This window comes from Methylobacterium frigidaeris (genome assembly GCF_022179185.1).
In the GTDB taxonomy this organism is placed as follows: Bacteria; Pseudomonadota; Alphaproteobacteria; order Rhizobiales; family Beijerinckiaceae; genus Methylobacterium; species Methylobacterium frigidaeris.
In genome coordinates this window covers 1-54,429 of sequence record NZ_BPQJ01000032.1, presented here as the reverse complement: position 1 = coordinate 54,429, position 54,429 = coordinate 1, and the positions used below count along the sequence as shown (strand labels likewise).

The following is a 54,429-nucleotide window of genomic DNA, read 5'->3' as shown; positions in this document are numbered from 1 at the left end:
CTTGCCTTCGCCGCCCCTGCCCTCGGCCTTGCCGCCCTCGGCGCCGGGTTCGGAAGGCGTGTCGTGGGGGTCGCGCAGGCCCTTCTTGTCGTGGGTGACCTCGGCGAGCTTCACCGGGTTGAAATACTCGGCGATGGTCTGCTTCTGCTCCTTGCTGGTGGAGTTGATCAGCCACATCACGAGGAACAGCGCCATCATGGCGGTCATGAAGTCGGCGAGCGCGATCTTCCAGGCGCCGCCGTGATGGCCGTCCTCGTGGTCGCCGTGACGCTTGATGATGATGATTTCCTGATGGCCCTCGGACATCTCAGGTCTCCGCCACCGCCGCCGCGATGAGGCGCGTCCAGGCGCCGAGCTGGGTGTCGATTACGGTCTGGTCGGCGCTCACCTGCACCTCCGCCGTCTCGGCCGCCGTGAACGAGATGGAGGCCGCGAGCGGCCCGAGGCGGGCGGCGAGCGCCGCCAGGAGGTCGTCCGGCCCGCTCACCCGCACGTTGGCCGCCTGCGGCTCGGCGAGGAGGCGCGCCAGCGCGCCGCTCAGCTCGGCCACCGCCTGGCGGCGCAGGGCATCGGTCAGCACCGGCACCAGCAGCCGGGCGATCCGCTCGGACAGGGTCGCGTCGAGGGCGCGGAGCGCGGCGGAGAAGCCGTCGGCCAGAGCCTCGGCCTCGGCCTGGCTCCAGTGCCGGCGCGCCTCGGCGAGGCGGGTTTCCGCTGCCTCGACCGCCCGCAGGCGGGCGATCTCGGCCTCCTCCCGCGCCTCGGCCAGGCCCTGCTGCCGGCCGCGCTCCTCGGCCGCGGCCAGCAGCGCGGCGCGCTCCTCTGGCGTCTCGCGCTTGGCGGAGGCCGGCTTGATCAGAGGCGAGCCGGCGATTGCCGGCTCGGCGGCGGACGGTGTGGCGGCGAGCGGCGTGGGGACGGTGGGCTTGGCCGCGCGCGGCAGCAGGCCCTCGTGCCACTCGCCGAGCGGGTCGTCGGGCAGCCCGGCGGGCGGGTGATCGGTCCGGACCGGCTCGACCCGGATCGCGTCCGGGGCGTCCGCGACCGGGAGCGGCGCGGGAGCGCGCGGGGCCCGGGCGAGCCCGGCCCAGGGGTCGCCGAAGGCCTCGGGGGCCTGGCCCCGGGCCGCCTGGGGCGGCACGCTGCCTGAGGCGATTTCGGGCAGGTAGCGGGCGATCACCGCATCCATCACGCCGGCTCCTCACGCAGCAGCCAGCGCTTGAGGATGGCGGCGACCTGCTCCTCGTCGACGTCGATCATCTGCTCCAGGCGCTTCTGCGGCGAGTTCTTCGCCTTCTCGGCCATGTCCTCGATGAGGCTCGCCATGGCGGGCATCCCTTCGGGGCCTGCGAGCGCCGGCTGGCCGGGCACGGCCTGACCGGGGGCCGGCAAGGCGCCGGCCTCGGCCATCGCGGCAGCCGGCAGGGCGGCGGCGCCCGCGGCTTCCAGGGCCGCGATCTCGGTCTGGGCCGCCTCCGGCACCGCCAGGATGGCGCGCAGGGCCGGACGCAGGCCGAACCAGATCAGGAGGCCCGCCACCACCAGGATGGTGGCCGCGTTGATGAGGGTCGCGGATTGGCGCACCATCACGTCGGCGATGCTGAGCGGCGGCACCGGCTCGAGGGCTTGGCCGTCATTGATGAAGCCCACCGCCGCGACCTTGACGGTGTCGCCGCGCTCCTTGCTGGCGCCGGCCGCCGAGGCGACGATCTGCTCGATCTCGGCGATCTGCTTGTCGACGTTGGCGGAGGCGGCGGCGTCCTGGCCCGGCTGGCCGTTGGCGAGACGCGAGCGGTTGACCAGCACCGCCACCGAGAGGTGCTTCACGGCATAGCCGTCGCTCACCGTCTGGATGTTTCGCTGACTGATCTCGTAATTGGTGAGGTCCTCCTTCTTGGAGGTCTCGTTGCTGGCGGTGTCGTTGCCGTCCGAGCGGGTGCGCTGATCGGGCAGGTTCTGCTGGGCGCTGGTCGGCCGCTGGGCGCTGCGGTTCTGGCTGTTCTCGTTCTCGCGCACCGAGCGGACCGAGCGCGCGACCTGCTGGTCGGGATTGTAGATCGTCTCGTTGGTCGAGGTCTTGTCGGTGTTCAGCTGGGCCGCGACGCTGACCTCGAAATTGCCGAGGCCAAGATAGGGCGTGAGGGCCCGGCGGATCCGGTCCTGCACCTCGCGGCTGACGTCCTTCTCCAGGCTCGCCATCTTGCCGGTGGGCGCCTGTGCCCCGTCGTCGCCCGACAGGAGCAGCGTGCCGTCGGCGCCGATCACCGTAACCCGGTCGGGCTTCATGCCGGGGATCGCCGAGGCGACGAGCTGGCGGATCGACTGGGCGCCGCTGCGGTCGTCGGCGGGCTCGGTGCGCACCACCACGGAGGCGGAAGGAGGCTGCTGATCGCGCCGGAACGAGCCGCGCTCGGGCAGCACGATGTGGACCCGCGCGGCGCGCACGCCTTTCATGCCCTGGATGGTGCGGGCGATCTCGCCCTCGAGCGCCCGGACCCGGGTCACCTCCTGCATGAACGAGGTCATGCCGAGGGAGCCGAGATCGTTGAACAGCTCGTAGCCCGATTTCGAGCTCTGCGGCAGGCCCTTCTCGGCCAGCAGCATCCGGGCCTGGGCGGTATTGCCGTAGGGGACCAGCACGGCGGCGCCGTCGGCGCTGACGTCGAAGCGGATGCCCGCATCCTTGAGCACGCCGCCGATCCGGGCGACGTCCTCGCGGGAGAGGCCGGTATAGAGTGTCTCCTGCGCCGGCCGGCTCAGGTAGTAGGCCCCCAAGCCCACCGCCAGAAACACCACGAGCCCGATCAGCCCGAGCGCGGCGAGGCGCCGAGGCCCGAGTTCGACGATGTTGCTCCACAGCCTCTCGGCTTGCTCGCGACCGGACATCCCTCAGCCAATCCCGTCCCAGCGCAGGCGACACTGCCTCCCCGCTCTGTGACGCCCCTGCCTTGTGCGGAGGTTGCGGGCCCGCGTGTGCTCGCGCACCCGGCCGCATACGGGCCGGTTGACCTCTTTGATGACAATCATCATCAATATTTCCATGACGGCGATCATGAAAAATCCGCCGTCCTGGAGTACTCCCATGAGCGACCCGACACGCACCGCCCTCGTCACCGGCGCCTCCTCCGGCATCGGCGCCACTTACGCCGATCGCCTCGCCCGGCGCGGCCATTCCCTGGTGCTGGTGGCCCGCGACGCCGCCCGCCTCGAGGCGCTGGCAGCGCGCCTGCGGGCCGAGACCGGGGTCGCGGTCGACGTGCTGCCGGCCGACCTCACCGATCCGGCCGGCCTCGCCGCCGTCGAGGGGCGCCTGCGCGACGATGCCGGAATCGGCCTCCTGGTGAACAATGCCGGTGCGGCGGCCCCGGCCGGCTTCTCCGCCCCCGACCTCGCGCCGCAATACCGCCTCGTCGACCTCAACGTCGTGGCGCTCACGCGGCTGGCCGGCGCTGCCGCGCAAGGGTTCCTGGCCCGCGGCGGCGGCAGCCTCATCAACATCAGCTCGGTGGTGGCCCTGGCGCCCGAGTGGCTGCCCGGCGTCTACGGGGCGACCAAGGCCTACGTGCTGACCCTGTCGCAGGCGCTCCAGTCCGAGCTCGGGCCGCGCGGAGTCTATGTCCAGGCCGTGCTGCCGGCCGCGACTCGCACCGAAATCTGGGAGCGCTCGGGACGGGCGGTGGAGAGCCTTCAGGGCGTGATGGAGGTCGGCGAGATGGTCGATGCCGCCCTGAAAGGATTCGACCGGCGCGAGGCGGTGACGATCCCGTCCCTGCCGGATGAGGGCCAGTGGGACGCCTTCGAGGCGGCGCGCCGGGCGATGGTGCCGAACTTCGCGCAGGAGCACGCGGCGGCGCGCTACCGGGCCTGAGACCGTACCGCGCCGTGATCCGCGACCGGGGCGATCGTCGCCGCCGGCGGGCAGGCCTCGTCCCGCACCGGCGCGGTCACCGCAACGGCCGCGGGCGTCCGAAGCCGCGCGCGAGACCGGGACCACCGCCAATCCAGGTGCTCGCCACCTTTCGCGAGTGCGACAGCCGGGCCAGCGCCTGCGCGGCGCGGCCTACGGCCTCCTGGAGGCGGTGCGGGCAGCGGGAGGGATTTCTCCGCCGGCAGCAGGGCTGTCCGGGGAAACTCCGCGGCAGAAAATGGTGCGGGATCCCCTCTCCGATACGGGGGAGGGGATCACGCGCTCGATCTTCGGTGTGAGTGGGGCCCGAATCTATCCCCCCGCGCGGCCAAGCTGATTGGTCGTCGATCCTAGAACCGCTCCACCCAGGGCCGCAGCTCGACCTCGAACGACCACGCGTCGCGGGGCTGGCGCAGCACGTCGAGATAGGCGCGCGCCACGCCTTCCGGCGTGAGGGTGCTGTCGGGCTTGTCCGCCGGATCGGGCCGGCGGGCGCTGCGCACCGCGCCGTCGACGACGAAATGGGCGACGTGGATGCCCTTGGGCGCGAGCTCGCGCGCTGCGCTCTGGGCGAGGCCGCGCAGGGCGAACTTGCCCATCGCGAAGGCGGCGGAGAGCGGGAAGCCCTTCACGCCGGCGGTGGCGCCGGTGAAGAGTAGCGCGCCGTGGCCCCGCGGCTCCATGCGCCGCGCCGCCTCCCGGGCGACCAGGAAGGCACCGTAGGCGGTGACCTCCACGGCCCGCCGCACCGCCTCCGGATCGAGGGAAGCGAGCGGGCCGGGCGCCCGGGCGCTCGCGTTGTAGATCACCACGTCCGGCTCGCCGAGGCGGGCCTCGGCCTGCCCGAACAGCTCCGCCACGGCCTGCGGGTCGGCGGCATCGGCCGAGAAGGTCGCGGCCCCGGTCTCGGCCGCGAGGCCGGCGAGCTTGCCCGCGTCGCGGGCGGCGAGGCCGACCTGCAGCCCCTCGGCGGCGAGGAGGCGGGCGAGCGCGGCGCTGATGCCGGCGCCGGCGCCGACGATGAGGGCGGTGCGGTAGGGCAGGCTCACGGGTGCTCCTCCGGTCGAACGGGCGGATCCTGGCGCACTGGCAGGTCGAAGACCAGGCATGTGGTGCTGGCGGTGGCGCAGAGCCGGCCGGCCTCGTCGGTGAGGCTCGCCTCGGCCACGGCCTGGCGGCGTCCGGCATGGACCACCCGGCCGGTCGCCGTGACGCAGCCGGAGCCCTCCGTCACCGCCCGCAGGTAGTTCACCTTGATCTCCAGGGTCGTGTAGCCGCGCCCGGCCGGCAGGGTGCTGTGGACGGCGCAGCCCATCACGCTGTCGAGGAGCGTCGCCAGCGCCCCGCCATGGACGCTGCCGATCGGGTTGTAGAGATACTCGCCCGCCGGCATCCGCATCGTCACGCGGCCCGGCTCGACCTGGCTCAGCGTGATGCCCATCAGGGCGACGATCGGTGGCGGCGGCACCTCCCCGGCGATCAGGGCCCGCAGGAAATCGAGCCCGGCCCGGCCCTGCCCGGCCCGGGCCAAGGCCCGCGGATCAGCCCAGGTGACGCGGCGCTCCCGCGGCGGCGTCTCGGGCAACGACGTGGCAGCCATGCTCGCTCCCTTGGTCTTCTTACATGACGTCAATCATGATACGATATTGATGATCGTCGTCCTCATTGGTGTCAACGGGAGCGGGCCATCGGATGCGGGTGACGCGCGAGCAGTTCCAGGAGAACCGGCGCCGGATTCTCGAGGCGGCCGGCCGCCTGTTTCGGGAGAAGGGGTTCTCCGCCGTGACGGTGGCCGAGGTGATGGAGGCCGCCGGGCTGACCCATGGCGGCTTCTACGGCCACTTCGCCTCGAAGGAGGACCTCGCCGCCCAGGCGCTCGCCCAGGCGCTCACCCCGGCGCCGCGGGACCCCGGGACGGCGCCGGACCTCGCCGGCTTCGTCGCCGCCTACCTGTCGGCGGCCCATCGGGACCGGCCGGGCGCGGGCTGCGCGCTGGCGGCGCTCGGAGCCGAGGCGGCGCGCCAGCCGGCCCCCGTGCGGCGCGCCTTCACGGAGGGGCTGGAGGCGCGGCTCGCCCGGATGCAGGAGGTCCTGCCCGAGGGCGACCGGGCAGCGGCGCTGGCGGCGGTCTCCGGCCTCGTCGGCGCTCTGGTGCTGGCACGGGCGGTGGACGATCCCGCCCTGTCCGACGAGATCCTTGCGGCGGCGCGGGGGGCACTCAGTCGCCCCTGAGTCAGGTCGCCCCGAGGCAGGCCGGCAGGCTTTTGGTAACCCTCGCGTGACCATGCTGGGGGGCGTCCTTGCCCGAGGCCGGTGATGGTGTTGCGTGTTGCGTTTCCGTACCTGCCTTCGGCGGCCCTCGCCTGGGTGCTCGGCACCGGGCTTGCCGCTGCGGTCGAGCCCGCGGGCCCGCTGCCGCCCGCCCCGGTGCCGGGCCAGAGCCCCCAGGCTCAAGCCGCCCAGGCCCAGGCTCCTCACACCCAGATTCCCCAGAACCAGGCTCCTGCCGCGCAGGTCTCCCCCATCGCACCGGTACCGATCGAGCCTGCCCGACGCGAGGTGACGACCGCGCCCGAGCCCCTGCCGGGCGGCGCGACGCCGCTGCCGGTCGGCCCGATCAAGCCCGGCGCCGCTCCGAAGGCGGGCGAGACCAAGCCGGCCGAGACCAAGCAGTCCGAGACGAAGCCCGCGGACGGGAAGCCGACCCCGAAGAAAGTCTCGCGCGAGCTGCCGCCGCTGGTGGTGGCGCGGATGTCGCAGGACATCACACCGACCCTGACCCCCGCGACCTTCCTCGACACCCTGCGGGCCGCCGAGCGCTACCAGGCCCTGGTCGAGGCCGGCGGCTGGCCGTCCTTGCCGGCCGACCTCGTGGTGAAGCCCGGCGAGCGCAACCCGGCGATCCCTTCCTTGCGCCGCCACCTCGTGCTGACCGAGGATCTCGCCCCGGGTGGCCCGGAGAGCGACGCCCTCGATCCCGGCCTCGTCACGGCGCTCAAGCGCTTTCAGGCCCGGCACAACCTGCCCGAGACGGGACTCCTTGGCCGCCAGACCGTGGCCGCCCTCAACGTGCCGGCGAGCGTGCGCCAGCGCCAGCTCGCGGCCTCCGCCAACCGGCTGATCGGGTCGAGCTTCCCGTTCGGCGACCGCTACGTCGTGGTCAACATCCCGTCGGCCGCCGTCGAGGCGGTGGACCACGGCGGCGTGGCGCGTCGCTACGTCGCCGTGGTGGGCAAGCCCGAGCGCGCCTCGCCCATGGTCGAGACCAGGATCACCAACATCAACTTCAACCCGACCTGGACCGTACCGGTGTCCCTCATCAAGAAGGACATCATCCCGCACATGCGCAAGGATCCGGGCTACCTCGCCAAGATGCACATCCGCATGCTCGACGGCCAGGGCCAGGAGGTCCAGCCGACGGCCGTCGACTGGTCGACCGAGAAGGCGGTGAACTACACCCTGCGCCAGGATCCGGGCTTCGACAACTCGCTCGGCCAGGTGCGGATCGACATGCCGAACCGGCACGCGGTCTACATGCACGACACGCCGTCGAAGTCGCTGTTCTCCCGCGACGTACGCTTCCACTCCTCCGGCTGCGTGCGCGTCGCCGACGTGAAGGCCCTGGTCGGCTGGCTGCTCGACGGCACGCCGGGCCCGAACGGCCCCGGCTCGGCCTGGGGGCCGATGGAGATCGAGACCGGCATCGCCACCGGCGAGCGCCGCGACATCAAGTTGGCGAAGCCGGTCCCAGTGACCTTCGTCTACCTCACCGGCTACGCCACCCCGGACGGACGGGTGCATTTTCGCGACGACGTCTACGGCCTCGACACCGGCAAGCCGGCGGACGTCGCTGTGACCGGGGCACTCGCCAGACCCGATCCGGCCAAACCCGCCGCCGCCAAGCCGGCAGCGACCGGGAGTGCGGCGGAGCCCATGCCTGCCATTGCCAAGCCTGCCATTGCCAAGCCTGCCATTGCCAAGCCTGCCATCGCCAAGCCTGCCGTCCCGAAGCCCACGGCCAGCAAGCCTGCCCCCACCAAGCCCGTCGTCACGAAAGCCCCCTCGACCGAGAAGCCGGCGCCGAAGGTCGAGCCCAAGGTCGAGCCGAAGCCGGCCACTGCCAAGGCGCCCTCGGCCGAGAAGCCAGCGCCCGCCGCCGAGCGTCGGACCGCCGCCCCGCCAACCTGACCCAACCCATCCTGCGATGCGTCCACACGGCCGGACGTCCTGCCCGCGACCAGGCCCGGGCCCAGGATTCCGGATAGAGCCGCGTCCTTGCTCATCGGCGGCAGCGTGGCCGACATCGGCTCGCTGCTACCGGCGAGCCGAGATCGCGTATTGACAACGTGGATACAGCAGCATACGCTGCGCCTCATGGTAAAACCGCACCTGCCTCCATCAGAGGTTCACGACCAAGAATCCGTGATGGTCGCGGAACGGTCTTCGAGTGCCGACACGAAGGGCAGCATCAACCTGCGGATCGAGGCCGAGACCCGGCGGCTCATCGACGAGGCAGCCGCTGTGCTCGGTAAGACGCGCACGGAGTTCATGGTCGAGAGCGCGCGACGGCAAGCGATCGACGTTCTGCTCGACCAGCGCCTTTTCTCACTCGACCCCGCTCGCTTCGACGCATTCATGCACGCCCTCGACAATCCACCTGCGCCGGGACCGAAGCTGCGGTCACTCCTGCGTCGGGTGCCGGCATGGCAGAGGTAGGCGACGGCGCGAGGAAGTCTGGATCGGTGCTCTCGCCGCCCGTTCCCCTTACGGCCGAGCATGACCTATCGGGCTTCGATTGCGGTGAGCCCGCCCTGAACGATTGGCTTCGCGATCGAGCCCTCAAGAACGAGAGCCGTTTCTCACGCACCTACGTCGTCTGCGATGGCAGACAGGTCGTCGCCTATATCTGCATCTCGGCGGGCGCGGTCGAGCGATCTGCGGCACCGGGCAAACTGCGCCGCGATGCGCCGGATGCGATCCCGGTTTCGGTAATTGGACGACTGGCCGTCAGCCGCGATTACGCGGGCCGGGGACTTGGTGCTGATATTCTCTCTGACGCACTGCGCCGAGTCGCTCTCGCTTCGCAGAGCATCGGAATCGGTGCCGTGATGGTCCATGCCAAGAACGAAAAGGCCAAGCGCTTCTACTTGCGCTGCGCTGAATTTGTTCCGCATCCCGAAGACGGCCGCACGCTGTTCCTGCCAATCGAAACTGTGATCGCGGCATTTAGCTAGCGATCCAACAAGTTCGGCCTTCAGGAAATCCCCAATCCCCGCACCAGCGCGATGCTGACGAGGAGCAGAACCGCCAGCGAAGCGGTGACCGCGAGGGTCACCCGGGCGCCGACCCGGGCGACCACCCGCACGTCGACGCCCAGCCCGAGGGCCGCCATGGCGATCACCGTCAGGATGCCGGCGGTGCGCGTGAGGGGCGCCAGCGCCGCGTCGGGCACGAGGCCCAGCGAGCGGGCGGTGGCGAGGGCGAGGAAGCCGAGGATGAACCATGGCACCAGCTTGAAGAAGCCGAGCCGCTTGCGCGCCCCGGCCGGGGCGCCGGGCTCGTCGCGCAGGCGCGGGGCGAGGAGCGAGAGCCCGAGGACGACCGGCCCGAGCATCAGCACCCGCACGAGCTTGACGAGCGTCCCGACCTGGGTGCTGACGAGGCTCACCGGCACGGTGGCGGCGAGCACCTGGGGCACCGCGTAGACCGTGAGGCCGGCGAGCACGCCGTATTCGGTCGGCGTGGTGCCGAGGAGCGGGATCAGCAGCGGCAGGCCGAGCACCACCAGCACGCCGAGGATCGCCGTGAAGGCGATCGAGGAGGCGACGTCGTCCCCGCTCGCCCCGATCACCGGGGCGACGGCGGCGATGGCCGAGTTGCCGCAGATGGCGTTGCCGCAGGCGATCAGGATCGACATCCGGGCCGGCAGGCCGAGCAGGCGGCCGATGGCGTAGCTGGCGATCAGCGCGACCACCACGGTGACGACGATGCCGGCGAGCAGAGCCGGCCCCGAGGCGACGAGGGCGCTCAGGCTGATCGAGGCGCCGAGCAGCATCACGGCGACCTCGAGGAGTTGCTTGGCGCTGAAGGCGATGCCGATGCGCCAGCGCGGCCCCGGTTCCCAGACCGAGCGGATCGCGATGCCGGCGAGGATCGCGATCACCAGCGCCTCGACGTAGGGATGGTGGACGAGGCGCTCCTCCGCGGCCTGGACGAGGCTCGCCGCCGCGGTGACGGCGACGCAGAGGGTGAGGCCGGGCAGGACCGCGATCGCGGTCCGCCCCATCGTGTCAGGCCGCATCGCCGGGCTTGCTCGCGGGGGTAGGGCTCTTGGAGGCGAGGCTATCGCCCGAAGGACGTCCGGCGCTCACGGACGGAAGCTCGTGCCGATGCCGGTCCGCGGCGGCTGGCCGATCCAGAGCAGCACCAGGCCGAGGACCAGGGCGATCGGGGCCGCCGGCGAGAGGGTGAAGGGCAGGCCGAGGAGCTTCCACAGCGTCGGCTGCCCGCCCTCGGCCATCGCCTGCAGGCTCGCGGCCCGGTCCTTCATCAGCGCCACGGCGACGTCGCTGACCGAGGTGACGAGCACCGCGTTGTTGGCGATCGAGCGGGCGCCGTCATAGACGATCCCGACGAAGCCGGCGGCGAGAAGCAGCAGGCCGAGGCAGCGGCACAGGAAGCGGATCATCCAGGGCTCCGGACCACGCCCTGAGCGGGACGCGCGGCACCTTGAGTAGAGAGAGGCCCCTGCGGGCGCAAGAAGGTGCGGCCCCCTTGCGGGCGCACGGAGTTGCAGGCCGCGTCCCAAGCGCGAGCGCGGCACCGTGGCGGGTTGATCCCGGCCTCCCCGGCATGCCACGGCGCCGGCGAGCGACGAAAGGGAGCGGCATGAACGGCAGGACGGGCGCACGGCCGGAGCTGGTGATCTTCGACTGCGACGGGGTGCTGGTGGACAGCGAGCCGATCAGCCTCGTGCGCCTGACCGAGAACCTGCAGCGCATCGGCGTGCCGATCGATCTCGACACGGTAGCGCGGCGCTTCACCGGCACCAGCATGACCTCGATCATGGCGCATATCGCCGACGATTACGGCGTGCCGACGCCCAAAGGGTTCGTCGACGCGGTGCGGGCCGACACCCTGCGGGCCTTCGACGCCGAGCTGACGGCGATCGCCGGCGCGGCCGCGGTGTTGGAGACGATGCGGGAGCGGCGTTGCGTCGCCTCGAGCAGCGATCCGCAGCGCCTCCGCCACGCGCTCTCGCTCACCGGTCTCCTGCCGCATTTCGACGACCACGTCTTCAGCGCCGCCATGGTGGCGCGGGGCAAGCCCTTCCCGGACCTCTTCCTCTACGCTGCCGGGCAGATGGGGGTAGCGCCTGAGGATTGCGTGGTGATCGAGGACAGCGTGCCGGGCGTCACCGCGGCGCGGGCCGCCGGCATGCCGGTCCTCGGCTTCTGCGGCGGCGGCCACTGGGCGCACGACCGGGCCGGTGCGGACCTTTTGGCCGCAGGAGCCGTTCGGGTTTTCGACGAATTCACTGATCTGCCCCATCTCTTGGAGACCTGGGACGCATCGTCCCGTTAACGGACGGGGAGCCCTGGCACCGGTTTCGCATTGACCTGCCGCGCCCGCCCGGCTCATTCGGGACGGGCGCGACCGGCCAAGGATCTGCCTCAAGAACCGAGACCGTTCCAGGATCCCCGTCGCCTCAAGCCAACCGGAGCCCGCCGTGAGACCAGCCCGCATCGTCGCCTTCTCGGGCAACGTCCGCCGCCCCTCCCGGACCCGCGTGCTGGTGGAGGCCGTCGCGGCCGAGCTCGGCCGCCGCCGCCCGATCGACCTGAAAGTCTACGACCTCGCGGAGGTCGGCACCGGGCTCGGCGCCACCACCCGGCAGGCCCTGCCCCTCCCGATCGCTCATATGATCGAGGCGATCGAGGGCGCCGACGGGCTGATCGTCGGCTCGCCGGTGCATAACGGCTCCTATTCGGGCCTGTTCAAGCACGTGATCGACTTCCTCGACCCGGCTTCCCTCGCCGGCAAGCCGGTGGCGCTGACCGCGACCGGCGGCGGGCCGCGCCACGCCCTGATGGTCGAGCACCAGCTGCGCCCGCTCTTCGGCTTCTTCACCGCCCACGTCGCACCGACCGCGGTCTATGCCGGCGAGGCGGAGATCGAGAACGGGGTCGTCACCGACCCGCGGGTCGCCGAGCGGGTCGCGGCCGCGGCGGCCGAGCTCGCCCACCTCCTCGACGTGGCCGAGGCGGCCCGCCGCGCCGGAGCGGAGCGGGCGGTGGCGGGGCTCTAACCCCACACCTCCTGGAGCTTGCGATAGGCACGGCCATAGGCGGCGTAGCTCGCGACGGTGCGGGCCATCATGGCGCGGCGGTCCGCATCGAGGCGCGACAGGGCGCGGGCCGGGCGCCCGCCCCAGAGCCAGCCCGACTCCAGCACCTGCCCCGGATCGGTGGCGCTGCCGGCGGCGAGCAGCACGTCGGCCTCCACCACCGTGCCGGGACTGAGGCGCGCGCCCATGCCGATGAGGCAGCCCGGGCCGATGCGGCCGTCGGCGGCGGTCACGTTGTGGCCGAGCGTGGTGTCGCGCTCGATCACAAGGCCGTCGGCCCGGGTGTGAATCGCGCAATTGTCCTGCACGTTCACGTTGGACCCGATGACGATCGGGCTCACGGCCGCTTCGAGGATGCAGGAGAAGAACACGCTCGCTCCCGGTGCGAGGGCGACCCGGCCATGCAGCCGGGCGGTGCGGGCGACGAACACCGCCGGATCGGGCGCGAAGGCGTCGCCCGAGGCCGGAGCCGGATCGCTCGCGGCGGCCTCGCGCAGGCGCTCGGCCCGCTCGGCCAGCTCGCCGGGCGCGAGGGCACGCACGGGCCGGGCCGGGCTTCCGACGCAGACGAAGCCTGCCGGCAGGGTGGTGCGCGGAAACACGGTGCTGCCGGCCTCCAGCAGCACCCCGTCCTCGATCAGGGAACCGTCGAGAACCACGCAAGCATCCTCGATCACGCAATCGTCGCCCACCGTGCAGGCATGGACCACCGCGTCGCGGCCGACCGTGACCCGGTCCCCGACGATGCACGGATAGACCTCGGCCGCGATGTGCAAGGTGGAGCGGGCACCGAGCCAGAACCGGTCGCCCACCACCACGTCGTGCCCGTCGGCGCGGATCACCGCCTCGTCGCCGAGCCAGGCCTGCGCTCCGAGGCTCGCCCGCCCGATCACCGCGCTGCCGCGGCCGCACCAGACCGGCCGGGCCGCGAAGGTGGGCTCGGTGTCGTCGAAGGGGAGGAGGAGGTCAGGGGTCACGGGGCTATCCTCCGTCCGGCCGGCCGCGCGGCCGGTCCTTCTCGCGCCCGACATTGACGCCGTTCCGCCGACGCCGCCAGCCCCGGTCCCGGCGCGGGCGGTTCGTGCTAGAACGCCGCTCGTCTCACCATCCGGACCTGCCATGACCCCTCGCCTCTCGATCCAGCCAGAGCCCTTCGACGTCGCGGCGGAGATCGCCGCGCTTACGGCGGAGCTCGGCGGGCGGGCGGGTGCGATCGTGAGCTTCACCGGCCTGTGCCGCGACGAGGACGGGCGCCTGGCCGCCCTCGAGCTCGAACACTATCCCGGCATGGCCGAGGCCGAGATCGGCCGCGTGCTCGACGAGGCGGCGAAGCGCTGGCCGCTCCAGGGAGCCGTCGCGATCCACCGCCACGGCCTGATCCGCCCGGGCGAGGGCATCGTGCTGGTTCTCGCGGCCTCGGCTCACCGGAGCGCCGCCTTCGAGGCCGCGAGCTTCCTGATGGACTACCTCAAGACCCGCGCCCCGTTCTGGAAGCGCGAGCACCGTGCCGACGGGACCCTCGGCGGGTGGGTCGAGGCGATGGAGCACGATGCGGCGGCGGCAGCGCGGTGGTGAGGGTGTGAAACGGGGATTACTAAGAATTCGAGCGATCGGACTGAGGAATCGCTGACGGGCCTGCGGCAGGATCGCGGTCATGCTCCGCGACCACAGACACCCCGACCCCCTGCCGTTCGACCCGCTGAGCGCCCGCAGCCTCGCGGTGGCCTGCGCCCTCGTCGGACTGGTGACCCTCCTCCTCTCCGAGCGGCCGACGCCAGGGGGGGTGCTCCTCGCCTGGGCCGGCCTCGTCGGCTGGGCGCTGCTGCGCATCGTCGGCCGGCGCGCGGCGCAGCCGGTGCGCCGGAAGGTCCGCCCGCCGCCCGAGCCGATCATCGAGGTCGTGGAGGTGAAGGAGTGGACGCCCCGGCGCCAGGCCCCGGTGCTGGCCCTGCCCAAGCCCTTCACGGTCGCCCCGCAGGAGGAGGGGCCGGACTGGAAGACCTCCGCGCATCCCGTGGTGCTCGCCGGCGTGCGGCGCCGGCGCGAGGAGGGGTGAGGAGCGGGATTTCCGGTCGCCGTACGGCCGCGCGCGGCTATGTGTCCTGCACGACGGCCCGGCGCCGCCGGCGGAGAGATCATCGGACATGCCCGCTTTCCCACCTCAGGACGTCGCTTCCCAGAATATCGTTCACCAGGACGCCACCTGGCCGGCCCGGGCGAGCACCCGCTCCCTCGTGCTCGCCGGCATCGGGGTGGTGTCGTTCACGGCCGTCCTGCTGCTGGCCTGGCACTCGGCCGATACGCTGCTCCTGATCTTCGCCGGCATCCTGTTCGCGGTCTTCCTCGACGGGCTCACGCACTACCTCGGCCGGGTCGTTCCGCTCGGCCACGGGGTGCGGCTCGCGATCGTGAGCGTGCTGCTCACGCTCCTGGTGCTCGGCATGGTTGGGCTCGGCGGCGCGACCGTGGCGGGCCAGGCGCAGCGGCTGGGCCAGACGCTGCAGCAGCAATCCGGCACCGTGAAATCCTGGCTCGACGCCCGCGGGATCGACACCCGCTTCCTCGATTTCGGCAAGCTCAAGGATGCGGCCTCGCAGCCGACATCCGGCGAGGCGGAGAGCGGACGTCGGAGCACGCCCGCGGCCGGCGGCCTGCCGAGCCCCGGCACGCTGCTGTCGGGCGCCGGCAGCGTGCTCGGCCAGGCCTCGACGGTGGCGCTGGCAGTGTTCGGCGCCATCGGCAACGTGTTCATCGTGGTGGTACTCGGCCTGTTCGTGGCGGCCGACCCCCGGACCTACCGCGACGGCCTGCTGCGCTTCGTGCCCTCGCGCCACCGCACCCATGCGGCGTCCGTCGCCGACGACATCGGGATCACCCTGCGCCACTGGCTGTTCGGCCAGCTCGTCGTGATGGCGGCGATCTTCGTCTGCGTCTGGCTCGGGCTGACGCTGGTCGGCATCGACGGCGCCCTGGTGCTGGGGCTGCAGGCCGGCCTGCTCTGCTTCATCCCGACCATCGGGGCGCTGGTCGCCGGCATCATCATCGTGCTGGCCTCCCTCGCCTCGGGGCTGAAGGGAGTGATCGCGGGCCTGTGCGTCTACCTGCTGGTGCAGACCCTCGAGAGCTACGTGCTGACGCCCTTCGTGCAGAAGCGGGCGCTCGACATCCCGCCCGCCACCCTGTTCGCCGGCCAGATCCTGCTCGGCGTGCTGTTCGGCCTCTGGGGCGTCGCCCTCGCCCTGCCCCTGATGGCAATGGGCAAGGTGCTGCTCGACCGGCTCTACATCGAGGACACGCTGGGGGAGGATGCGGGCTGAGGCGCCCTCCCCCGCCGGCCTCTTGTCAGGCGACCTGCGGCTTCGTCACCTTGGCCTCGATCGCGTCCCAGACCGCGACCGCGAGGTCGGGGCCGCCGAGGCGCTTGATCGCCCGGATGCCGGTCGGCGAGGTGACGTTGATCTCGGTCAGGTTGCCGTCGATCACGTCGATGCCGACCAGGATCAGGCCGCGGCGTCGCAGCTCCGGACCGATCGCGGCGCAGATCTCCTGCTCGCGCGGGGTGAGGGCCGTCGCGCCGCCGGTGCCGCCCCGCACCATGTTGGAGCGGATGTCGTTGGCTGCCGGCACCCGGTTGACGGCGCCGAGGGGCTCGCCGTCGACCAGAATGATGCGCTTGTCGCCCTCGGTGATCCGCGGCAGGAAGCGCTGCACCACCCAGGGCTCGCGGAAGGTGACCGAGAACAGGTCGAACATCGAGCCGAAATTCGGGTCGTCGGGCAGCACCCGCAACACCGCCGCGCCACCATGGCCGTGCAGCGGCTTCATCACCACGGCGCCGTGCTCGGCCCGGAACTCCTCGATCTCCTGCTTGTCGCGGGTGATCAGGGTCGGCGGCATCAGCTCCGGATAGGCGGTGACGAACAGCTTCTCGGGAGCGTTGCGCACCTCGAACGGGTTGTTCACCACGAGCGTGTGCGGGTGGATCCGCTCCAGCAGATGCGTCGCCGTGATGTAGGCGAGATCGAAGGGCGGGTCCTGGCGCATCAGCACCACGTCGACCGTGGCGAGGTCGATCCGCTCCTGGGCGCCCAAGGTCGCGTGATCGCCCTCGACGTCCTGCACCCGCAGGGGCTCGACCCGGGCGGTGACGCGCCCGTCGCGCATCGACAACCGGTCGGGAGTGTAGTGGACCAGCGTGTGACCGCGGCTTTGCGCCTCCAGCAGCAGCGCGAAGGTGGTGTCGCCGGCGATGCGGATCGCCTGGATCGGGTCCATCTGGACCGCGACGGTGAGGGCCATGTCGAGGGTATCTCCGGTCGCCCGGGTTATCGGGCCGCCCGCGCCCGATGGCAACGGCCCCTCGACAAGGAAGGCCCCGTACGCGGGATCGCGACGGGGCCCCAAGTCGAGGGAGGAAACGCCCATGAGGGCCTGGTGAGGCGTCGCAAGTCACGTGCCATTGCGGGACAGCGAGGCCGATCGGTGTTCGCTCAGGCGGCCTTGCGGTTGACCCGGCTCTCGGCCAGCGAGGTGAGCTTCTTGTCGGTCGCCTTCTCCTCCTCGAGGGTCTGCTGCAGCGGCCCGATCACGTCCTTGCGGCCGAGCTGCTGGGCATAGGCGATGATCGTGCCGTAGCGGGTGATCTCGTAATGCTCGACCGCCTGGGCAGCGGCCAGCATGGCGGCGTCGCGCACCTCGGCGTCGTCGGTGTCGCCGATGATCTCTTCGGCCTCGGCGATGATGCCGTCCATCGCCGCGCAGCGCACGCCCTTGGCAGGCTGGCCGAGCGTCTGGAACACTTGGTCGAGCCGCCGGATCTGCCCTTCCGTCTCGCGCAAGTGCGTCTCGAAGCCCGCTTTCAGCTGCGGGTCGCTCGCCTTCGCGATCATCTTCGGCAGCGCCTTGGTGATCTGCTGCTCGGCGTAGTAGATGTCCTGGAGCATGTGATGGAACAGGTCGTCCATGCTCTTGATCGGCTTCGAGAACAGGCCCATGGCGTTCTCCCTGAGGCGCGTGCCGGCACCCTCGCTTGTCATGGCGATGCTGGCGCAAGGCGCAGAACATCTTGGAAAGGCCGGCGCCGTTCCGCACTGCTGGGGAACGTCGCCCGGCTGGCACGGTTCCTCAAAAACTCCGGGCGGGTATCAATCCCCGGACCGCGGATCTCAAGGCTGAGGATCGTCGCTCTGCGGATCCCGGCTCTGGGGATCCTGCCTCTGGGGATCCTGGCCCGGCCAGTCCACGATGCGGTCCGGCAGTTCCTCGGTCTCGAACTCCTCCTCGGTGCCGCTGACACGGCCGCGGACCGAGATGCCGGCCTCGTGCACGGTGCGCCGGGTGCCGGAGACCAGGGGGTGCCACCAGGGCAGGTCGTGCCTGTCCCGCACCAGGCGGTAGCCGCAGGTCGGCGGCAGCCACGGCAGGGTGCGAACCGCCTCGGGCGTCAGCCGGACGCAGTCGGGCACCTTGCGCTGGCGCCGGGCGTAGTCGCGGCAGCGGCAGGTGCCGGCATCCAGCAGCGTGCAGCCGATATCGGTGTAGTGGATCTCGCCCGAATCCTCGTCCTCGAGCTTGAGGAGGCAGCAGCGGCCGCAGCCATCGCACAGGCTCTCCCACTCCTCCGGAGTCATCGCCTCCAGGCTCTTCTCGCGCCAGAACGGGGTCGCGGCCAATGGAGTCGCGGAACTGCGGGAGGCGGGTGGGCGCGGGGACTTGCTGCGGGCTTTGGCCACGGCTGTTACGGCCTTCCAGGCACCGGATCGACGGTGCGGATGGGGATATCGGGGGCGGGAGGTCCCCTCCTCTGCCGTGCCCGAGGCCTGCGGGCAAGCGTGGCCGGGCCGGCTTACGCATTCCTGCGACGTCGTGTCGGCGCGCGAGCGCCCCATATAGGCCGCGGAAGCCTGCGACCGGCTCCCGGTCTCGCGCTAGAATGCGAGGCTTGCTAGACCTTCGCGTTGCACCATCCCGAGGACCCTCCGCAGTGCCCGAGAACCAGCCCACCAACCGGCTGACCAAGCTCCGGACCCGCCTGTCCCACGGGATGCTCGGCTTCGACGCCTGGCTGAATGACGGCCTCTACAACGGCGGCCGCTCGTTCGGCGAGGTGTACGGGCGGTTCGCGGAGCGGTTCCAGCGCCGCTTCCGGGTGCGGGGCGTCAAGCGCCTCGTCCTCGACCTCGCGAGCGAGGGCGTGACGCTCGGGCTCGTCGGCGGCGTGGCGATGCTGACGCTCGCCCAATCCGCCTTCAATCAGACCAGCGAGAACTGGCTCAAGGCGCCGGACCTCGCCGTGACCTTCCTCGACCGCTACGGGACCGAGGTCGGGCGGCGCGGCATCAAGCACGACGATTCGCTACGCATCGACGAGTTCCCCGACATTCTCGTCAAGGCGCTGATCTCGACCGAGGACCGGCGCTTCTACGAGCATTGGGGCATCGACCCGATCGGGACGCTGCGCGCCGTCACGGTGAATGCCCGCGGCGGCGGGCACGTCCAGGGCGGCTCCTCGCTCACCCAGCAGCTCGCCAAGAACCTCTTCCTGTCGAACGAGCGCTCCCTCGAGCGCAAGGTCAACGAGGCGTTCCTGGCCCTGTGGCTCGAATGCCACCTGACCAAGAACGAGATCCTGAAGCTCTACCTCGACCGGGCCTATATGGGCGGCGGCACCTTCGGTGCGGCGGCCGCGGCGGATTACTATTTCGGCAAGAACCTCAAGGATATCACCCTGCCGGAAGCCGCCATGCTGGCCGGCCTGTTCAAGGCGCCGACGAAGTACGCCCCCCACGTCAACCTGCCGGCGGCCCGTGCCCGCGCCGCGGACGTGCTGCACAACATGGTCGAGGCGGGCTACCTGACGGAGGGCCAGATCCAGTCGGCCCTGCGCAACCCGGCGACGCCCGTAACGCGCTCGCGCGACATCAGCGCCGACTACTACCTCGACTGGGCCTTCAACGAGATCAAGAAGCTCGTCGACGAGGGCAAGCTGAAGAAGGAGCGGGTGCTGGTGGTCAAGACCCCGCTCGACCTCGCGATCCAGAAGCGGGCCGACCAGGCGGTGGAGAACGTGCTGCGCCAGTTCGGCGACGCCTTCGACGTCGAGCAGGCGGCCCTCGTGACCATGGACCCCGACGGGGCGGTGCGGGCGATGGTCGGCGGGGCCGATTACGGCCAGAGCCAGTTCAACCGCGCCACCGACGCCCTGCGCCAGCCCGGCTCGTCGTTCAAGCCCTACGTCTACGCCGCGGCGCTCGCCACCGGGCAGTGGCGGCCCGAGAGCCGGGTCGTCGACCGGCCGGTCTGCATCGGCAACTGGTGCCCGGCGAATTACGGCCGCTCCTTCGCCGGCACCGTGCCGCTGTGGGTCGCGGTGGCGAAATCGATCAACACCATCCCGGTGCAGTTCTCGATCGCCATGGGCAAGCAGCTCGGCGAGACCCACGACGCCCGCGCGGCGAAGCTCGGCCGGGCCAAGATCATCGAGCTGTCCCACAAGATGGGCATCACCTCGAACCTGGTCGATTCGGTCTCGCTGCCGATCGGCTCGGCCGAGGTGACGGTGCTCGACCAGGCCGCCGGCTACTCGGTCTTCGCCAATGGCGGCAGGCGGGCCAAGCCCTACGCTGCGACCGAGATCCGTACCGGCGCCGGCGAGGTGATCTACCGCCACGACTCCAGCGAGGCGCCGCCCGAGCAGCTGCTCTCCACTCGGGTCGTCGCCGACATGAACTACATGCTCAACAAGGTCGTCGACGAGGGCACCGGCCGCAAGGCGGCGGTGGAGGGCGTGCGCACCGCCGGCAAGTCGGGTACCACCAATGCCTACCGGGACGCCTGGTTCGTCGGCTACACCGGCAACCTCGTGACCGCCGTCTGGTACGGCAACGACGACCATTCCTCGACCAAGAACCTGACCGGCGGCTCGCTGCCGGCGATCACCTTCCACGAGGTGATGGCCCCGGCCCACCAGGGCATCGAGATCAAGCCGATGCCGGGCTTCGAATCCGACAAGGCCGGCGCCCGCAGCGCTCAAGGTCCCGCCCCGACCACGCCGCCGCCCGGGGCTCCGGCCGGCGCCCTGTCGCGCCGCTCCTTCGAGGTGCTGGGTGGCCTCGGCCACCTGTTCCGCTCGGTGGAGAGCCCCTCGCCGGGGCGGGCGGCGTTCAACACGGTGGGCGAGGCTCGGCCGATATCACGGTGAGCCGGGCGCCCGGAGCATCATTTCCTCCTGAGATCCTGGGTTCCGACCGGATGCCACTGCCCCCTCATCCGGGCATGGGCCTCCAGGAGTTCGTGCAACGGGACCGCCGGTTGCTGCGGTAGCCGGTAGAACCGGTACCGCTCGTCGCCCAGCGGCAGCAGGTCGTGGGCTGGATACAAATCAGGATTGAACATGCCGTAGACGGGCAGAACGATACGTGTCGCGTCGGACAGCCAAGCGGCCAGCCAAGCGAACGTGCTGACCGACAGGATCACGTTCGCCGCCGAGCGGATGATGTAAAAATCCTCCAACAATCCTCGATGCGGCACGATCTCCGCGTGTGGAAACCGGTCCCGTAGCGCACGCATGTAGATGTTGTCGTCGGTCTGGCCCGTGAAGACCGGACGCCATCCCATCGCCTCGATCACGTCCGCATAGAAGTCGATCGGCACGATCGTGTATCCCGGATGCCGCGCATCGAGGATCTCGCCACCCCGAACCGGGCAGACCACCGCATCTCCATCGAAAACCGGACATTTGATGTCCGGACGCTGGAATATCAGTTTGGCCTCCGCGGCCGTTGGGAAATATTCGACGCGCTGACCATATCCGCGCCAGTTGAAGCGGTCGAATATTTTGTTGTCTGCCAGATACCGCACCCGGTTCAGATCAACGTGCTGCTCGTCGTCGAGAACGCAAACGGCGCTGGACGCCTCTCCATCGATGGCGGGATGCTCGATATTCCAATATGGCATCATGAAGTTTGATAAATGCAAATTCGGTATCAGTGATTTTAATTTCAGAGCCACCATATACTGCATCATCAGATTCGCGTAATGCGTGGGTATATCTTTATGAAAAACAGGACCCTCAATCATCCAAGCTCAATCCCTTGTGCTCCGCCACGCTCGTCCGAGAGACCGGCGCGACAGCTTTGGTGCGATCACCCTGCGCACCGGACAATTCAGGCGCCGGTCGGCCCGTAGTCTTTCACGCTGCAGGCGCTGACATGGTTTGCGAGGTGCGGGCTGGCGCGCGCTCGGTGACGTCTTCCATCAACGAACGGAACCTGATAACACCCGGTGCCGCGCACGCGATGTGCACTTGAGGATGATATATGAGAATTGTCGCCGCAACAAGAGTCCTCGACGAAGCTGATATCATTGAAGCGTTCGTAAGGCACACGGCGTCTTTTGTCTCGCATCACATCTTCATGGACAACGGCAGCAACGATGGCACGGTCGAAATCCTGCGGAAGCTTGCCGAGGAAGGGCTCGGGATAACCGTCTTCCAGAACAAGTCCGTTCACTACAACGAACTGTCATTCAATACTTTTTTGTATGAGCAGGCCGTCAAGACCCATTCGGCTGACTGGGTGCTGTTCGTCGATGCCGACGAGTTCCTGGACGACCGGAAGCTTCCCGCGGGATTGCGGGCCTACCTCGGCAGCCTGAGGCGTTTCTTTCGGGACCCGCACTGCGTCAAGATCCCGATGGTCAATTATGAATATACAAGACAAGACGACTACAACGAGATCGTCGTCCCGAAGCGGACCACGCACCGCAACGCGCCGACACAGAATTACAAGGTGATCGCCAGTGGGCGGATCCGCGGGAAAGCCGTTGCCATCGCGAACGGCTCGCACGACGTTCTGATCGACGGGACCGTGACCAACTCCTGTGTGATCGAGAACGATCTCTGGCTGGCTCATTTTTCCGAGAGGCACCCGCTCCAGATCGCCGCGAAGTTCCTCAAAGGATGGTCGAAAGTCCTGGCCGCGGGTTCGGACGTCATCAATTCCGGATCGAGCTATCACTACAAATCGCCGTACTACGCCCTCAAGGATCGTCCCGAGGATTTGCTGCGCAGCGAATGGTTCATGACACGGAAGAACGAGAGCCCCGACCTCGTCCACGACCCGATGAACTACAAAGGCGGCGACCTTCGCTATACTCAGCAGGTTGACCGGGACATGCAGGTGGTCAGAAGCCTGATCGGGTATATGCATGACCTGGCAGTCCAGCACGGCAAGCTGCTCGACCACGATCCGACCGCGAGAAGACTGGTCGACGAGTGGTCATCGACGCATGAGAAGATCATATGATCCGGCTCTTGGCGCAGGGTTCATGGTACCGATTTGACCGTTCGGGGCCTTGAATCAGGACTTTTTCCAGGGTCCGTTGGACTGCTGCGGACGGGCGCAGTCGCAGTCGACATCGAATGCGCCTCCGGACTTTTTTCCTGGTGCAATGACTTTGGAACCTACGAAGCAGCGCGAGCATGACCGGTGGCTCGGCCGCCTCCTCGAGGCGCGTCTGGCTCGCCATATCCGCAAACACCCCCTTTACCGCGCCTTGTCTGTCTTGGGAGACGGTCACGGCACGCCTTGGCCGCGACGGGTTCGCGACCGGCTCGCGCCCATTCTGAGCGCGGACGAGCGGCCGCCGGATGTCTCGACCGTCGTGGCGATCGCCAAGAATGAAGGCCGGTACATCACGGAATGGATTGCCTATCATCTCGCCATCGGCTTCGACCGCATCCTGATCTTCTCGAACGACAGCACCGACGACACGGATCGGGTCGTTTCGACAATTTCACGACGGGAACCACGGGTCTCGTTGATACCGTGGCCGTCCGTTCCGGATTCCTCGCCGCAAATCACGGCCTACAATCACGCCTTGAGCGTCGTCAAAACACCCTGGATCATTTTTCTGGACATCGATGAGTTTCTTCTGCCATTCGCCGATGGCAGCGTCCGGAAGTTCCTTGATCGTGTTCCGGACGATGTCGCAAGCGTTCACATCAACTGGCGGAATTTCGGCTCCGGGGGGCGGACGTCGTCGGATTACGACTTCGTAACCAAGACCTTCTTCCAGGGCGCCGAACTGCCCTGGAGCAATCACAGCCATTTCAAGACCTTCGCTCGGACACATCTCGCGACTGACGTCCAGATTCACGACATCGGAACGTCGGGGGGTCGCAAGGTACTGTCCGATCTCGAGGAATTTGAGATGTATGTTCGCGGTTACGGCGATCGCATCGTCCACGACACGATCCAGATCAACCATTATCAGTGCAAAACCTACGAGGAATTCGTTCGACGCATGAAGCGTGGCGACGCCAATTTTGCCGGCAGTGGGCCACGCGACCATTCGAGGGAGCGGTTCGACATCCTCGACAGGAACGAAGCCTCCGATTTCAAGATCCGCATGTTCGAAGCTGCCTTCGACGCTCAATATAAGCGCCTGACATCATGATCGATGTCGGGCAGCGGGCACTCGCCTGCGGGGCCTGACACTCGACACGGAGGTACTCAGGGCGCCACCCTTCGGCGGCCGCTGCGCGAAAAAACCCGTTCGACCCCGGCCCGACCTGGGATAGAGACGGGCCCACGATGCTGATCGAGAAAGCCGCCCTTCCGGCCTCCGGGCGCGTCACGTCCCTCAGGCCGAAACTTCCGCCCCGGCTCCTGCGGGGGGCGTTACGCCTGCGCCGGGTCGGAACCGTCGGGCTGGTGCTCTACGCCCTCGCGCTCGGTGCCGTGCTGGGTCTCGCCAGCGCCAACTGGGCGACGCGGGGGCGTTACCCGTTCGGGGGCGTCGTCCTCAACGCCTGGACGGCTTGGCCGAAGATCGGCTCGCGCGACGCCGACCCCTACGTGCGGGCGATCCATGCCCGTACCGGCGAGATCCCGCTGGCACTCGGGGAGGGCCTGCTCCTCACCGCGCTCACCGACGATGCCGGGCGCAGGCTCGATCCCTCCTGCCGCTACCGCATCGCCGGTGCCACGCCGCCGGCCCGGGCCTGGACTCTGACGGTGGAACGGCGCGGCCAGGCGAAGCACGCGGCGCAAGCCGGCGCCGTGCCGCCGCCGCGCACCGGCTTCACCTCCACGGAGGTGCTGCGCGACCGCGACGGCCGCTTTTCCGTGATCGTGAGCCCGACCGTGCAGCCGGGCAACTGGCTGCCGATGCCCGAGGGCGAGGGCTCGATCCGGCTGGTGCTGCGCCTCTACGACACGCCGGTGGCGGCGAGCACCGGGGTGCTCGAGCGCGAGGGCGTGCCCTCGATCACCCGGGAGGATTGCCCGTGACGCCGCTCGGCCGCTTCATCCTCGCCACCCTGTGCGGCCTCGTCCTGGCGGGCCTCGTGCACGTCGCGACGGTGCTGGCGATCCCCTACCTCGCCGCCGGCGACGCCATGGCGCGCGCGCGGGCGACGCTCGCCAACGACACCTCGGTGCTGGTCCACGCCGCCGAGGCCGGCGGGCCGGCGGAGCAGGCTCCGGCGCAGCCGGCAGAGGGCTGGCTGCCGCCGCAGGATCCTGCGGTGGCGGTGGGCGTCTGCGCCTACGACCTCGACGACGGCCCGGTGCGGATCACCGCCGAGACCGGCCCGCTCATCGAGACGATCGCGCTGCACGGACGCAGCGGCGCCTACTACGCCATCACCGACCAGGCGGCCGTGCGCGGCACCGTCGAGCTCGTGATCATGACCCGGCGCCAGTTCGACGAGGCGCTCGCCACCGCCGACGAGGACGAGCGCAACCGCGACATGCGCATCGTCGCGCCGAGCCGGCAGGGCTTCGTCAGCGTGCGGGTGCTGGCCGGCCTGCCGAGCCAGCAGGCCCAGGCCAACGAGGCCGCCCGCTCGGTCTCCTGCACCATCGACGGGCCGGACGAATAAGCCGTCCGCTCAACCCTTGCGCACCAGCACCACCTCGCCGGGCTCCGGGGGCACGAGGCCGCAGCGCATTCCGGCATCCGCCGGGAGCAGCGGATCGAGCAGGGTCCGGCGCGAATCCAGGAAGGCGAGGGCCCGCTCGGCTGCCACCGCCTCCGCCTCGGGGGCGGCCACCAGCAGGTGCTCGAGGGCGTAGCGGTAGGAGGCGGAGCGCGCCGCCGTCTCGCGTCGCACCCAGGCGATGAGGCAGCGGTTCTCGGCCACCCGCATCGCGGCGCTGCGCACGTCGCGGTCGTCGAGGGTGGTGATGAAGGGCAGGCTCTGCAGCCGCGTCAGGTCCGCCCGCACCACCCGCGCCGCCGTCTCGGCGAAGGCAGGGATGAGGCGCCCATCGGCCACGAGGTCGTCGGAGAGGCGCCGATAGCGCGAGACGACCGAGCGGAACGGCCCGGCGGTGATCGCCTCGAAATAGGCCGCGGGATCGGAGGGGCGCCAGCCTACCGGCAGCACCCGGGCGCGGGTGAGATTGTTGAGCGCGGCGTCGAAGACGCTGCGCTCCCGGGCCGGCATCAGGAAGCGCCAGGCGCGGTCGCGCAGGGCCCGCTCGTCCTCCGTGAAGGGAAACAGCGAGGCCGGCTCGCCCCGCTCATGTGCGGCGAAGGTGCCGGCGGCGTCGATCAGGCTGTTCCAGGCGGTGGGTGCCGGGCGGCCGAAATCGCCCTGCTGCACGCAGGCCGCCAGCAGCGGCGCGGCGAGAAGAATGCGGGCGAGCGGCGGGGCGCGGCGCGGCATCGGACGGCGTGGGGCCTCAGCGCCGGCAGCGCCGCTCGGGCGCGGGCAGGCCGGGCTCGGCGGGATCGGGCAGCCTCTCATAGCGCACTCCCGTGAACAGCAGAATCGTGCCGCGGACCGCGTCCGCCGACTGGGAATCGGCCGAACCGCCGGCGACCGTGTCCGGTCGCGCCGCCGGGCAGGCAACGGGGAACGGGATGATGTCCGCCGAGGGACGCCGCTGTAGGCCGACCATGTGTGCTCTCCCGCCTCCGTCACGTCCCTCCGGGACTGCCGCCCATCGCGACCTCACGAGCGGGACGAAACCACGCACATGGTTAATGGACTGTTTCCGAGGCGCCCCCGACCTGCCGCGTCCAAGGCGCCCGCCGGCCCGCGGCGTAAACCATCGGTGACCGGGCCGGCGCACGATCCCCGCTGTCCCCAGGCCGGGATCGGGTGGCTGCCCGCAGCCTTAAGCGTCGCTTTACGCAAGCCCTCGCATTCTCGGGATCGTCTCCAGTCCTGCGTACCCGATCGCCCATGGCCCGCTCCGCCGCCGACGCCCCGCCGGACCTCTCCGGCCTCCTCGACCTCGCGCGAGACCGGCGTCTCGACATGAAACCGGTCCTGCTGCGGGTGCAGACGGACCTGTTCCGCGCCGCGCCCGTGCGGGACGTCGCGACGATCCGGGCCTTCGAATCCCTGGCCTGCGGGCTGATCCCGACGGTCGATTCCGCCACCGCCGAGATCGTCGCCCAGAAGCTCGCGCCGCTCGCCGACACGCCCCAGAGCGTGCTGACGCTGCTGGCGGCCCATGGCGGCGGCGCCCGCGACGCGGTGCTGGCGCTCAGCCCGGTCCTGTCGACGGAGCTGCTCGACGCCGCCGGCAACGGGCCGGAGCTCGACGCCGTCATCGCCCTGCGGCACGACCTCGGCCGGGCGCTCGTCGACGAACTGAGCCAGCGCGACGAGCCGGATGTGGACCTGGCGCTCGCCCGCAACACGACGGCGCCGCTGGCCGGCCCTGCCCTGGAGCGGCTGGTGGAGCGGGCGCGTCGGCGGCCGGAGCTGGCTGCCCTGCTGCTCGCCCGCGACGACCTGCCGGCAGTCGACCTCGCGCCGCTCTACCTGCAAGCCAGCCGCGAGCGCCGGGCGGCGATCCGCGACGGCGTCGCTGCCCGCGCGGCCCTGCGGCCGCAGGGCCGGGCCGGCATGCGCGCCGCCGGCGCGGCGCTCACCGCCTTCGCCGCCCGCGGCGAGCCGGAGCGGTTCGAGGTGGCGCTCGGCGAGGCGCTCGGCATGCCGGGGGTGAGCTTCCGCGCCACCGAACCGGAACGGCGCGACCTCCTGGCCCTGGCCTTGCGCGCCGCCGACCTCGCCGAGGAGGAGGCGGTGTTCATCTTCCTGCGCCTCGATCCCTCGATCGCCCGTTCGGTCGAGGCGGTGTTCGGCCTGACCGAGCTGTTTCGCGCCATGGACGCCGCCACCGCCCGCGATCTCGTCGCCTCGATCCTTGGCGGCGAGCCGACCGCGCGCAGCGCCACCCCCGAGCAGCACCGCCCGGCCCACGGCCCGGCTTCGCCGCGCCTGCGCCCGGCCGCCGCACCGGCCCAGCGCCCGGCCCTGCCGGAGCGGACCCGCAAGGCCCGCTAGGGCCGCAGACGCGACCGTTTCCCCTTGTGGCGAAATGGTCTAGGCGTGGCGTCCCGGACGCCGCGCCGCCTCGCGGAGGCGTGATGTGCGACGGACAACGAGAAACGTCGCGGAGGACCTCGTGAGTGCCAGCCTGCCGGTCGCCCTGCCCGATATCGGCGACTTCAAGGACGTTCCGGTGGTCGAGATCCTGGTCAAGCCGGGGGACCGGATCGCCGTCGATGACCTCCTGATCAGCATCGAATCCGACAAGGCCACCATGGAGGTTCCCTCGCCGGTGGCGGGCGTGGTGGCGGAGATCCTGGTGGCACCGGGGATCCGGGTGTCGAAGGGAACGCCGATCCTGACGGTCGATACCTCCGGCGAGGGCGCCGCACCCCCGCCGGCTGCCGCACCGCAGCCCGCTCCCGAAGCCGCCCCGGTGGTGAATCCGACCCCGGCGGCGGTGGCCCCGGCGGCTGTGCCCCCCGCCGCGTCCGACACCCACGCCACGCCCTCCGTGCGCGCCTATGCGCGCGAGCTCGGCGTCGATCTCGCGGGGATCCCCGGCACCGGCCCGCAGGGGCGCATCCTGCGCGAGGACGTGCTGGCCTTCGTCCGCGGCCAGATGGCAGCACCGTCCCCCTCCCCCGCCGCGGTACCGGCGGCCAGCTCCTCGCCTACCCCAACCTCCGGGATCGGCGCCGGCCTGCCGGCTTGGCCGCAGGTCGATCACGGCAAGTTCGGCCCGGTGCGGCGGGACTCCCTGTCGCGCATCCAGCAGATCTCCGGCCAGGCGCTGACCCGCAACTGGCTGACGATCCCGCACGTCACCAATTTCGACCACGCCGACGTGACTGAGACCGAGGCCCTGCGCCGCGAGCTGAACGGTGCCGGCCGGCCAGGCAGCCACAAGGTCACGATGGTGGCGATCCTGATCAAGGCCGCCGCGGCGGCGCTCCGGGCCTATCCGCGCTTCAACGCGGCGCTCGACGGCGACGGCCTGATCCTGAAGGACTACGTCCATGTCGGTTTCGCGGTCGACACGCCGCGCGGCCTCCTGGTGCCGGTGGTGCGCGACTGCGACCGCAAGGGCCTCGTCGAGATCGCCCAGGAGATGGGGGAGCTGGCCGAGCAGGCCCGGTCCGGCACCCTGCCGCCCTCCGCCATGCAGGGCGGCGGCTTCTCGGTCTCGTCCCTCGGCGGCATCGGTGGCGACGGCTTCACGCCGATCATCAACGCGCCCGAGGTGGCGATCCTGGGGGCGGCGCGCTCGCGCATCGAGCCGGTCTGGGACGGCAGCACCTTCCAGCCCCGGCTGATCCTGCCCTTGAGCCTGTCCTGGGACCACCGGGCGGTGGACGGCGCCGCGGCGGCCCGCTTCCTCTCCCACCTCGCCGCGGTGCTGACCGACCTGCGCCGGGGGGCGCTGTGATCCGGATCCGGACCGCCGTCGATGCCGATCACCCGGCCCTGGCGCGGCTGTTCGAGGAGATGCAGGCCTATTACGGCGGGCTGTGCCCGCCTCGAGGAGAGATCGAGGCCGCGGTCGCCGGGCGCCCGGCGGGCACCGAGATCCTGGTGGCGGAGGACGGCGCGGATCTCGCCGGCTTCGCGGCCTTCTCGGCGATCTATCCCGGCCCGGGCCTGGCGGGTGGGCTGTTCCTGAAGGAGCTGTTCGTCGGCGCCGCACATCGCGGCACCGGCCACGGCCGCGCCCTGGTGCGGGCGGTGGCAGCGGAAGCGGTGGCGCGCGGCCTGAAGCGGGTCGACTGGACGGCGGATGCCGGGCAGCCCCGACTCCTGGCGTTCTATCGAGAACTCGGGGCGGCGCCGAAACCCGACAAGGTGTTCTTCCGGCTGGACGGGGAGGCGCTGGCGACGCTCGGTCGGCAGGAGTGACGCGATTTCAGATCGGATCTCGCCAGTAACAAGAAGTCGCGGGATCCTCTCTCCCGTGTGGGAGAGGGTTAGGGGGTGAGGGTGCTACGGTTCTGAGTCGAGCTCAGGCCTCTCCGCCGTCAGCACAACGGTTGGCGCTTTACACGGAGGCGTGTCACCCGCACCCCCCAGCCCCCTCCCACACGGAGGAGGAGAGGTGCGCTTGACTTCGAAATGCCGGCGGGAGCCATACCGCGTCATTGCCAGCATCCCACCCCGGGTCTAAGCTCCTCCCATGGACGAGAGCGACGCCCTCCTCGCCGCACTCCACCGGGCCGCCGAGCCCGAGGCCGCCCGGGCGGTGGAGCACCTGCTCCGGCACGGCTCCGACGCGGATCTGGCGCGGATCAACGCCGTACACCTCGCCGCGCAAGCCGGCCTCGACGACGAGCCGGTGATCGCCGCGCTCCTGCACGGCGCACGGCTCGGCCTGGTCGAGATGGCCTGGAACGTGCTGTGCCCGAGCTGCGGCGGCGTGATCGAGGCGCCGGCGAGCCTGCGCGGCGTGCGGCCGTCGGGCTATCACTGCGCCTTCTGCGCCCTCGACAGCGAGCCGGTCCTCGACGACACGGTCGAGGTGACGTTCATGGTGAGCCCCCGGATCCGGCGCATCGCCGCACACGATCCCGACGGGCTCGGCTTCTGGGACTACCAGCGCCAGGTCTTCTTCGGCTCCGGCCTCGCCTTCCCGGAGCCGGCGGACCTCGCGGCGCTGGCGCAGCGGGCCCTCGTCGAAACGGTGGAGCTGCGCGCCGGCGAGCGGATGATCCTGGCGTTGCAGCTCGGGCCCGAGCCGCTGATCGTGCTCGATCCCGTCACCCACGCCGCCCACAACCTCACGGTCGAGGGCGAGCCGACGCAGGAGCGCCAGGACCTCGCCCTGGTCTTCGACACGGCGCGGGCGAGCGCCGGGCACAGCACGTTCCGCCCGGGCCCCCTGCGCCTCTCCCTCGACAACCGGACCAACGGGCGGGTGCTGCCGGCGGTCTTCCGGATCGGGCCGGATCTCGAGGCGCTGCTCGGCGGGCGGCGGCCCTTCCTCACCGCCAAGCGCCTTCTCAGCAACCAGACCTTTCGCGATCTCTACCGCACCGACACGCTCGACATCGATCAGCGGCTCAAGATCCTGAGCCTGACCTTCCTGTTCACCGACCTGAAGGGCTCGACCGAGCTCTACGCCCGGGTCGGCGACCTCGTCGCCTACGACCTGGTGCGGGCGCATTTCAGGATCCTGCACGAGATCGTCGCCGCCGAGGGCGGGGCGGTGGTCAAGACGATCGGCGACGCCGTGATGGCGACCTTCCCGGCGCCGCACCGGGCGGTGGCGGCGGCGCTCCGCATGCGGGCGGCGATGCAAGGACTGAACGCCGAGCGCGGGGCCGGCGACCTCGTGCTCAAGATCGGGCTGCACGAGGGGCCCTGCCTGGCGGTGAGCCTCAACGACCGCCAGGACTATTTCGGGCAGACCGTGAACGTGGCGGCGCGGGTGCAGCAGCTCGCGAGTAGCGGCGGCATCTTCGCCACCGACGCGGTCCTGCGCTACGCGGAGGCCGCACGCCACCTCGCCGAGAACGGGGTCTCGTCCCGGGCCGAGCTGCGGTCCCTGCGCGGCATCGGCGAGCCGGTGCCGGTTCACGAATTCATCTGAGATCCGGCGGGACGCCCTGGTCGACGAGGCCGAGGCGCGGCACCACCGTGCCAGGGCCTAGGATCGCGCCCGGGGCCACCACGGCGTTGGCGCCGAGCCGGGCGCCGTCCCCGACGAGGGCGCCGAACTTGGGACAACCCGTGTCGATCAGCGCGTCGCCGTGCCGGAACGCCACCGTGGCGCCCGGCCATTCGTTGCGGTGATTGGCGATGACGGCCCCGGCCTCGAGGTTCACGCCCCGGCCGATCACGCTCTCGCCGACGAAGTTGAAATGGGCGAGCGCCGTGCCGGCGAACAGGAACGAGGCCTTCAGCTCCGACCCCGGCCCGACCGTGCAGGCCTCATCCAGCCAGGCGCCGCCCCTCAAGGTGGCACCGTGGCCGATGAAGCAATGCGGCCCGACGATGAGCGGGCCCTTGAGCACCGCGCCGGGCTCGACCTTGGCGCTGCGATGCACCGCCACCGCCTCGGCGATGACAAAGTCCTCGCCGAGGCGGGCGAGGAGCCGGCGGACGATGTCCCCCGCCGCCTGGGTGAGCGCCCAGGGCGGCTCGCTCGCGAGATCGGCGAGGGCCGAGGCGGGGAAAGCCCGGATGTGACGGACGAGCAGGCTCACGACCGTCACGCGGTCCCTTCCGCTCAGTCGCAGACGCGCACCCGGCGGATGTAGACGTCGCCGAATTCGTCAACCATCCGGCGGCGGACGGTGTAGCAGTCCGGTCCGTAGGCCGGGGCGTAGCCGTAGGCGGGCCCACCATAGACCGGCGTGTAGCCGTAGGCCGGAGCAGGGGCATAGCCGTAGGCCGGGCGCGCGCCGGCGGCGATCGCGCTGCCGAGGGCGAGGCCGCCGACCGCGCCAAGCGCGAAGGCCGGCCCGGCCCGCCAGCGCGCCTCGGCCGGAGCGGCGCCGGCCAGGGTCACGCTCGCCAAGGTCGCCGCGGCCACGCAGACGGATGCGATGCGCTTCATGGCAGATCCCCATGACGTAAAGGTGGAACGAGACTTCGCGAGCACCGGAACCGGCATCGTGATCCGTCCGTGCTCGATGGTTCAGGTATCGCACCGTCACGCTGAATGGCGGCTGAAGCGTGGCCGCAGGATTCCTTCAGGGTGACTCACGTCGCGTCGGCGGCGGGCTTCACCTGGACGATGCGGTGGCCCGAGACCTCGGCGCCGGCCTCCGGGGCGAGGCGGCGGAACGACAGGGTCGACAGCCCGGAGACGATCGCCACCGCCAGGAAGGCGGGCCAGAAATCCTCCGCCCGGATCTCGGTGCGGCCGTGCCACTCGGCGGCGCTCTGGAGCGCGAAGGCGCCGAAGGCGACCCCGATGCTCAAGGAGAGCTGCTGCGCCACGCTGGCGAGGCTCGTCGCCGCGCTCATGTCGCGCGGGTCGACGTCGGCATAGGCGATGGCGTTGACGGCGGTGAATTGCAGCGAGCGGAAGCAGCCGCCGATCAGCAGCACCGCGATGATGAGGGCGTGCGGCGTGCCCGCCGTGAACAGGCCGTTGACGGCGAGTAGGGCCGCCGCGACCACCGCGTTGAGGGTCAGCACCGCCCGGAAGCCGAAGGCGCGCAGGATGCGGGCGGCGATGGTCTTCATGAACAGCGCGCCGGCGGCGGCCGCGAAGGTGATGAGGCCCGAATGCAGCGGGTCGAGCCCGAAGCCGAGCTGCAGCATCAGGGGGAGCAGGAAGGGGATCGCCCCGGTGCCGATGCGAAACAGGCTGCCGCCGAGCACCGCCGCCCGGAAGGTCGGATAGCGCAGGAGGTCGAGGCGGATCACCGGATGCGCGATCCGGCCGCTATGGGCGAGGTAGAGCCCGCACAGCACGATGCCGGCGCCGGTGCAGGCCCAGGACACGGCCTCCGGCAGCAAGTGGCGCCCGCTCGAGGCGAGGCCAAGCATCAGGCTCGCGAGCCCGACGCCTGAGAGGACGAAGCCGACGAGGTCGAGGGGCGGGCGCGCCTCCTCCTTGATGTCCTGGAAGTATCGGGTGGCGAGCAGGATGCCGGCGAGCCCGATTGGCAGGTTGATGAAGAAGATCCAGCGCCAGTGCAGAGCCGTGGTGATGAGTCCGCCGAGCGGCGGGCCGATCACCGGGCCGACGAGGGCCGGGATGGTGAGGGTGGCGAGCGCCTGGACCAGTTCGCCCTTCGGCACGCTGCGCAGGAGGACGAGTCGCCCGACCGGCACCATCATCGCCCCGCCCATCCCCTGCAGGAAGCGGGCGGCGACGAACCAGCCGAGGGAATTGGCCGCCGCGCAGGCGAGCGACCCGGCCATGAACACCGCGAGCGCCCAGCGGAACACCGTGCGGGCGCCGTAGCGGTCGGCAGCCCAGCCGCTGATCGGGATGAAGATCGCCAGGCTGACCAGGTAGGAGGTCAGGGCCAGCTTCAGGGCGATCGGGTCCTCGCCCATATCCGCGGCGATCGCCGGCAGCGACGTCGCGAGCACGGTCGAGTCCGTGTTCTCCATGAACAGGGCCGTCGCGACGACGAGGGGGACGATCCGGGCTTGGCGCATGGCGCCGTATCTAGCGCCCGGGCAGCATACCGGAAGCGCGAATCGGCGGGGGCTCGCCCGCGCGGGGCGCGGGGATGTGCTGATTCGCGGGTGATTTTACCCGGGTGTTATTGACCGGGTATTTTATCCGGGTAAAAGGCTTGTCATCCATCGAGCCCGGAACTCCACCATGGACGAACCCTTCACCTGCACCGCCTTCGAGGGCGGACGGCGCCTGGCCGCCGGCCCGGCCGCCGCCGTGGCCCTGGCCGTCAAGCGCGCGGCCGAGCGCGGCATCAGCCCGCTCGTCTTCGATGACCGCTCCGGCCGGCAGATCGACTTCGACCTGCGCGGCAGCGACGCCGAGGTGACGGCGCGGCTGGATCCGCCCGCCCGCCCGGCGGGACGCCCGAAGCTCGGGGTCGTGGCCCGTGAGGTCACCCTGCTGCCGCGGCACTGGGACTGGCTCGCCGCGCAGCCCGGCGGCGCCTCGGTCGCGCTGCGCAAGCTCGTCGAGGCGGCGCGCAGCGCCGACTCGGGCGGAGAGCGGCGGCGCCTGGCCCAGGAAGCGGCTGATCGCTTCATGGGGGCGATGCTCGGCGACGCCCCCGGCTACGAAGAGGCGTCTCGCGCCCTCTATGCGGGCGATGCGGACCGCTTCCAGACCTTGAGCGAGGATTGGCCGGTGGATCTGCGCGACCACGCACGCCGTCTGGCCGGCCCGGCCTTTGAGGGCGAGACGGCGTAGACATCGTCCGCGGGCCGGAGCAGGCCCGCTTCTCCGAGCCTGTCTCGGAGGAGCGGGCCCGCCTCAGCGCCTCACTCGGCCGCCACCCGCACCGGGAGGTCGGCCGCCGCGCGCCGGGGCGTGGAGACCTCCGCCACCGGCAGGGCTGCCTCGTCGGTGAGCGGCACGAAGCGCGTCCCGTCATAGGCGTGGAGCGTGCCGGTCTCGATCTCGAAGAACCAGCCGTGCAGCGAGAGCCCGCCCCTGGCGAGGGCCGCCGCCACGCTCGGATGGGTGCGCAGATGGGCGAGCTGCACCACCACGTTCTCGAGGGCCAGCGCCCGCAGGCGGTCCTTCGGGTCGATGTCGTCCGGATAAGCCTCGCAGACGATGCGGTCGGCGGCGTGGCTGTGGCGCAGCCAGGCGGCGACGTTCGGCATGTCCTTCAGCGCGCCTGGCTGCATCAGCCCCTTCATCGCGCCGCAATCCGAGTGGCCGCAGACCACGACGTCGCGCACGCCGAGCGCCACCACCGCGTATTCGATCGCCGAGGAGACGCCGCCATTCATCTGCGAGAAGGGCGGCACGATGTTGCCGGCGTTGCGGCAGACGAACAGCTCGCCCGGACCGGCCTGAGTGATGTGCTCGGGCGAAACGCGGGAATCGGCGCAGGCGATGATCAGGGCCTTCGGCTGCTGCCCGTCGCGCACGAGGCGCTCGTACATCCGCTGCTGCCCAGGAAAGACGCTGCCGCGGAAGGTGGAGATGCCCTGGATGATGCTGCTGTCCACGAGGGGTCCTATCTTGGAAGATGACACGAAATTTTGTTGATCACGCGCTTTCCCCTCCCACTTGTGGCTGCTGCCTCGTGGGGAGGAGAGGTGCTTCGTTTACCGGCCGACGGCCCAGCGGCCTCCGCGCTCGACGCCGTTGCCGCGCTCCGCGACCATCGGCCGACCCTGGATCTGGCCGGCGCCTTCCCGCTGCGACACCCGCGAACGGGAGTCGTGGTAGGGGCTGGCGATGTCGCTTCTCATGAACCCGCCGCCGGCGGCCTGGCGGCTGCCCTCGCCGCCTCCGGCCTGCGCGGCGACCGGCGGGGCGAGGGCGGCGGCCAGAACGGTCGCGACCACGGTCGTTGTCGTGACGTCATTCTCTCCCGATCTATTGTATTGGCAGACCGTAAATTGTCTTGCCGAGCGATAAAATGAGATTGTCAGAAATATCATTTTCGCGATGTGCGAACACGCACCCGTACGGAACTCGAAATATAATCCCACGAACAATGCGACCGGGTGCGGTTTCGCACGTCCGTGCTGGACGAGGGCACTCCGACCGATGGATGAACCGGCAAGCGAGGACGTCCGCGCGCCCGGCTTGACCGCTCCGGCCCCCGCGGCCCATACCTCGCGCAACATCGAGGAGGCCCATGGTCACCATCGCGAGACGGCCCCCGGGCCTGCCCCCGCGCACCGGACCGGCGCTGCCCCCGGGCGCCCCCTCCCCCCGGTCCCGTCGCCCGCTCTGATGGACCGCGATCCGATCGTCTTCGCCTGGCGCAGCGCCAAGCGCCGGCACGCCGCCGCCATCGCGGTCGCCCTCGGACTCGGCGGGCCGCTGGTCGGGCTCGGGCTGCTCGCCCTGCGCGACCTCGTCGACGAGTTGCTGGCGCTGGCCGAGCCCGGGCGCGGGCCGATCCACTTCCTCCATCTCGTCGTGCCGCTGCCGGAGCGCCTGGCGGAGCGACTGGGCGGCCGCGGCCTGGTGCTGCTGCCCGGCTGGCCGCTGGCCGAGAGCGCCCTCACCCTGTGGGCGCTGGGCTGCCTGATCGGCGTCGCCTTGGGCCTCGCGCTCCTCGGCTGGGGGGTGGCGCGGCTCTGCGTGACGGCGCAGGCCGAAGCGGTGCGCCGCCTGCGGGAGCTGGCCGAGGACGCGATCCTGCGCTCCGGGCCGGCCGCCCGCGACGACGCGCGGGCGCTGGCCGGCCAGGTCGGGACGGCGATCCGCGCCGCCGACGGGCTGCTCGCCGTCGGCATCCTGGTCCCGGCGCTGGCGGCTGGCGCCGTGCTGGTGACGCTCGCGGTCGCGGCGGCGGTGGCGCCGCGCCTCGTCGCGGTGGCGGGCATCAGCCTGGTGGCGGCGGCGCTCGCGCGCCAGCTCCTCATTGCCCGCACCGAGCGCCGGGACGACCAGCGCCGGCTGGAGGGCGCCGCCCTGGAGCGCGGCCTCACCGACCTGGTGCGGCGCCTGCCGGCGGTGCGGGCCCACGGCACCGTCGCCTTCGAGCATGCCCGCCTCGGCCACGTCGCGGAGCGGGCCCGCCGGGCGCTGACGGCGACCGAGGACGAGCTCTCCCGCGCCCGCGCCCCTGCCCTCGCGCTGACGGTGCTGGTGCCGACCATCGTGCTCGCCGCCGCGCTCTGGCAGGGGCCGGCGCCCGCCGCCCCGGTGAGTGCCGGCGGCCTGTCGGCGGTGCTGGGGGCGCTGGCCGTGGCGTCGAGCGCGGTGGCCGCCTTCCTGCGCCAGAACCGGCGACGCCGCGCCGCCCTGCCCGCCTTCCGGGAGATCGCCCGCGCCACCGCGTCCCTGGAGGCACGGGCCCGGGCCCCGCGCCGGCTGCGCAGCCAGTCGGCGCCGCTGCCGGACGGTGGTCCCATCGTGCTCGCGAACGTCGCGGCCTACGATCCGGCGTCGGGCGAGCGGCTGATCGGCCTCGACCTGACCCTGCCGATGCCGAGCCACGTGGCGATCCTCGGCGACCGCGGCAGCGGCGGGCGGGTGCTGGCGGCACTGATCGCCGGCCAGCTCGAGCCCACCGCCGGGGCCGTGACCTACGCGGGCACCGACCTGCGCTCGGTCGATCCGGCGGAGCGGGCCCGGCGCATCGCCTATGCGGGGGCCGAGCCGGTCCTGATGACCGGCACGCTGCTGCAGAACCTGCTCTACGGCGATCCCGCCTTCGCGGACGGATCGAGCCCGGACGCGAGCACGCCGAATGCCGGCGAGCTGGAGGAGCGTCTGGTCGAGGCCCTGTCGGTCACCGGGCTCGACCGGCTGGTCTATGGACGGGGGCTCGCCAGCGTGCTGCCGCGCCGGCTCGACGCGGTCACCGCCGCCGCGATCGTGGAGACGCGGGTCGCCCTGCGGACGGCGCTGGAGGCCGATCACGTCGCCCACCTGATCGAGCCGTTCGATCCCGCCCGCTACAACCGCCAGGCGACGGTGGGCGAGAACATCCTGTTCGGGGCGCCGGTCGGCTCGGCCTTCTCGGAGGCGCGGCTCGCCGGCCATCCCTTCACCCGGGCGGTGCTGGAGGCCGAGGGCCTGACCCGGCCGATGACCGAGATGGGGCTGGCCATCGCCCGGGCGACCGTCGAGATCTTCTCCGACCTGCCGGACGACCACCCGCTCTTCGACGCCTTCTCGCTCTTCCCGGCCCGGGAGCGCGGCTTCTTCGAGGACTTGGTGGCGCGCCAGCCGGAGGCCTCGGGCTGGCGCCGCGGCCCCGCCGGCCAGCGCGACCGCGCCCGGCTGATCGGCCTGTGCCTGCGCTACAGCGAGACCCGGCACCGCTTCGGCCTGATCGACGAGGCGATGGAGGCGCGCCTGGTCGCGGCGAGGCGCACCTTCGCGGCCCTGCTGCCGGCCTCGCTCCAGGGCTCGGTGGAGTTCTACGACCCCGGCAGGGTCACCGCCGCGGCGAGCCTGGAGGAGAACCTGCTGTTCGGCCGGATCGCCGGGGCCGAGGCTGGGGCCGGAGCGCGCGTGCGCGCCCTGATGCAGGCGGTGCTGCGCGAGCGCGGCCTGGAGCGCACGGTCTACCGCTTCGGGCTCGCGAGCCAGGTCGACCCGCGGGCGGCCGACAGCGGCCTGGGCGGGCGCGACGGCTTCACGCCGTTCGAGCGCCTGGCGATCGACCTCGCCCGCTGCCTGGTGCGCCGGCCCGACATCCTGGTGGTCGGCCTCGCCCTCGACGATCGCGGCGCGTCCGAGATCATGGCCGGGATCGAGCGTCTGCGGGCGGCCCGGGCCGGACGCGGCCTCGTGGTCTGCCTGCCGGACGAGTGCCGGCCAGATCAGTTCGGGTCGGATCGTGCGGCGCCCTTCGACCTCGTGCTGCGGGCCGAGCGCACCACGGTGGTGCGGACCGGCCTCCCCGATTCACCGCCCGATTCACCGGCGGACGCACCCGCGGATGCCCCCGATGTGGGTCTTCCCGCGACGGCCGCGCTCGGGCAGGATGCGGCGGAATCCACAGGCCGGGATCCACAGGGCCGGTGCGCGAGCACACCCGCTTAACGACAGATTAGGCCGTCCGGGGGAACCTTCGTCTTGCGCTCATCGTTCGTGAGGCACATCTCTCGTGCACAGCCCACCATAGTGTCTTGCCGGATCGATCGGCCGGAGCATTCGCCATGTGCGTCATCGCACATCCAACCCCCACAACCCCCATCACGGTCGCCGGCATGACAACGAGGGGTCCTCTCATGGAAGCCGGCCTGACGCTCCGGTTCTGGGGTGTCCGGGGGTCGACCTGCGCCTCCGGTCCGGAATTCGTGGAATTCGGCGGGCACACCCCCTGCGTCGAGGTCCGGTGCGGCGAGCGGCTGTTCGTGATCGATGCCGGCACCGGCATCAACGCGTTCGGCGCCCATCACCGCGACCGGCTGCCCCAGCGGGTCGACCTGCTCCTGAGCCACCTCCATCTCGACCATGTCGGCGGCCTGCCGTTCATGAAGCCGGCGATCCTCGACCCGTCGCGCGAGATCCACACCTGGTGCGGCAACCTCGACGGGGCGAGCGCCGCCGAGCCCCTCGGCCGGCTGTTCTCTCCGCCGCTCTTCCCGATCACCCTCGACGTGCTGCCCGCCCGCTTCGTGCATCACGGATTCCGGGCCGGCGAGAGCCTGACCTTCCCGGACGGCGCCGTCGTCGACACCATCCCGCTCGAACATCCCCAGGGCGCCACCGGCTACCGCTTCCGCCACGGCGGCCGCTCCGCCTGCTACATCAGCGACCTCGAACATTCCGAGCCCTGGCCCGATCCGGCCCTGCTGGACTTCGTGCGCGGCGCGGACCTCGTGGTCTATGACGGCATGTTCACGCAGGGCGAGTACCCGGCCTGCCGCGGCTGGGGCCACTCGACCTGGCAGAAGGGCGTCGAACTGTGCCGCGCCGGCAATGTCGGGCGCCTCGCCATCGTGCACCTCTATCCCCAGCACACCGACGCGCTGCTGCGCGAGCTGGAGACCCAGATGCAGGCCGACATGCCCGGCGCCTTCGTGGCCCGCGAGCGCCAGGAGATCAGCTTCGCCGCCGTCGCGGCGACGAGCCCGCGACGGCGGCGCGCCGCGCGGATCGCGGCGGTGGCTTGAGCTAGAACGCCGCGGCGGCCCAGCCGGAGAGCAGCCCGGCGCCCAGCACCAGCACGAAGGCGGCGGCCCACAATTCCAGCACGCCGACCGCGATCGCGCCGCCCTGGCCGCGGCCGCCTGCGAGCCTGAGGGCCAGCGCCTTGGCGAAGACCGCGAGCGCTGCCAGCACCCCGGTGGTGAGAGCGGTGCCGAGGGCCATCGCCAGGGTGGCGGCGACGCCGGCCCACAGGATGCCCTGTGACAGGGCGAAGACCAGCACCAGCACCGCGCCGGCGCAAGGCCGGGTGCCGGCAGCCAGCACCACGCCGGCCTGCTCGCGCCAGCCCGCCAGGCGCTCCACCCTGGTCCCGTCGGCCAGGCCCGCATGGCCGCAATCGGGCCCGCAGGCCGGGCCCGCCTCGCGGTTGAGGAGCCGGGCGAGCTGCCCGGCCTTGCGCCAGGTCACCGCCGCCCCGAGGAGCGCCACGCAGGCGAAGCTCGCGGTCTCGATCACGGTGCCGGCCTGGTTCAGGCCGGCGGCGGTCAGACGCAGCAGCGCCGCGCCGCCGCCGACCAGCGCCAGGGCGACGATCGCCTGGAGCAGAGCCGCGAGCAGGCTCAGGGTGAAGCCGCGCGTCAGGGCCCGTTCGCCGGCCATCAGGTAGCCGGCGATCACCGCCTTGCCGTGGCCGGGCCCGGCAGCGTGCAGCACCCCGTAGGCGAAGCCGAGGCCGATGAGCGTCAGGGTGCCGTCCCGCCCGGCCTTGACCGCCGACACCGCCGCCTGGAGCGCCCGGGAGAAGCCCGCCTGCATGGCGAGGAGCCAGGCCCCGAGGCTGGTGGCACCGGTGGGGGCCGCCTCGCGAAAGCCGATGCCGAAGGGCGAGCGCGGCGGCGCCCGGAAGCCCGGCGCCAGGAGCCCGAGCAGGGCCGCCAGCAATGCGGCCGCGGCCAGGACCGCGAGGGCCGCGAGGCCTAAGCGCTGGAGGCGGCGGGAGGGCGGGGTGAGGCTGAGCGCGCTCAGCATGCGACGACGATCCGGTTGGCGAACTGTACCCCGTAGGTCGAGGCGGCGGTCATCGCCTCGAAGAATGCTTCCGACATGCCGGTGGCGGCGGGGGCCGGGCCCGAGTTCTTCGGCCGGTGGGCGGTGGCGCGGCAGCCGGCCGGGGCGCCGGCGAGCGTCGCGAACCCGTCGCCGTCGGCGAGGCTGAAGGCGACGAAGTAGGTCGGGTCGAAGACCTCGAGCGAGGCGGTGCCGGCCACCGGCGCCTTGAGCGGCAGGGTGAAGCGCAGGGTGAGCTGCCCGTCCGTGAAGGTCATCGCCGGATCGGTCGCGGTGCCGAAGTCCTGCTTGCGGCCGTCGACCTTCAACAGCGTGAAGTAGCCCTGCTCGGCGAGGTTCTCGGCATTGTCGCGCGCGAGCGCCGCCAGCGCGGCCGGGTTCACCGGCCCGGTCGGCGACTGGCCGAGGCCCTGGACCGCGAAGGCGGAATAGGTCGGATCGAAGGTCCAGGCGTGCCGCACCGCCCGCAAGGCCCCGTCCGGCCCGTAATCCAGCTCGGCCCTCGTGGTGATCCAGACATGCGGATGGGCAAGGGCCGGCGTCGCCGCCGCGAGCGCGGCCCCGGCGAGGACGAGACGAGCGAGGGGACGGAAAGAGCGCGGCATGTCGATTGTCCTTCGGCGACGCTCGCCCCTCGTGGTGAACCGACGGTCGGCGCTCGGCGCCGCCAGTTGCGCACTGGTCCCGCCGCATTGCGGCGGGAACGGGGCGGGCGGCTCCGGTTTGCCCCGCCCCCGCTCTTCTGCCACTCCAGGGCGCGTCATACCCGCCAGGAGCGCACGGCATGAAGGATTTTCCGGCCGCCTATCAGGTCAGCGAGGGCTCGGCCCTGTCGGTCGATCGGCCGTTCTACGAGCGGATCGCCGCCGGGACCGGCGGGCGCGAGTTGGTGGACGCGTTCACTATCCCGATCCGCACCGGGCGGGCCTGGAGCGTGCCGGCGGGCCACGTCTTCCGGGTCGTGGCGCCCGAGGGACCGCAGGTCGGCGACCTCAACATCTGGAACCGGCACGATCCGCGCGAGCGGCTGTGGGCCGCGCGCACCCGCCAGCTCCAGGGCGCCCATGTCACGACCTTCGACCGGCTGTGGTCGACCCTGCCGTTCCTGCGCCCGCTCGTCACCATCACGGCCGACAGCTTGAGCCATTACGGCACCGACGAGTATGGCGGACGGGTCCACGACCTGCTCGGCACCCGCTGCGATCCCTACGTCAACAAGCTGCTCACCGGCCAGGACTTCCACTTCCACTGCCACTCGAACCTGGTCCGCGCGGTGATGCCGTTCGGCCTGACCGAGTTCGACGTGCACGACGTGCTCAACGTGTTCCAGGTCACCGGCCTCAACCACGACGACCTGTACTTCATGCGCGACTGCCCGGCGAAGCCCGGCGACTACCTCGAGTTCTTCGCCGAGATCGACCTGCTCTGCGCCCTCTCGACCTGCCCGGGCGGCGACCTCTCGGTGCCGCTCTGGGGCCCGGACGCCCGCGACCCGATCGACGTCTGCCGGCCGTTGGGCGTCGAGATCTACCGGCTGGCGCCGGAGCTGATCGCGGGCTGGCAGAGCCCGGGCGTGGCGCCCTATCGCGGCCAGCACGGGCTCCACGCCGAGAAGGGCTGGTGGGACAAGGCCTGAGCGGAGTCGCATGGCGCACCTCTGCGTCGATCTCGTTGTCGGCTTCGTTCGCCGAACCGGTGACCGCCCCGGCGAATGAGGCTTAGCGCAAGGGCAGCGCCAGGCAGACCGCCACCAGGATCACCGCGTAGGCCACGGTCCGGAACACCCGGTCGGAGGCGAGGCGAAAGCCGTGCGATCCGATCGCGAGGCCGAGACCGTAGGGCAGGAGCAGCGGCAAGGCTTCCGTGAAGCGGGGGCCCGACAGCACCCCGGTCGCCGTGAACACGATCCCTGAGACCAGGGTCGAGAGGCCGAAATAGGCCATCAGGTTGTCGCGGACCTGGGCCCCCGAGGCGCGCTGGCTGGCGAGCCAGAACACCGCGAGCGGCATGCCGCCCAGCGCCGCGAAGCCGCTCGCCAGCCCCGAGGCGCCGCCGGTGGCGAGCGAGAGCGGCAGCGAGGGGACGCCGCGATACCGCCACCCCGAGACGAGGGCCGCCAGCGCCAGCAGGATCGCGCCGGCGGTGATCCAGCGGGTGAGATCGGGGTCGAGCCGGGTGAGGAGCCAGACACCGACGGGCAGCAGGGCGGTGGAGCCGACGAGCAGGGGGATCACCTCGCGCCAGGTCGCCCGCCGGGCGGAGCGGGCGCCGAACCACAGCGAGAACGGCGCGTCGACGACCCAGATCAGCCCGACCGCCGCCGCCGGCCCGACGGCGGCGGCCGCGACCGGCACGAAGACCATCGCGAAGCCGAAACCGGTGAAGCCGCGCACCAGCCCGCCGACGAGGGCGGCGAGGAACAGGGTGGCGGACCGGGCATCGAGGGGCAGAAGGGTGGCGAGATCGAGCGACATAACGTCACCACGCCGCCCCAGCCACGATTCGTCAAGGATGTTCGGGCCAAGAGTGTTCACGGAACGTCCCGCGGTAGCGGCGAGCCGATTTCCCGGCTACACACCGGCGCTCTTCGCGCCGGGACGAAGTCGCGGCATGCTGCGGGCGCCGCCTGCACCAACGGCAAGGATACCCGAGCGGCGATGAGCGAACCGATCCGCATCCTCGGCATCGATCCGGGCCTGCGCCGCACCGGCTGGGGCCTGATCACCGTCACGGGCACCCGCCTCGCCTTCGTGGCGAGCGGCACCGTGACCTCGGACGGCGACGACGACCTCGCCACCCGCCTGCGCACCCTGCACGAGGGCCTGAGCAAGGTCGTCGCCACGCTGCTCCCCGACGAGGCGGCGGTGGAGGAGACCTTCGTCAACAAGGACGCGCAGGCGACCCTGAAGCTCGGTCACGCCCGCGCCGTCGCCCTGCTGGTGCCGGCTTTGGCCGGCCTGCCGGTGGCGGAGTACGCCGCCAACCTGGTGAAGAAGACCGTGGTCGGTGCCGGCCACGCCGAGAAGGACCAGGTCGGCGCCATGGTGCGCTTCCTCCTTCCCAAAGCCACCGCCGACACGGCGGACGCCGCCGACGCGCTGGCAGTGGCGATCACCCATGCCAGCCACCGGGCCGCCCGGGCCCGGGCGGCGGCCCATGCCGCAGCGGCGGGGCCGGCGGCGGCGCGGATCGCCCGGGCGGTGGCGCAGGGTTAGGACGAGGGCCCGATCGGCTCCGCGAGAGGCCGCTTTCGACGCATTGCGGACCCTCATGATGTCCGCTTCAGGCATTCCACCAGACCGGTTCTCTGTGGACGGTCCTTGCTGGCATCAAAAACATGCCAAAGCCGGTGGTGCGCCAGGGTACGTTCATACGGGTCTTCGATAGGCGGCCGATTTCCCTAATGGTCGTCGTGGGAGCCCTAAAACGGTGAGCGGAGGAAGCCGTTCACCCAATTGCCGTTCTGGCGGCGCGCTCTTCTTCTCCGTACAGTCACGCCCCGCGTCTGAGCGGACGTGGTCGACAACGGCAACGGAGCAGACGGCACATCGGCGAACGTGCCGGCTTCCTCCCGGGAAAGCCAGATCCGTCCGGATCGGAAACCGCGACAAGGAAGGGTTCGACGACCCGCCTTGTGAGAGCCGTCCGATGCGCGACCAGGGGCCAGGACGGCTGTGCGCGACCAGGATCGCGGGCTCGTCGGCCTGCTCGATGGCGACATTGGGGTCCCGGATCCGGACGCCCAACTCCAGGTGGTCCCCACTGCTCGGCTGGAACCCGACCGATCGAGGGTCTTCGCGCTGCCAGATCGTCTGCCAGCGTGCGTCACGGACGTTTCAAACTTGTCGTGTAGCGACCCTGGCGCGCATTTTTCGACCGGCTCATGGAGCAGACTGCCGAGCCCTGGCGTGCCCGTCCGGCGCGGCGGACTGATCCACTTTCAGCTTGTCGCGCTACAAGCGGCGCGACCCGTCGCTGAGGGAAAAAGCCATGATTCAGGAGGTTGAATGATAGATCCGGCAGCCGGTAGCGCCGTGACAACTAAACCGCAGACGACGGTAAAGGGGCGTCCGCCAATCGCGATCATAGGGTGGGTTGCCACGGCGGCTTCCGTATCGATGTTCTTCGCTTACATCGATCAGATCGCGCGAAACCTTGATGGAAATAAAGGCTCCGTGATTCAGCCCGCCGCCGCGCTTGTCGCTGCGGCGCTATGGGCGGCATATGGCGCCTTCAGAACCCGAAAGGATTGGCCCCTCGTTTGCGCGAACGTGCCAGGTATCATCTTGGCAGCCGTAGCCATACTGACTGCTCTGTGAGCTGAAGGCCACTTCTGCTGCGATCGACAAGGTTCTACGTCGGCATCCAGGAACTGTCCGAGGGCAACGAGCGCATGAACGCCGTCATTGACGGCCCCTTCGTCCGCAGGGCCGCTCTCACCGACCTGCGGAGCAACCTCGCCGAGACCCGACAGGCGGTGCGCAACGCCGTCGTGTCGCGTGACGACGCCCAGATCGCCAAGCAGCGCGAGAGCTACGAGAGCTTCTTCGCCACCGTCATCGAGCGGATCGACGCCTGTCGCGCGAGCGGCACGTCGGTCCCGTCGCCGACATCGATGCCCTGAAGGCCGATCTCCAGCGCTTCGACATGCTGACGCGCCGAGCGGCCGAGCTCGCCGCGCGCAACGAGGATGTCCGAAAGGCCAACCGACTCCTTTCCACCCTCGGCAGCCCTTCGCGCAATCAGGCCGATCGGGCCATGGCCCACGTGCGACGTCGCGCAGCACGGCGGCATGCTCCACGTTCGGGACCGGCCGGCGCCACGCAGGGGGTGCAGGGAGGCTTGTCTTAAAAAACGATCGTTCGTATAAATGCGGAAAATCCAGGGAGGGCGCCGATGATCCCGAACGCCGCGCGTGAGTTCAATTTCGGCCTGGGCGAGACCGCCGAGGCGATCCGCGACAGCGTGCGCACCTTCGCGCGGGACAAGATCGCGCCGCGGGCCGAGGAGATCGACCGCACCAACACCTTCCCGCGCGACCTGTGGCCCGAGATGGGGGCGCTCGGCCTGCACGGCATCACGGTCGAGGAAGAGTACGGGGGGCTCGGCCTCGGCTACCTCGCCCATTGCGTGGCGATGGAGGAGGTGTCGCGGGCCTCGGCCTCGGTCGGCCTGTCCTACGGCGCGCACTCGAATTTGTGCGTCAACCAGATCACCCGCAACGGCTCGGACGCGCAGAAGCGCAAGTACCTGCCGAAGCTCATCTCCGGCGAGCATGTCGGGGCGCTCGCGATGTCGGAGCCGGGCGCGGGCTCGGACGTGGTGTCGATGCGCACCCGCGCCGAGAAGCGGGGCGACCGCTACGTCCTCACCGGCTCGAAGATGTGGATCACCAACGGCCCGGTCGCCGAGACCCTGGTGGTGTACGCCAAGACCGACCCGCAGGCCGGCCCGCGCGGCATCACCGCTTTCCTGGTCGAGAAGGGCATGAAGGGGTTCTCGACCGCCCAGAAGCTCGACAAGCTCGGCATGCGCGGCTCGGACACCTGCGAGCTGGTCTTCGAGGAATGCGAGATCCCCGAGGAGAACGTGCTCGGCCAGGTCGGCCGCGGCGTCAACGTGCTGATGTCGGGCCTCGACTACGAGCGGGCGGTGCTGGCGGCGGGGCCGCTCGGCATCATGCAGGCCTGCCTCGACGTGGTGATGCCCTACGTGCACGAGCGCAAGCAGTTCGGCCAGGCGATCGGCGAGTTCCAGCTGGTCCAGGGCAAGCTCGCCGACATGTACGTGTCGACCAACGCCGCCAAGGCCTATGTCTACGCCGTGGCCCAGGCCTGCGACCGCGGCGAGACCACTCGCGAGGATGCCGCGGGCGCGATCCTCTACGCCGCCGAGCGGGCGACGCAATGCGCCCTCGACGCGATCCAGCTGCTGGGCGGCAACGGCTACATCAACGACTACCCGACCGGGCGCCTGCTCCGCGACGCCAAGCTCTACGAGATCGGCGCCGGCACCAGCGAGATCCGCCGGATGCTGATCGGCCGCGAGCTCTTCGCCAAGTCCGCGTAACACAGTCCGCCTGAGGTCCCAGCCGATGCCGGTCATCCCCACCAGCGCCGACCTCGCCTCCGGGGCGGCGGAGCAGAACCGCGCGGCTTGGGAGCAGCTGCGCGCCACCCTGAAGGCCCACCGCGCCAAGGCCGCCGCCGGCGGGCCCGAGCGTGCCCGCGAGCGCCACGTCGCCCGCGGCAAGCTCTTGCCGCGCGACCGGGTGCTGCGCCTGCTCGATCCGGGCTCGCCGTTCCTGGAGGTCGGGGGCTTGGCCGCGAACGGGATGTACGGCGAGGAGATCCACGCCGCCGGCGTGATCACCGGCATCGGCCGGGTGGCCGGCCGCGAGGTGATGGTGGTCTGCAACGACGCCACCATCAAGGGCGGGACCTACTACCCCCTGACGGTCAAGAAGCACCTGCGGGCGCAGGAGATCGCGCTCCAGAACCGCCTGCCCTGCCTCTACCTCGTCGATTCCGGCGGCGCCAACCTGCCGCAGCAGACGGAAGTCTTTCCCGACCGCGAGCATTTCGGCCGGATCTTCTACAACCAGGCGCAGATGTCGGCCGCCGGCATCCCGCAGATCGCCTGCGTGATGGGCTCCTGCACCGCCGGCGGCGCCTACGTGCCGGCGATGTCGGACGAGAGCGTGATCGTACGCCGCCAGGGCACGATCTTCCTCGGCGGTCCTCCCCTGGTGAAGGCCGCGACCGGCGAGGTGGTGAGTGCCGAGGATCTCGGCGGCGCCGACGTCCATGCCCGCCTGTCGGGCGTCGCCGACCACTACGCCACCGACGATGCCCACGCGCTGGCGATCCTGCGCCGCATCGTCGGCGGCCTCAACACCGTCAAGCGCCCGGACCTCGACATCGTCAGCCCCGTCGATCCGGCCTACGGCGCGGACGACCTCGACGCCCTGGTGCCGGTGGATCTGCGCAAGCAGTACGATGCCCGCGAGTTGATCGCCCGCCTCGTCGACGGCTCGGAGTTCGACGAGTTCAAGCGGCTCTACGGCACCACCCTGGTCACGGGCTTCGCCCGGCTGCACGGCATGCCGGTCGGGATCCTGGCCAACAATGGCATCCTCTACTCGGAGAGCGCGCTGAAAGGCGCGCACTTCATCGAATTGTGCTGTCAGCGGCGGATCCCGCTGATTTTCCTCCAGAACATCTCCGGCTTCATGGTCGGGCGTGAGGTCGAGGCCGGCGGCATCGCCAAGAATGGGGCGAAGCTCGTGACGGCGGTGGCCACCGCGGCGGTGCCGAAGCTCACGGTGATCGTCGGCGGCTCCTACGGGGCGGGCAATTACGGCATGTGCGGCCGGGCTTATTCCCCGCGCTTCCTGTTCGCCTGGCCGAACTCGCGCATCTCGGTGATGGGGGCCGAGCAAGCGGCGAGCGTGCTCGCCACCGTCCGCCGCGACAACATCGAGGCCGGCGGCGGCGCCTGGAGCGCGGAAGACGAAGAGGCGTTCAAGGCGCCAATCCGCGCCGGCTTCGAGGAGGAGGGCTCGCCCTACTACGCCACTGCGCGGCTCTGGGACGACGGCATCATCCTGCCGGAGGAGACGCGCCGCGTGCTCGGCCTCTCCCTCTCGGCCTGCCTCAACGCGCCGGTGCCGGAGACCCGGTTCGGCCTGTTCCGGATGTGAGGATGCCATGACCACACGCCGCCTCGCCTCCGTCCTCATCGCCAATCGCGGCGAGATCGCCTGCCGGGTGATCCGCACCGCCAAACGCCTCGGCATGCGCACCATCGCGGTCCATTCCGAGGCCGACCGCGACGCCCTCCACGTCGCCCTCGCCGACGAGGCCCACTCGATCGGCCCGGCGCCCGCCGCCGAGTCGTACCTGCGCATCGACCGCATCCTCGACGCCGCCCGGGCGAGCGGGGCCGAGTGCATCCATCCGGGCTACGGCTTCCTGTCCGAGCGGCCGGATTTCGCCGAGGCCTGCGCGGAGGCCGGCATCGTCTTCGTCGGGCCGCCGGCCTCGGCCATCCGCGCCATGGGCCTCAAGGACGCCGCCAAGGCGCTGGTTGCCAAGGCCGGCGTGCCGGTGGTGCCGGGCTACCACGGCGCCCGCCAGGACCCGGACTTCCTCGCCGCGGAGGCCGCTGCGATCGGGTTCCCGGTCCTCATCAAGGCGGTGGCTGGGGGCGGCGGCAAGGGCATGCGCCGGGTCGAGGGGCCGGAGGCTTTCGCCGACGCCCTCGCCTCGGCCCAGCGGGAAGCGCAGAACGCGTTCGGCGACCCGCGGGTGCTGGTCGAGAAATACGTCCTGTCCCCGCGCCACGTCGAGATCCAGGTCTTCTGCGATGCCCACGGCAACGCCGTCCACCTGTTCGAGCGCGATTGCTCGCTTCAGCGCCGCCACCAGAAGGTGATCGAGGAGGCCCCCGCCCCCGGCATGCCGGAGGACGTGCGCGCCGCCATGGGCCGCGCCGCCGTCGAGGCCGCGAAGGCGGTCGGCTATGTCGGTGCCGGCACGGTCGAGTTCATCGCCGACGGGCGCGAGGGGCTGCGGCCCGACGGCTTCTGGTTCATGGAGATGAACACGCGGCTCCAGGTCGAGCATCCGGTGACCGAGGCAATCACCGGCCACGACCTCGTCGAGTGGCAGTTCCGGGTGGCCTCCGGCGAGACGCTGCCGGTCGGTCAGGCGGGTCTCGCGATCCACGGCCATGCCGTCGAGGCGCGGCTCTACGCCGAGGATCCGGATCACGGTTTCCTGCCCTCGACCGGCCCCCTGCGGGCGCTCGACCTGCCCGAGGGCGAGGGCATCCGGGTCGATACCGGTGTGCGGGCGGGCGACCGGGTGACGCCGTTCTACGACCCGATGATCGCCAAGGTGATCGCCCATGGGGCGACCCGGACGGAAGCCCTCGACCGGCTGGCAGACGCCCTCGGCCGCACCCGGGTGGCGGGGCCGAAGACCAACGTCGCCTTCCTCAAGGCGCTCGCCGAGGCGGAGGAGTTCCGCGCGGGCCGCTTCGATACCGGCTTCATCGACCGCGACCTCGCCGGCCTGACGGCACCCAGCCCGCACCGCGACGCCGCGATCCGCGCCGGCATCCGGGCGTTGGTGGCGCGGGAGAACCCGCCCGCGGCCGGCTCGCCCTGGGACGCGGCGGACGGGTTCCAGCTCAGCGAGGCCCGCCGGCAGGTGTTTCCCTTCGTGCTCGACGGCGAGCCGGCCGAGGCCGTGCTGCAATGGAGCGCGTCCGGGCCGAGCGTGGAATACGGTCAAGCGGGCCCCGAGCCCGCCTCCCTCGCGGTGATCGAGGCGCCGAGCGGCGTGCTGGTGCTCTCCGAGGGCCGCCAGATCGCCCTCTCCCCGCCCGATCCCTTCGCGGTCGATCTCGACCACATCGACCAGGGCGGGACGATCAAGGCGCCGATGCACGGCCGCCTCGTCGCCGTCCTGGTCGCCCCGGGCGACACGGTCGTGCGTGGCCAGCGTCTCGCCGTGGTCGAGGCGATGAAGATGGAGCACGCGCTCACCGCCCCCGCCGACGGCACCGTCGCCGAGGTGGCGGCGGAGGCCGGCCAGCAGGTCGCCGAGGGCGCCCGCCTGATCACCCTGACCACGGAGGACGCCGCGTGAGCACGATCCCGGCTTCGACCCACCCGCGCGGCGGGCTGTACTTCGAGGATTTCGAGGTCGGCGCGACCTTGCGCCATCGCCTCACCCGCACGGTGACGCAGATGGACAACATGCTCTTTTCCAACATGACCCTCAACCCGCAGCCGCTCCACATCGACGCGCATTTCTGCGCCACCGAGACCGAGTGGGGCCGGCCGCTGATGAACTCGCTGTTCACGCTCGGGCTGATGATCGGCATTTCGGTCAACGACACGACGGTGGGCACCACCATCGGCAATCTCGGCATGACCGAGACGCGATTTCCCGCCCCCCTGTTCGAGGGCGACACGGTGAATGTCACCACGGAGGTCGTCGCCAAGCGCGAGTCGCGCTCGCGGCCGACCGCCGGCATCGTCGAGTTCGTCCACCGCGCCTACAAGCAGGACGGCACCCTGGTGGCCGAGTGCCGCCGCCAGGCGATGATGCGCAAGCGCCCTGCGGCGGAGGCTTGAAGAGCCATGCGCTCGCTGCTGTTCGTGCCCGGCGATTCCCCCCGCAAGCAGGAGAAGGGCCTGGAGGTCGGCGCCGACGCCCTGATCCTCGACCTGGAGGATTCCGTCGCGCTGGCGGAGAAGCCGAAAGCGCGCGAGGTCGCTGCCGCCTTCCTGGCGCGGATGCAGGAGCAGGCCCGCCGGCCGAAGCTCTACGTCCGCGTCAACGCTCTCGACACCGGCCTGACCGAGGACGACCTCACGGCGGTGATGCCGCACGCCCCCGACGGGATCATGCTGCCGAAGGCCGCCGGCGGTCCCGACGTGGCGCAGCTCGGGGCGCGCCTCGCCGTCTACGAGGCGGAAGCCGGGCTTCCCGACGGCGCCACCCGCATTCTCCCGATCGCCACGGAGACGGCGCGGGCGGTCTTCGCGCTCCAGACCCTGCCCGGGGCGAGCCCGCGGCTCTCGGGCGTCACCTGGGGGGCGGAAGACCTCTCGGCGGACATCGGCGCCGAGACCAACAGGGCTGAGGACGGCGCCTGGAGCGCGCCGTTCCAGCTCGCCCGCAACCTGACCCTGATGGCGGCGACGGCGGCGGAAGTCGATGCCATCGACACCATCAACGCCCATTTCCGCGATCTCGAGGGCTTGGCCCGCGAGTGCCGGGAGGCCCGGCGCGACGGGTTCGTCGGCAAGATGGCGATCCATCCGGCGCAAGTTCCGGTCATCAACGAGGCCTTCACGCCGACCGAGGCTGCGCTCACCCAGGCGCGCAAGGTCGTGGCCGCCTTCGCCGCGGCGCCGGGGGTCGGCGTGGTCGGGATCGACGGCGAGATGTTCGACCGGCCGCACCTGCGGCGGGCGGAGCGGCTGCTGGCACGGGTGGGGTGACGCGAAGCCCGGAGGCCGCCGTCGCGACGCACGGGGGCGAGCATCCGCTCCGCGTCTTCCGTGATACGATGCAACGTCCACGCACGCGGGATCCTGCCCATGAAAAGCTGGCCCATTCAGGACGCGGAGGCGCGCTTCGGCGAGATCCCCGATACCTGCCTGAAAGAGGGCCCACAGCTCGTCACGACCGATAGTGAGGACGCGGCGGTCCTCGTGCCGATCCGTGAGTGGAAACGCCTCCAGCAGGAGGCCCGGCCGACCCTAAAGGACCTGCTGCTCGCTCCCGAGCCCCGGGCGGACCTGGTGCTTCCCGAGCATGGCACCGCGAAAGACGCTTGCCCGTCGCATGCGGCGCTTTCCACGCTAGACTCTGATCCATGAACCTCACGGTCCGCATTCCCGACGATCTCGCCGAGCGCATGGGCACAGACAGCGACGCGCTTGCCCGTCGCGCCCTGGAAGGGCTTGCCGTGGAGGAGTTTCGGGCTCGACGGCTGACACAACCCGAATTGCGCCGTCTCCTCGGCTTCGGCACCCGAACGGCGCTCGATGCCTACCTGAAGGAGCGAGGTGTCTATACTGATTACCACTACGCAGACCTGATGCAGGATCTGCGCGACCTCAATCGCCTCGGCCTGTGACGTCTTGTGCCTCGCCGCCTCCGACACTGGGCCGCTGAACGATTTGGTGCTCATCGGCCAGGAAGCCCAGCTCCCCCACTTGGTCAAGCGCGTCGCCGTTCCCGAGGCGGTCCGGCGCGACCTATCACATCCGGCCACACCCAATGCGGTGCGAGCCTGGATCGACGCGCCGCCGTCCTGGCTCGCGATCGATTCGACGCTGGGCCACGGCGATCCGGACTTGATGCCCTGGACGATGGAGAGCGGGCCACCATCATGCTCGCCAGCGCGCTCGCCGCCGACCTCATCCCGATGGACGACCGCGACGGGGTGCAGGGAGCCCGAGCGCGGGGCTTTGCCGTCACTGGCACGCTCGGCCTGCTGTCGCTGGCAGCTCGCCGCGGTCTGCTCGATCTTCCGGATGCCATCGCACGGCTGCGGGCGACGAAGTTGCCGCCCATTCCTCTTGGACGCTCTATTGGCGCAACATCGCTGGGAGAGCGACACCAAGAGCTGAATCTGCACAGCTCCACCAACAAACACGAACCGGGAGGACGCCTCGTATGACCCACGACAAACCCCAAACTCCCACCACCCCCGAAGCCACCCTCCTCGCCCGCCTCCCGGCCGCCCTCGTCGCCGCCCTTCAGGCTCCCGCCTACGCCGCCCACCTCGCCGGGATCGACCCCGCCACGGTGACCGACCGCGCGGCGCTGGCCCACCTGCCGGTGCTGCGCAAGGGCGAGATGCCGGCGCGCCAGCGCGAGGCCCTGCCCTTCGGCGGCTTCGTGCCGGGGCCGGCCGGGGGGTTTGCGCGCCTGTTCACCTCGCCGGGACCGATCTTCGAGCCGCAGCGGGCGGGCGAGGATCCGTGGGGCGGCGCGCCGGCGCTGGCGGCCGCGGGCTTCGAACCCGGCGAGGTGGTGCTCAACACCTTCGGCTATCACCTGACGCCGGGCGGCTTCATCTTCGACACCGCCGCCCGGGCGCTCGGCTGCGCGGTGATCCCGGCCGGGCCGGGCAACACCGAGCAGCAGCTCGACCTGATCGAGGCCTACCGGCCCGCCGGCTATGTCGGCACGCCGGACTTCCTCAAGGTGCTGCTCGATGCCGGCGCCAAGGCCGGGCGGGACGTGTCGTCGCTCGTCAAGGCCCTGGTCTCCGGCGCCGCCTTCCCGCCCTCGCTCCAGGCCGAGTTCCGGGAGCGCGGCATTGCCGCCTGCCAGGCCTACGCCACCGCCGATGTCGGCTTCATCGCCTACGAGACGCCGGGAGAACCGGGCCTCCTCGTCAGCGACGGGCTGATCCTCGAGATCGTGCGGCCGGGCACAGGCGATCCGGTGCCGGAGGGCGAGGTCGGCGAGATCGTCGTCACGGTGCTCGACCTCGACCGGCCGCTGATCCGCTACGCGCTCGGCGACCTCACGGCGGCTTTGCCGGGTGGGAACCGCATCCGCGGCTGGATGGGCCGGGCCGACCAGGCCGCCAAGGTGAAGGGCATGTTCGTGCGCCCCGAGCAGGTCGCCGAGATCGCCCGCCGCCATCCCGAGCTCGGCCGCCTGCGCCTGGTGGTGACCCGGGCCGACGAGGCCGACGTCATGACCCTGCGGGCGGAGGCCGGGACGACGGATACCGCCCTCGCCGAGGCGGTGACCGAGACGCTGCGGGCGGTGACGAAGCTGCGCGGCACCGTCGCCCTCGTCGCCCCCGGCAGCCTGCCGAACGACGGCAAGGTCATCGCCGACGAGCGGCCGGTGGGCTGAAGGATCGCGGGGCGGCCCTCGGGCCGCCCGGACCTGTACCGTCTTGCGGCCGTCAGGCCGCCCGGACCTGTGTCAGGAACCGCTCGACCTCGGCTGTCAGGCGCTCGGACTGGCGCGACAGTTCCGAGGCCGAGGCCAGAACCTGGCTCGCCGCCGCCCCGGTCTCCTCCGCCGCGCCCGCTACCCCGGCGATGTTGCCGGTGACCTCGCCGGTGCCGGCCGCCGCCTGGGAGACGT

The 54,429-nt window shown here is 71.1% G+C and carries 56 protein-coding genes and 1 pseudogene (1 of these 57 only partly in view); 34 read left to right on the top strand and 23 right to left on the bottom strand.

Annotation, left to right across the window (positions count from 1 at the left end):
- The 3 genes in view from MFF64_RS25880 to fliF are tightly spaced (at most 1 nt apart) and all read right to left on the bottom strand, a layout consistent with a single transcriptional unit that may run on beyond the window.
- Positions 1 to 306: the 5' end (the start) of a MotB family protein gene (locus tag MFF64_RS25880; RefSeq protein ID WP_238192767.1), read on the bottom strand. It extends 1,053 nt beyond the left edge of the window; 306 of the gene's 1,359 nt are visible here — the first part of the coding sequence; it begins with the start codon at positions 304 to 306; its stop codon lies beyond the left edge, outside the window.
- A 1-nt stretch (position 307) separates the two neighbouring features.
- Complete coding sequence (locus MFF64_RS25875) at positions 308 to 1,189, bottom strand: hypothetical protein (RefSeq protein WP_238192766.1); 882 nt, start codon at positions 1,187 to 1,189, stop codon at positions 308 to 310.
- Entirely contained in the window at positions 1,189 to 2,886 is a 1,698-nt protein-coding gene (gene fliF / locus MFF64_RS25870; protein ID WP_099903170.1) for a flagellar basal-body MS-ring/collar protein FliF, read from the bottom strand. Before fliF ends, MFF64_RS25875 begins: the two co-directional genes overlap by 1 nt.
- A 196-nt stretch (positions 2,887 to 3,082) precedes the next feature.
- Here fliF and MFF64_RS25865 point away from each other — a divergent pair, with 196 nt between their 5' ends.
- Positions 3,083 to 3,868, top strand: a complete 786-nt coding sequence (locus MFF64_RS25865) for an SDR family NAD(P)-dependent oxidoreductase (RefSeq protein ID WP_099903174.1) — start codon at positions 3,083 to 3,085, stop codon at positions 3,866 to 3,868.
- A 389-nt stretch (positions 3,869 to 4,257) separates the two neighbouring features.
- On the opposite strand, the gene MFF64_RS25860 is transcribed toward MFF64_RS25865, so the two are convergent.
- Both MFF64_RS25860 and MFF64_RS25855 read right to left on the bottom strand, forming a co-directional pair.
- The gene (locus tag MFF64_RS25860; protein ID WP_238192765.1) at positions 4,258 to 4,956 is read right to left on the bottom strand and encodes an SDR family NAD(P)-dependent oxidoreductase; all 699 of its coding nucleotides are present in this window, start codon (positions 4,954 to 4,956) and stop codon (positions 4,258 to 4,260) included.
- A complete protein-coding gene (locus MFF64_RS25855; RefSeq protein WP_099902688.1) occupies positions 4,953 to 5,507 on the bottom strand; it encodes a PaaI family thioesterase in 555 nt (184 codons plus the stop codon). The genes MFF64_RS25860 and MFF64_RS25855 overlap by 4 nt, the downstream gene beginning before the upstream one ends.
- Positions 5,508 to 5,599: 92 nt before the next feature.
- Between MFF64_RS25855 and MFF64_RS25850 the strand changes: the two genes are divergently transcribed.
- The 4 genes from MFF64_RS25850 (at position 5,600) to MFF64_RS25835 (ending at position 9,141) form a co-directional block, all read left to right on the top strand.
- Positions 5,600 to 6,139, top strand: coding sequence for a TetR family transcriptional regulator (locus MFF64_RS25850; RefSeq protein WP_099902686.1), 540 nt, complete (start codon positions 5,600 to 5,602; stop codon positions 6,137 to 6,139).
- Positions 6,140 to 6,223: 84 nt separating this feature from the next.
- Positions 6,224 to 8,095 carry a L,D-transpeptidase family protein gene (locus MFF64_RS25845; RefSeq protein WP_238192764.1) on the top strand — a complete coding sequence of 624 codons (1,872 nt, stop codon included), beginning with the start codon at positions 6,224 to 6,226 and terminating at the stop codon, positions 8,093 to 8,095.
- A 237-nt stretch (positions 8,096 to 8,332) separates the two neighbouring features.
- Positions 8,333 to 8,623: a type II toxin-antitoxin system TacA family antitoxin gene (locus MFF64_RS25840; RefSeq protein ID WP_425324353.1), complete on the top strand. Its 291-nt coding sequence runs from the start codon at positions 8,333 to 8,335 to the stop codon at positions 8,621 to 8,623.
- The gene (locus tag MFF64_RS25835) at positions 8,611 to 9,141 is read left to right on the top strand and encodes a GNAT family N-acetyltransferase (protein ID WP_099901389.1); all 531 of its coding nucleotides are present in this window, start codon (positions 8,611 to 8,613) and stop codon (positions 9,139 to 9,141) included. The genes MFF64_RS25840 and MFF64_RS25835 overlap by 13 nt, the downstream gene beginning before the upstream one ends.
- A gap of 20 nt (positions 9,142 to 9,161) precedes the next feature.
- On the opposite strand, the gene MFF64_RS25830 is transcribed toward MFF64_RS25835, so the two are convergent.
- Together MFF64_RS25830 and MFF64_RS25825 are read right to left on the bottom strand one after the other, a co-directional pair.
- The gene (locus MFF64_RS25830; protein ID WP_238192763.1) at positions 9,162 to 10,208 is read right to left on the bottom strand and encodes a YeiH family protein; all 1,047 of its coding nucleotides are present in this window, start codon (positions 10,206 to 10,208) and stop codon (positions 9,162 to 9,164) included.
- A gap of 66 nt (positions 10,209 to 10,274) precedes the next feature.
- Positions 10,275 to 10,595 (bottom strand): PetM family of cytochrome b6f complex subunit 7, encoded by a 321-nt coding sequence (locus MFF64_RS25825; protein WP_099905878.1) that lies wholly within the window; start codon positions 10,593 to 10,595, stop codon positions 10,275 to 10,277.
- A 200-nt stretch (positions 10,596 to 10,795) separates the two neighbouring features.
- Here MFF64_RS25825 and MFF64_RS25820 point away from each other — a divergent pair, with 200 nt between their 5' ends.
- Both MFF64_RS25820 and msuE read left to right on the top strand, forming a co-directional pair.
- Positions 10,796 to 11,491, top strand: a complete 696-nt coding sequence (locus MFF64_RS25820; protein WP_099905880.1) for an HAD family hydrolase — start codon at positions 10,796 to 10,798, stop codon at positions 11,489 to 11,491.
- Positions 11,492 to 11,636: 145 nt separating this feature from the next.
- Positions 11,637 to 12,215, top strand: coding sequence for an FMN reductase (gene msuE / locus MFF64_RS25815; RefSeq protein ID WP_099905881.1), 579 nt, complete (start codon positions 11,637 to 11,639; stop codon positions 12,213 to 12,215).
- On the opposite strand, the gene MFF64_RS25810 is transcribed toward msuE, so the two are convergent.
- Complete coding sequence (locus tag MFF64_RS25810) at positions 12,212 to 13,231, bottom strand: gamma carbonic anhydrase family protein (protein WP_099905883.1); 1,020 nt, start codon at positions 13,229 to 13,231, stop codon at positions 12,212 to 12,214. The genes msuE and MFF64_RS25810 overlap by 4 nt on opposite strands.
- A gap of 142 nt (positions 13,232 to 13,373) precedes the next feature.
- Here MFF64_RS25810 and MFF64_RS25805 point away from each other — a divergent pair, with 142 nt between their 5' ends.
- From MFF64_RS25805 to MFF64_RS25795, 3 genes are all read left to right on the top strand, one after another.
- A complete protein-coding gene (locus tag MFF64_RS25805) occupies positions 13,374 to 13,829 on the top strand; it encodes a molybdenum cofactor biosynthesis protein MoaE (RefSeq protein WP_099905885.1) in 456 nt (151 codons plus the stop codon).
- 79 nt (positions 13,830 to 13,908) lie between these two features.
- Positions 13,909 to 14,310 (top strand): hypothetical protein, encoded by a 402-nt coding sequence (locus tag MFF64_RS25800; RefSeq protein ID WP_099905887.1) that lies wholly within the window; start codon positions 13,909 to 13,911, stop codon positions 14,308 to 14,310.
- An 88-nt stretch (positions 14,311 to 14,398) separates the two neighbouring features.
- Positions 14,399 to 15,571 carry an AI-2E family transporter gene (locus MFF64_RS25795; RefSeq protein WP_099905889.1) on the top strand — a complete coding sequence of 391 codons (1,173 nt, stop codon included), beginning with the start codon at positions 14,399 to 14,401 and terminating at the stop codon, positions 15,569 to 15,571.
- A gap of 25 nt (positions 15,572 to 15,596) precedes the next feature.
- On the opposite strand, the gene gshB is transcribed toward MFF64_RS25795, so the two are convergent.
- The 3 genes from gshB to MFF64_RS25780 all read right to left on the bottom strand — a co-directional run bounded on the left by gshB (position 15,597) and on the right by MFF64_RS25780 (position 17,926).
- Entirely contained in the window at positions 15,597 to 16,553 is a 957-nt protein-coding gene (gshB, locus tag MFF64_RS25790) for a glutathione synthase (protein ID WP_238192762.1), read from the bottom strand.
- A gap of 191 nt (positions 16,554 to 16,744) precedes the next feature.
- Positions 16,745 to 17,248, bottom strand: a complete 504-nt coding sequence (locus MFF64_RS25785; protein ID WP_099903314.1) for a YciE/YciF ferroxidase family protein — start codon at positions 17,246 to 17,248, stop codon at positions 16,745 to 16,747.
- A gap of 171 nt (positions 17,249 to 17,419) precedes the next feature.
- Entirely contained in the window at positions 17,420 to 17,926 is a 507-nt protein-coding gene (locus MFF64_RS25780; protein WP_425324375.1) for a YcgN family cysteine cluster protein, read from the bottom strand.
- 371 nt (positions 17,927 to 18,297) lie between these two features.
- On the opposite strand from MFF64_RS25780, the gene MFF64_RS25775 reads away from it, so the two are divergent.
- A complete protein-coding gene (locus MFF64_RS25775; protein ID WP_238192769.1) occupies positions 18,298 to 20,454 on the top strand; it encodes a transglycosylase domain-containing protein in 2,157 nt (718 codons plus the stop codon).
- A 17-nt stretch (positions 20,455 to 20,471) separates the two neighbouring features.
- On the opposite strand, the gene MFF64_RS25770 is transcribed toward MFF64_RS25775, so the two are convergent.
- Positions 20,472 to 21,332 (bottom strand): O-fucosyltransferase family protein, encoded by an 861-nt coding sequence (locus tag MFF64_RS25770; RefSeq protein WP_238192761.1) that lies wholly within the window; start codon positions 21,330 to 21,332, stop codon positions 20,472 to 20,474.
- Positions 21,333 to 21,571: 239 nt separating this feature from the next.
- On the opposite strand from MFF64_RS25770, the gene MFF64_RS25765 reads away from it, so the two are divergent.
- From MFF64_RS25765 to MFF64_RS25750, 4 genes are all read left to right on the top strand, one after another.
- Positions 21,572 to 22,558: a glycosyltransferase family 2 protein gene (locus MFF64_RS25765; protein WP_238192760.1), complete on the top strand. Its 987-nt coding sequence runs from the start codon at positions 21,572 to 21,574 to the stop codon at positions 22,556 to 22,558.
- Positions 22,559 to 22,607: 49 nt separating this feature from the next.
- Positions 22,608 to 23,711, top strand: coding sequence for a glycosyltransferase family 2 protein (locus tag MFF64_RS25760; protein ID WP_238192759.1), 1,104 nt, complete (start codon positions 22,608 to 22,610; stop codon positions 23,709 to 23,711).
- 137 nt (positions 23,712 to 23,848) lie between these two features.
- The gene (locus tag MFF64_RS25755) at positions 23,849 to 24,547 is read left to right on the top strand and encodes a DUF1214 domain-containing protein (protein WP_238192758.1); all 699 of its coding nucleotides are present in this window, start codon (positions 23,849 to 23,851) and stop codon (positions 24,545 to 24,547) included.
- Positions 24,544 to 25,140, top strand: coding sequence for a DUF1254 domain-containing protein (locus MFF64_RS25750; protein WP_238192757.1), 597 nt, complete (start codon positions 24,544 to 24,546; stop codon positions 25,138 to 25,140). The genes MFF64_RS25755 and MFF64_RS25750 overlap by 4 nt, the downstream gene beginning before the upstream one ends.
- 9 nt (positions 25,141 to 25,149) lie before the next feature.
- On the opposite strand, the gene MFF64_RS25745 is transcribed toward MFF64_RS25750, so the two are convergent.
- Positions 25,150 to 25,929, bottom strand: coding sequence for a hypothetical protein (locus MFF64_RS25745; RefSeq protein WP_099901615.1), 780 nt, complete (start codon positions 25,927 to 25,929; stop codon positions 25,150 to 25,152).
- 16 nt (positions 25,930 to 25,945) lie between these two features.
- Complete coding sequence (locus tag MFF64_RS25740; RefSeq protein WP_099901617.1) at positions 25,946 to 26,164, bottom strand: hypothetical protein; 219 nt, start codon at positions 26,162 to 26,164, stop codon at positions 25,946 to 25,948.
- Between the two features lie 287 nt (positions 26,165 to 26,451).
- On the opposite strand from MFF64_RS25740, the gene MFF64_RS25735 reads away from it, so the two are divergent.
- From MFF64_RS25735 to MFF64_RS25720, 4 genes are all read left to right on the top strand, one after another.
- A complete protein-coding gene (locus tag MFF64_RS25735) occupies positions 26,452 to 27,564 on the top strand; it encodes a DUF2336 domain-containing protein (RefSeq protein ID WP_238192756.1) in 1,113 nt (370 codons plus the stop codon).
- A gap of 121 nt (positions 27,565 to 27,685) precedes the next feature.
- Positions 27,686 to 28,978: a 2-oxo acid dehydrogenase subunit E2 gene (locus tag MFF64_RS25730; protein ID WP_099904021.1), complete on the top strand. Its 1,293-nt coding sequence runs from the start codon at positions 27,686 to 27,688 to the stop codon at positions 28,976 to 28,978.
- Positions 28,979 to 29,037: 59 nt separating this feature from the next.
- The gene (locus MFF64_RS25725) at positions 29,038 to 29,445 is read left to right on the top strand and encodes a GNAT family N-acetyltransferase (RefSeq protein WP_099904025.1); all 408 of its coding nucleotides are present in this window, start codon (positions 29,038 to 29,040) and stop codon (positions 29,443 to 29,445) included.
- A gap of 274 nt (positions 29,446 to 29,719) precedes the next feature.
- Positions 29,720 to 31,132 (top strand): adenylate/guanylate cyclase domain-containing protein, encoded by a 1,413-nt coding sequence (locus MFF64_RS25720; protein ID WP_238192755.1) that lies wholly within the window; start codon positions 29,720 to 29,722, stop codon positions 31,130 to 31,132.
- Here MFF64_RS25720 and MFF64_RS25715 read toward each other — a convergent pair.
- The 3 genes from MFF64_RS25715 to MFF64_RS25705 all read right to left on the bottom strand — a co-directional run bounded on the left by MFF64_RS25715 (position 31,125) and on the right by MFF64_RS25705 (position 33,663).
- Entirely contained in the window at positions 31,125 to 31,757 is a 633-nt protein-coding gene (locus MFF64_RS25715) for a DapH/DapD/GlmU-related protein (protein WP_099903891.1), read from the bottom strand. The two genes, MFF64_RS25720 and MFF64_RS25715, sit on opposite strands and share 8 nt — an antisense overlap.
- Positions 31,758 to 31,771: 14 nt before the next feature.
- On the bottom strand, positions 31,772 to 32,101 hold the full coding sequence (locus tag MFF64_RS25710; protein WP_099903893.1) for a hypothetical protein: 330 nt from the start codon (positions 32,099 to 32,101) through the stop codon (positions 31,772 to 31,774).
- Positions 32,102 to 32,247: 146 nt separating this feature from the next.
- Positions 32,248 to 33,663 (bottom strand): DHA2 family efflux MFS transporter permease subunit, encoded by a 1,416-nt coding sequence (locus MFF64_RS25705; RefSeq protein ID WP_099903895.1) that lies wholly within the window; start codon positions 33,661 to 33,663, stop codon positions 32,248 to 32,250.
- Between the two features lie 169 nt (positions 33,664 to 33,832).
- On the opposite strand from MFF64_RS25705, the gene MFF64_RS25700 reads away from it, so the two are divergent.
- Positions 33,833 to 34,390 (top strand): DUF2239 family protein, encoded by a 558-nt coding sequence (locus tag MFF64_RS25700; protein ID WP_099903897.1) that lies wholly within the window; start codon positions 33,833 to 33,835, stop codon positions 34,388 to 34,390.
- Positions 34,391 to 34,461: 71 nt separating this feature from the next.
- Here MFF64_RS25700 and MFF64_RS25695 read toward each other — a convergent pair whose 3' ends face one another.
- Complete coding sequence (locus MFF64_RS25695) at positions 34,462 to 35,160, bottom strand: carbonic anhydrase (protein ID WP_238192754.1); 699 nt, start codon at positions 35,158 to 35,160, stop codon at positions 34,462 to 34,464.
- Positions 35,161 to 35,259: 99 nt separating this feature from the next.
- Positions 35,260 to 35,502, bottom strand: a complete 243-nt coding sequence (locus MFF64_RS25690; protein ID WP_099904998.1) for a hypothetical protein — start codon at positions 35,500 to 35,502, stop codon at positions 35,260 to 35,262.
- Positions 35,503 to 35,896: 394 nt separating this feature from the next.
- On the opposite strand from MFF64_RS25690, the gene MFF64_RS25685 reads away from it, so the two are divergent.
- Both MFF64_RS25685 and MFF64_RS25680 read left to right on the top strand, forming a co-directional pair.
- The gene (locus MFF64_RS25685; RefSeq protein WP_099905000.1) at positions 35,897 to 38,668 is read left to right on the top strand and encodes an ATP-binding cassette domain-containing protein; all 2,772 of its coding nucleotides are present in this window, start codon (positions 35,897 to 35,899) and stop codon (positions 38,666 to 38,668) included.
- Between the two features lie 167 nt (positions 38,669 to 38,835).
- Positions 38,836 to 39,744 (top strand): MBL fold metallo-hydrolase, encoded by a 909-nt coding sequence (locus tag MFF64_RS25680; protein ID WP_099905002.1) that lies wholly within the window; start codon positions 38,836 to 38,838, stop codon positions 39,742 to 39,744.
- Between the two features lies 1 nt (position 39,745).
- Here the strand turns inward: MFF64_RS25680 and MFF64_RS25675 are convergent, their stop codons facing one another.
- Positions 39,746 to 40,750 (bottom strand): nickel/cobalt transporter, encoded by a 1,005-nt coding sequence (locus tag MFF64_RS25675; RefSeq protein ID WP_238192752.1) that lies wholly within the window; start codon positions 40,748 to 40,750, stop codon positions 39,746 to 39,748.
- A complete protein-coding gene (locus tag MFF64_RS25670; RefSeq protein ID WP_099901097.1) occupies positions 40,744 to 41,394 on the bottom strand; it encodes a DUF1007 family protein in 651 nt (216 codons plus the stop codon). Before MFF64_RS25670 ends, MFF64_RS25675 begins: the two co-directional genes overlap by 7 nt.
- A 179-nt stretch (positions 41,395 to 41,573) precedes the next feature.
- Here MFF64_RS25670 and MFF64_RS25665 point away from each other — a divergent pair, with 179 nt between their 5' ends.
- Entirely contained in the window at positions 41,574 to 42,425 is an 852-nt protein-coding gene (locus MFF64_RS25665; RefSeq protein WP_238192751.1) for an urea carboxylase-associated family protein, read from the top strand.
- A gap of 82 nt (positions 42,426 to 42,507) precedes the next feature.
- On the opposite strand, the gene MFF64_RS25660 is transcribed toward MFF64_RS25665, so the two are convergent.
- Complete coding sequence (locus MFF64_RS25660) at positions 42,508 to 43,263, bottom strand: sulfite exporter TauE/SafE family protein (protein WP_099902059.1); 756 nt, start codon at positions 43,261 to 43,263, stop codon at positions 42,508 to 42,510.
- A gap of 183 nt (positions 43,264 to 43,446) precedes the next feature.
- Here MFF64_RS25660 and ruvC point away from each other — a divergent pair, with 183 nt between their 5' ends.
- From ruvC to MFF64_RS25605, 11 genes are all read left to right on the top strand, one after another.
- Positions 43,447 to 44,004 carry a crossover junction endodeoxyribonuclease RuvC gene (gene ruvC / locus MFF64_RS25655; protein ID WP_099902061.1) on the top strand — a complete coding sequence of 186 codons (558 nt, stop codon included), beginning with the start codon at positions 43,447 to 43,449 and terminating at the stop codon, positions 44,002 to 44,004.
- 1,178 nt (positions 44,005 to 45,182) lie between these two features.
- The gene (locus tag MFF64_RS25650) at positions 45,183 to 45,413 is read left to right on the top strand and encodes a hypothetical protein (RefSeq protein ID WP_099903573.1); all 231 of its coding nucleotides are present in this window, start codon (positions 45,183 to 45,185) and stop codon (positions 45,411 to 45,413) included.
- A 272-nt stretch (positions 45,414 to 45,685) separates the two neighbouring features.
- Positions 45,686 to 46,858, top strand: a complete 1,173-nt coding sequence (locus MFF64_RS25645) for an isovaleryl-CoA dehydrogenase (RefSeq protein ID WP_099903575.1) — start codon at positions 45,686 to 45,688, stop codon at positions 46,856 to 46,858.
- Positions 46,859 to 46,883: 25 nt separating this feature from the next.
- Positions 46,884 to 48,491 (top strand): carboxyl transferase domain-containing protein, encoded by a 1,608-nt coding sequence (locus MFF64_RS25640; protein ID WP_238192750.1) that lies wholly within the window; start codon positions 46,884 to 46,886, stop codon positions 48,489 to 48,491.
- A 7-nt stretch (positions 48,492 to 48,498) separates the two neighbouring features.
- Positions 48,499 to 50,445, top strand: coding sequence for an acetyl-CoA carboxylase biotin carboxylase subunit (locus MFF64_RS25635; protein WP_099903217.1), 1,947 nt, complete (start codon positions 48,499 to 48,501; stop codon positions 50,443 to 50,445).
- Positions 50,442 to 50,936, top strand: coding sequence for a MaoC family dehydratase (locus MFF64_RS25630; protein ID WP_238192749.1), 495 nt, complete (start codon positions 50,442 to 50,444; stop codon positions 50,934 to 50,936). The genes MFF64_RS25635 and MFF64_RS25630 overlap by 4 nt, the downstream gene beginning before the upstream one ends.
- A gap of 6 nt (positions 50,937 to 50,942) precedes the next feature.
- Complete coding sequence (locus MFF64_RS25625; RefSeq protein WP_238192748.1) at positions 50,943 to 51,809, top strand: HpcH/HpaI aldolase/citrate lyase family protein; 867 nt, start codon at positions 50,943 to 50,945, stop codon at positions 51,807 to 51,809.
- A gap of 99 nt (positions 51,810 to 51,908) precedes the next feature.
- Positions 51,909 to 52,190, top strand: a complete 282-nt coding sequence (locus MFF64_RS25620) for a type II toxin-antitoxin system Phd/YefM family antitoxin (RefSeq protein WP_099902614.1) — start codon at positions 51,909 to 51,911, stop codon at positions 52,188 to 52,190.
- Entirely contained in the window at positions 52,187 to 52,450 is a 264-nt protein-coding gene (locus MFF64_RS25615; protein ID WP_099902616.1) for a UPF0175 family protein, read from the top strand. The genes MFF64_RS25620 and MFF64_RS25615 overlap by 4 nt, the downstream gene beginning before the upstream one ends.
- A gap of 255 nt (positions 52,451 to 52,705) precedes the next feature.
- Complete coding sequence (locus MFF64_RS25610; protein WP_238192747.1) at positions 52,706 to 52,996, top strand: PIN domain-containing protein; 291 nt, start codon at positions 52,706 to 52,708, stop codon at positions 52,994 to 52,996.
- Complete coding sequence (locus MFF64_RS25605) at positions 52,993 to 54,192, top strand: phenylacetate--CoA ligase family protein (protein WP_099902618.1); 1,200 nt, start codon at positions 52,993 to 52,995, stop codon at positions 54,190 to 54,192. Before MFF64_RS25610 ends, MFF64_RS25605 begins: the two co-directional genes overlap by 4 nt.
- A 52-nt stretch (positions 54,193 to 54,244) precedes the next feature.
- On the opposite strand, the pseudogene MFF64_RS25600 reads toward MFF64_RS25605, so the two are convergent.
- Positions 54,245 to 54,429, bottom strand: a pseudogene (locus MFF64_RS25600) (methyl-accepting chemotaxis protein); the annotation flags it as partial.

Excerpts from the sequence above, each read along its gene's own strand:
- MFF64_RS25875 (WP_238192766.1), bottom strand. The coding sequence starts at position 1,189 with ATGGATGCGGTGATCGCCCGCTACCTGCCCGAAATCGCCTCAGGCAGC.
- fliF (WP_099903170.1), bottom strand. The coding sequence starts at position 2,886 with ATGTCCGGTCGCGAGCAAGCCGAGAGGCTGTGGAGCAACATCGTCGAA.
- MFF64_RS25865 (WP_099903174.1), top strand. The coding sequence starts at position 3,083 with ATGAGCGACCCGACACGCACCGCCCTCGTCACCGGCGCCTCCTCCGGC.
- MFF64_RS25855 (WP_099902688.1), bottom strand. The coding sequence starts at position 5,507 with ATGGCTGCCACGTCGTTGCCCGAGACGCCGCCGCGGGAGCGCCGCGTC.
- MFF64_RS25850 (WP_099902686.1), top strand. The coding sequence starts at position 5,600 with ATGCGGGTGACGCGCGAGCAGTTCCAGGAGAACCGGCGCCGGATTCTC.
- MFF64_RS25845 (WP_238192764.1), top strand. The coding sequence starts at position 6,224 with ATGGTGTTGCGTGTTGCGTTTCCGTACCTGCCTTCGGCGGCCCTCGCC.
- MFF64_RS25840 (WP_425324353.1), top strand. The coding sequence starts at position 8,333 with ATGGTCGCGGAACGGTCTTCGAGTGCCGACACGAAGGGCAGCATCAAC.
- MFF64_RS25835 (WP_099901389.1), top strand. The coding sequence starts at position 8,611 with ATGGCAGAGGTAGGCGACGGCGCGAGGAAGTCTGGATCGGTGCTCTCG.
- MFF64_RS25830 (WP_238192763.1), bottom strand. The coding sequence starts at position 10,208 with ATGCGGCCTGACACGATGGGGCGGACCGCGATCGCGGTCCTGCCCGGC.
- MFF64_RS25825 (WP_099905878.1), bottom strand. The coding sequence starts at position 10,595 with ATGATCCGCTTCCTGTGCCGCTGCCTCGGCCTGCTGCTTCTCGCCGCC.
- MFF64_RS25820 (WP_099905880.1), top strand. The coding sequence starts at position 10,796 with ATGAACGGCAGGACGGGCGCACGGCCGGAGCTGGTGATCTTCGACTGC.
- MFF64_RS25805 (WP_099905885.1), top strand. The coding sequence starts at position 13,374 with ATGACCCCTCGCCTCTCGATCCAGCCAGAGCCCTTCGACGTCGCGGCG.
- MFF64_RS25800 (WP_099905887.1), top strand. The coding sequence starts at position 13,909 with ATGCTCCGCGACCACAGACACCCCGACCCCCTGCCGTTCGACCCGCTG.
- MFF64_RS25795 (WP_099905889.1), top strand. The coding sequence starts at position 14,399 with ATGCCCGCTTTCCCACCTCAGGACGTCGCTTCCCAGAATATCGTTCAC.
- gshB (WP_238192762.1), bottom strand. The coding sequence starts at position 16,553 with ATGGCCCTCACCGTCGCGGTCCAGATGGACCCGATCCAGGCGATCCGC.
- MFF64_RS25785 (WP_099903314.1), bottom strand. The coding sequence starts at position 17,248 with ATGGGCCTGTTCTCGAAGCCGATCAAGAGCATGGACGACCTGTTCCAT.
- MFF64_RS25775 (WP_238192769.1), top strand. The coding sequence starts at position 18,298 with ATGCTCGGCTTCGACGCCTGGCTGAATGACGGCCTCTACAACGGCGGC.
- MFF64_RS25770 (WP_238192761.1), bottom strand. The coding sequence starts at position 21,332 with ATGATTGAGGGTCCTGTTTTTCATAAAGATATACCCACGCATTACGCG.
- MFF64_RS25765 (WP_238192760.1), top strand. The coding sequence starts at position 21,572 with ATGAGAATTGTCGCCGCAACAAGAGTCCTCGACGAAGCTGATATCATT.
- MFF64_RS25755 (WP_238192758.1), top strand. The coding sequence starts at position 23,849 with ATGCTGATCGAGAAAGCCGCCCTTCCGGCCTCCGGGCGCGTCACGTCC.
- MFF64_RS25745 (WP_099901615.1), bottom strand. The coding sequence starts at position 25,929 with ATGCCGCGCCGCGCCCCGCCGCTCGCCCGCATTCTTCTCGCCGCGCCG.
- MFF64_RS25740 (WP_099901617.1), bottom strand. The coding sequence starts at position 26,164 with ATGGTCGGCCTACAGCGGCGTCCCTCGGCGGACATCATCCCGTTCCCC.
- MFF64_RS25735 (WP_238192756.1), top strand. The coding sequence starts at position 26,452 with ATGGCCCGCTCCGCCGCCGACGCCCCGCCGGACCTCTCCGGCCTCCTC.
- MFF64_RS25725 (WP_099904025.1), top strand. The coding sequence starts at position 29,038 with ATGCAGGCCTATTACGGCGGGCTGTGCCCGCCTCGAGGAGAGATCGAG.
- MFF64_RS25720 (WP_238192755.1), top strand. The coding sequence starts at position 29,720 with ATGGACGAGAGCGACGCCCTCCTCGCCGCACTCCACCGGGCCGCCGAG.
- MFF64_RS25710 (WP_099903893.1), bottom strand. The coding sequence starts at position 32,101 with ATGAAGCGCATCGCATCCGTCTGCGTGGCCGCGGCGACCTTGGCGAGC.
- MFF64_RS25705 (WP_099903895.1), bottom strand. The coding sequence starts at position 33,663 with ATGCGCCAAGCCCGGATCGTCCCCCTCGTCGTCGCGACGGCCCTGTTC.
- MFF64_RS25700 (WP_099903897.1), top strand. The coding sequence starts at position 33,833 with ATGGACGAACCCTTCACCTGCACCGCCTTCGAGGGCGGACGGCGCCTG.
- MFF64_RS25685 (WP_099905000.1), top strand. The coding sequence starts at position 35,897 with ATGGACCGCGATCCGATCGTCTTCGCCTGGCGCAGCGCCAAGCGCCGG.
- MFF64_RS25680 (WP_099905002.1), top strand. The coding sequence starts at position 38,836 with ATGACAACGAGGGGTCCTCTCATGGAAGCCGGCCTGACGCTCCGGTTC.
- MFF64_RS25675 (WP_238192752.1), bottom strand. The coding sequence starts at position 40,750 with ATGCTGAGCGCGCTCAGCCTCACCCCGCCCTCCCGCCGCCTCCAGCGC.
- MFF64_RS25670 (WP_099901097.1), bottom strand. The coding sequence starts at position 41,394 with ATGCCGCGCTCTTTCCGTCCCCTCGCTCGTCTCGTCCTCGCCGGGGCC.
- MFF64_RS25665 (WP_238192751.1), top strand. The coding sequence starts at position 41,574 with ATGAAGGATTTTCCGGCCGCCTATCAGGTCAGCGAGGGCTCGGCCCTG.
- MFF64_RS25660 (WP_099902059.1), bottom strand. The coding sequence starts at position 43,263 with ATGTCGCTCGATCTCGCCACCCTTCTGCCCCTCGATGCCCGGTCCGCC.
- ruvC (WP_099902061.1), top strand. The coding sequence starts at position 43,447 with ATGAGCGAACCGATCCGCATCCTCGGCATCGATCCGGGCCTGCGCCGC.
- MFF64_RS25650 (WP_099903573.1), top strand. The coding sequence starts at position 45,183 with ATGAACGCCGTCATTGACGGCCCCTTCGTCCGCAGGGCCGCTCTCACC.
- MFF64_RS25645 (WP_099903575.1), top strand. The coding sequence starts at position 45,686 with ATGATCCCGAACGCCGCGCGTGAGTTCAATTTCGGCCTGGGCGAGACC.
- MFF64_RS25640 (WP_238192750.1), top strand. The coding sequence starts at position 46,884 with ATGCCGGTCATCCCCACCAGCGCCGACCTCGCCTCCGGGGCGGCGGAG.
- MFF64_RS25635 (WP_099903217.1), top strand. The coding sequence starts at position 48,499 with ATGACCACACGCCGCCTCGCCTCCGTCCTCATCGCCAATCGCGGCGAG.
- MFF64_RS25625 (WP_238192748.1), top strand. The coding sequence starts at position 50,943 with ATGCGCTCGCTGCTGTTCGTGCCCGGCGATTCCCCCCGCAAGCAGGAG.
- MFF64_RS25620 (WP_099902614.1), top strand. The coding sequence starts at position 51,909 with ATGAAAAGCTGGCCCATTCAGGACGCGGAGGCGCGCTTCGGCGAGATC.
- MFF64_RS25615 (WP_099902616.1), top strand. The coding sequence starts at position 52,187 with ATGAACCTCACGGTCCGCATTCCCGACGATCTCGCCGAGCGCATGGGC.
- MFF64_RS25610 (WP_238192747.1), top strand. The coding sequence starts at position 52,706 with ATGCTCGCCAGCGCGCTCGCCGCCGACCTCATCCCGATGGACGACCGC.
- MFF64_RS25605 (WP_099902618.1), top strand. The coding sequence starts at position 52,993 with ATGACCCACGACAAACCCCAAACTCCCACCACCCCCGAAGCCACCCTC.